The organism is Priestia sp. BR_2 (assembly GCF_041954005.1).
GTDB lineage: Bacteria > Bacillota > Bacilli > Paenibacillales > Paenibacillaceae > Paenibacillus_AQ > Paenibacillus_AQ lautus_A.
This window is the reverse complement of the sequence record NZ_JAVFHM010000104.1, coordinates 1-57671: the sequence shown is the minus strand read 5'-3', so window position 1 is coordinate 57671 and position 57671 is coordinate 1. Positions and strand designations below refer to the sequence as shown.

The window sequence follows — 57671 nt, the reverse complement described above, 5'->3', positions numbered from 1 at the left end:
CAAAATAATCCCCTTAAAAACACTACTTAGCGCAATCGACATCCACACCCCATTTAAACCGAACGGTTCAGATAAGAGCAAAGCCAAGGGTATTCTTAGCGCCGTAAATAAAATGCTGAAGATCGGCGGAATATGTGTTTTACCAATACCGTTAAACGCACCTACGGTCATCAGTTCCATGCACATGAACAATTGGGAGAACCCGATAAATCGCATATAGTCCGTTCCGAGCTTTATGCTCGTATCATCAGAAAGAAACAGCGAAAAGAGCTGCTGAGGAAATAAAATGAATTCGAGCGAAATGAAAATGCCAAATATGGAGGTCAACAGCAACGCTTTTCGATAACCCAGCCGAATTCGATCCAATCGACGTGCTCCGTAATTTTGTCCAAAAAAGGCCGCGATAGCCCCTTGTAGACCACCGATCGTCATATAGGAGATCGATTCAATTTGAATGCCAACTTTTTGAACCGCAATGGCATCAGCCCCCCACCTTACAATAATTTTAGCAATAATGATCGAAATGATCGTAAAGGTGACCCGTTGAATCGTGATCGGAACTCCCAATCGGATAACTTCTTTCATGAGACGGCTGTTCCAGACCGATAGCTTAGAGATTATTTCTAAGTTTTTCGTTTTCATGACAAACAGCAATGTCACTAATACATTGGCCGTTAATGTAGCAATAGCGGCTCCTGCAACTCCCCAACCTTCAAAACTGCCGACTCCATATATTAAAAATGGATCAAGAATAATATTCAAAATGAGACCCATTGAAAAAATATAAAATGGTTGTTTGCTGTTTCCCATTGCATTCAAAACGGTTGCATATAAGGTGTTCAGAATTGAAAATAGGGTACCTCCTATCGAAATCAATAGAAATTGCTTCGCCATCTGCTCAACTTTTTCACTTCCCAGATCGAAGAAACCGATCAGCTGGTCCTGGGTCAATATGATAAAAACCATGTAGGGCAGCCCTAATACAATAGACATGATAAATCCGTTTTTTACATAAGACTTAGCTTGTTCTCCCTGACCGGCTCCCATACAATGTGAGACCTTGATGCCAGTACCAATCGTTATCAAGGTCGATAACGCAATCGCTAAATTAATGAAGAAGCTTGCTGTGCCAATCGCAGCAACCGGACCGCTTCCTAGCCCTCCAACCCAAATCATATCCACAAGACCGTAGGTTGTAGATATAAAATTGGTTGCAATGATGGGAATCGTCAATTTCATTAAAGTAGACATAATAGGACCGTGGGTCAAATCATTGGTGCCCTGCATGATCTAATTGCTCCTTCTTGCTCTCATGTTAATGTAAAAACCGACCATAAGGGTCGGGGCAGAAAACGCTTGTGACTGGGCCAAGTTGTGCCTTATCGTTTTCTGTTGGAATTAATTTTGTTATCTATTTTAAGTGAAATTCAATTCACACATAAGCATACACTTATACATTAGCCAGATCATGACCCGTCGCAATAAAAATTCCGTTGGTCTCGATGATTTCTTCATTTCCTGTTTTTATATCCTTGACGCGCAGTCCGGTAACTCCGCGATCATCTGCGATAATTTCAGTGGATTCATTGCTAAGAGCCCAGCTTATTTTAGGATTTTGTCTTGCACGTTCCTGCATAATCTTCGAAGCACGCAGTTCATCACGGCGATGAACAATCGTTACCTTGGAAGCGAACCTCGTAAGGAAATTGGCTTCTTCCACGGCGGAATCTCCTCCACCTACGACCAGCACTTCTTTATTAGAATGATTGATTTGTACATCACTCTTCACTTTTTCGATTGGTCGACCAGGGAGAATCTTGTCTTCCGATTCTCCCCCTTCTCTAATTTTTAATTGCAGCTCGTTTTAGCAGATGAAACTGGCATGCAACAATCGTTGGCATTCGGCGCACTGCTAATACCACATACGCCGGTCTCTGGCAGCTCCAATTCAACCTTCAATGCAGCTTCTAGATCGCCATCCAGGTATGCTGCAATGGATCTGACCTGTTCGTAGCCCGTGGCCATAAGAAATGTTGGCGCCCGGCCATAGCTCTTCATTCCAACGAGATAAAAGTTCTTGTCTACATGGCGCAGCTCTTTTTCACCATGAGGTCTTACGGTTCCGCAGCTGTGCACATTGGGGTCGATTAGGGGCGCGAGTGCTTCAACACTCTCCGTAGCAGGATCGATGCTAAGTCTAATCTCGCTCAAGAATGAGAAATCCGGCCGGCTTCCTGTATTAACGATAATCTCATCGATTTCTTGTATTTCCTTGCTTTCACCAGTTGCAGTCCCTTTAATGTGAATCCGTCCATTGTGTTTGAAAACCTTCTCGATCATAAATGGAGTAACCACTTGGACTTTGCAGGCATCAATCAACTGATGAATGTGGCTTCCAAGTGCTCCTCGAGCCTCTAACTGGTCATTCTCTTCTCCGCCGTAAGCATCTTCCACCGATTTCTTTCTCATCACCCAAATAATTTCCGTGCTCGGATCTGTTTCTTTGAGCTTGGCTAGATCTAGCAGTGTGTTGAACGCAGAGTGTCCGCCTCCTACGACTGCAACGCGTTTCCCTCTGTACTTCAGCTCTTGTTCAGCTGATAAATCTGGAATCCCATAATAAATGTGATCTTTCAAATCACGCTCTCCACGTGTCCAAATCCCGTCTGCATGCATAGGGTTCGACTGTCCCCAGGTTCCGGACGCATCAATGACTGCCCTAGCTTCAAAGCGTTCTGTGGAGTCGTTTGTTTCAACATAAAGTACGAATGGCGCAGCTTCACGATTAGCCGATTTCATTTTGTCTGTATTCTTTTTCGATATGGAAATGACTTTGGAATTCAACATAATATAAGGTTCCAGTTCAGGCAGCTTCGCCAAAGGTCTCAAATATTGATGAACGATCTCTTGACCGAAAGGTAATTCCGTTAATGCTGGAGACTGCCAACCTTGTTTACGCAAAAGGCGCTCAGCGGCTTTATCGATGTTATACTGCCATGGTGAAAAAAGGCGTACATGTCCCCATTGTAGAATGTTCTGACCAATGCTAGATCCTGCTTCAAAAAGGATGAATTTTTGTCCTCTCTCCACCAAGTGAGCCGCTGCTGCCAAACCAATCGGGCCGGCACCGATAATCGCGACCGGCAGGTTATGGCTATAGGGCACATGCTCCTCCTTCACAGTTTCTAAAGTGTTTAACGTTACTTGGGGTGTACAACAAGAAGATGAGGCTACCTTAAATTCAATGTTTTTCATTCGTACGGCCTCCCATTTGATATACATCAATTTTTTTTGATTTATTAATTAAAAATGAACCAATGTACTTGCAGCAGCAGTCTGGAAAAGACGCACTTAGAATTCAGTTCGTGCTATAAATGAATTCTAATCTCTTTATTTGCATATTGCAAGTATAAGCTTGGAAAGTTGTACAATAGTGAAATAAGACCTTTGGACTTTATAAGCAACATCCACCCTGCTTGTCGTCTATCGAACGAAAAATGCAACATAACTCAGGTGAAAGCAACCGATTAACTACTGCATGATTTAACTCATAATAGCTCCAAGTCCCCCTCGTCTCGAGAGTGATCAGCTGAGCATCGAGTAGGATTCTTAGGTGATACGATAGCTTTGACTGAGGCATTTCCATGATTTCCATCAGGTCACAGACACAAACGCTACCTTTTTGACTGAGCTCATGCATGATCTTTAGTCTTTTCTGATCTGCTAATGCTTTGAATTTAGTTTCGTATTGGGCAAAATCAACATTCACGCAGGATGGCTGGATAACGTTCAGTTCTTTGATCATAAACTCTTTACCTCCATTTAGCAGCAATGGCAACAAGCAGTGGTTGGTTGAACAGTGATAGGTGCCGAGATGCTCGTCGTCTGTCTCAAGTGTTGTGAATTCAACCACTTCCACATTTGTCGTGCCTTCAGCTCAACTTCATTTTGTTGATATTCAATCAATTTTTCCATCGTGTAGTAATTCATCATTGGACGTCCCACCATCCATCAATAAAATTTGATGAATGAAGCATATCATGAAAAAATTGTATGTTCAAGGACTAAATCAAAATATTTTGATTAATACTCATTCACCCAACTCATATGAATTGAAATTCAAAATTTTATATGGATCTTCCTGTTATATTTGCATATTGCAAATATTTATTGTATAACTATGACAAGAGGTGATTCGAAAATGGAAAATGCTCGTGAATTGTTTCAGATCATGACCCGAAGATTTGGTCTTCTAAATAAAACCTGCTGCAGTGTCGGAGGAAATGATGTCTCGTTAGTGCAAAGCCACATCTTGTATGAGATTGACCGGCAGCACAACCCTTCGATGCAACAGATTGCAGAGACTCTAGGAACTGATATTACAACGTTTAGCAGACAAGTCCAATCCTTAATCAAAATGAATTTAGTGAAAAAAACTCAGGATCCACAGGACCGAAGGGTTTATACACTGGCTCTTACGACGGAAGGAAAGTTTATAGCGACTACCATTGATCAACAAATGAATGACTATCTTAACGAAGTGTTTTCGTACATGACCGAGTTTGAAAAAGAAACCGTGCTACACTCCGTTAAAATTTTTAACGATGCGATGGCGAAATCTAATAAATGCTGCGGCCCATTATCTGACTAATAAATTTGATATATAGGAGATGAATTAGGATGTTGCTCCATTCTTACGTTGCAGAGTATTTAATGAAAAGTGACCTTCACATTCAAAAAAGCCGAGAGATAACCATTAAAGAACTCAATAGAAAACAAACACGTATAACCTTTTCAAGACAACCACGCATAAATACCTGCTGTGCCACCTGCTGCTAAGCTTATATTTCCTACATAGGAGGAATTAACAATGAAAACCACTTTGATTAGAGCAGCAGATACTGGCGACGTGGAACGTATATTGCACATTTATAATCAAGGAATTGAGGATCGCATTGCGACACTAGAAGTTGATCAAAAAAATATTGCATATATGAATAACTGGTTCCAGCAACATCAGGATCGCTACGCTGTCATTGTAGCTGAGTATGATAATGAAGTAATCGGCTGGGCTTCTCTCAACCCTTACTCGCAACGATGTGCTTATAACGGTGTGGCTGACCTATCCATATACATCGATCGAACCTTTAGAGGTAAAGGAGTTGGAAGCATGCTTCTTCAGCGTCTCGAGGAGATTGCTAAGGAAAAAGACTTTTATAAAATTCTTTCCATTTAATCAAAATGGTCAAGGCTTATATCATAAGCTTGGTTACCGTGATGTGGGGGTATTTGAAAAGCAAGGGATCTTGGATGGTAAGTATGTGGATGTTAAGATCATGGAGAAATTGTTGTAAATATAACTTACTCGAATTAAAGTTGAACTTTAAGATGGTTGGCCAATTTCTATACATAAAACAAGGACCTTCGAAAGACTGAACAGAACAAACTTCCATTCATTGACCACCTTCTTCTTTATAAATAACTGTGTATATAAACCAATGGTTAAACAACCTCCTGTTGAGTCTATGGTTTATTTGGATTCCCTTTTGGTCATTTGTCTGACTTTAAATGTAAAGTTTCTTCTTTTTCATCCCATTTAATTTTTCTTTGATAGGCAAAATTTCTTTCGTTACTGCACAGACAGAACAACTAGATGGCATATCAATTATTGCTCCTTTGTAATTCTCCTCTTTAAGTATACGTTTTCCATCATTAATGCTAGATATCCAAGGTTATAAATATGCTGAAGTATATAGTCGCCTCAAAGTCGAAGCCTCTATCGGTATAAGATGGTTTGGAGTAACTGTTAGCTCTGATACGATTGAAGTTAAAATCGGCAATCGGTACAAGTTCTTGTCTTTGGCTCGGGACAAGAACTTTGTACCGATAAAATAAAAAAGTCGCTAAATAAGCGACTTTCAATGGGAATATGTTCTTTTCCCCCGACAGACGTCAAGTGTCCCATATGTATGTCTATGAGAACTGTATCTAAATCACAAGAAAAGAATCCAGTTTGATTAATCTTTTTTCAAAATAGATTCTTTTTATTTATGATAAACATGGGATTCAGGTGGACTTTTGATCAACCTTTATTTCAAATCTAAAAAAGTATACCCTTCGTAATTCTAGATCATAATTTCCTTCAATTAGGGTGAAATCTAAGTCTTTATGTCTGATATTATTTAGATTATTGGATAATTCAGCTCGTACCTTGGGTAGCAATAGTATGGTGGTCTCAGTCCTATTTTTGACATGGGCCAGGAATCCTCTATATAGACCATCTTTACTTTTTCATTTGAATGGTTTACAAGCAATAGCTTTACTTCTGGATTAAACTCATATCTCAAAATGGTAACCTCCTTCCATTAGGAATGTGTGGATTCTCCCCCGTCAACATGAAGAACTTGACCAGTTACAAAACGAGAATCATCAGAAGCAAGATAGACAAAGGTTGGTGCGAGTTCAAATGGATGGGCAACTCGTTCCATTGGATTAAATGCTCCATATACAGCGACTTGGTCTGACGAGAAACTTGCGGAAATAAGCGGAGTCCAAATTCGGCCGGGGGCGACGGCATTGACTCGGATCCCTTGTTTCACGACATTTTTTGCCAGAGCACGTGTCCAACCAACGATTGCGCCTTTTGTGGCCGTATAATCAATTATTTGCTGCTCACCTACATACGTCACGACTGAAGAAGTGCCAATGATTGAGCTGCCTGGTTTTAAGTGCGGAAGCGCTGCTCTTGTTGTGTAAAAATGAGAATATATATTAACTTTGAAGGTGTCATCGAATTGCTCATCTGTAATGTCAAGGAGGCTTAGTTGTTGAAATTGGATACCAACGTGGTTACAAAGAATGTCGAGACGTCCAAACGTATTTACTGTTTGTTCTACAATGGAGATACATTGATGTTTGTCTCGTAAGTCACCAGGCATTAGAAAACAACGTTGTCCGAATTGTTCAATCCTCGTTTTTGTTCTATTTGCATCCTCATGTTCGTCTAAGTATGAAATAGCAACATCAGCGCCCTCTTTTGCAAACGCAATGGCTACTGCTGCACCAATTCCACTATCCCCCCCTGTAATAAGTGCTACTTTTCCTGTTAACTTTCCACTCCCTTTATAGTTCGGGTTTTCGATAATTGGAAGGGGTACCATGAATTTTTCCTCTCCGGGATGGCGCAGCTGGCGCTGTTCAGGTAAACTTATCGGAATTTCTTCATAACGTGTGATTTTCCCATAGTTAGGGTACATGGGATAAGGTTGGGTTATCATGTTCGCTTTAAACATTTGTTGCATTTGCTTTATTTGGTCTAATTGATGACTTTGATCCTTTTGATCCATGGAAACCTCCTGTAGAAACAATATTCTTCTATAGAATGTTTATGTTGATCACTACAAATAAAGTAATAATAGTGTGAAAAAAGTGGATTACCGTAGTCCACACTCTTCTCTCCTCTGGTTTCTTGCCTTCAAGACATAGCTGCACTAAATCGTGCACATCTGCCGTTGCCAGACATTCCAGCGTATCCGCCTCGGTAATCGGCTCATGTTCTTGTCCCCCGCATATCCCGTTAGTTTAATCATTAATCTTCATAACCAGTGGGGCCATTTCTTTCAGTGTAGTACGCCCCCACTGCTCTACGAGCTTACAATAACTATCGGAGTCAATGCATTCGTGAGGCAACATCGGCGATTGTCATGGTCCAATTGTAAATTAGATTTTGAGCAAATTAAACACATCTACATGTATACTGTCATGTCCTCTCCATTCTTCCCAACAAGAAGAAAGCGAATTAGCGATTAAATGTTCACACTTTCACATAAAAGCTTATTCATGTCTCCCCAATCGGCAGGGGATAACTTGGGCGGTGAGTTTTTTACTTTTACAATTTTTCTTGTGCCTTCCATTATTAATGTTGTTATTTACTGACGTATTCATAACCGGATATCGGAGAGACAAATTCGGGTTACTTGTCGCGGTCCAGAATGAGCCCGGGCGATCTCAGGCCGGTTGGAACGTAGAATATGTAACAAAGTCAACCAGGAATTGGATTGATTCGAGGAGCCAATTGCATTCTTCATTTTTTTATATTCCCCTTCCTATTATGTAAGAACCCATTACTGTCCTACACTCTAAAAAGAACCCTGCCTGCATAAAACAACGAGGTTCTTCTAACGCTTCCATTGGATCGCTTCACGGTCCTAACGTTGATATTAAGACGATTGAACTCAATTGGGTTATATTGCAAAAAATTGCAGTTTCATTAATCAGCCTACTCTGCTTAGCAGAAACAATCGAAATCCCCACCAGCTTAAGCCGGGGGGATTATTTAGCAACGGTTCTCATACTGAGCTCTAATTTTGACCACGGAGATGCATCGGGGTAATGTATCGGGTTCGAATAGTGGTAGGTAATACAGGGAGCAGTATATGTACATCCAAGATGTGAGGACAGACATGCTCAGACTGAATAATAGCCTCCTTTCCGGCATTTCCGTAACCAGTGTCGCCATGTCTTTGTCCTTCATATTGTTGTAAAGTAAATTGACCGCCAATCAGCACGCTGAGATGCGCCAGCCCGGTTTACGTCGAACTCTGCTGTCTTTCGACAGAGAATTTCGCCAGATGAAGCGTCGTCAAAGGACAAGTTCTAGTTGATATTCAACTCAAAATACATCCGGGCAGCTCTTAATTAACATTATTCTACATCAACTGGATGTTGTATTTTGTCCTTGTAAAAATCTATATACAATTGACCGTCAGTCCCTTTGACTGCATAAAAAACATCTTCAATATTTTTGTTGCGGGCTTTTAATTTTTCTGTAATCCAATCTGGAGAGAGAGCATTTATTTTTAAATTCTTTTCTAGGAGTTGTCCATCCATGATCAGCTCAATCGGAAACTGTTGTTCCACTTTTGATCCCTTTTTCAAATCTTTTAAAGTTACATTCTGGTATTCCTTTTTCTTCATCACAGATATCATTCCATTGATTTCTAACACTCCGTACTCAACTTCTGAAATGTCGAAAATATCTTTTTGACGTAACATCTGATTGACTGTATCTAATGTTAATTTATTTTTCTTTAAATTGTCTTCAAGAACCTTTCCACCTTCTATAATTACGCTTGGTGTGCCTTCAGCCAACATACGGAGCTTACGATTTTTTACGACAATTATGGATAAAAAATATGACGTAAATGTAAAAACGGCAAGCGAAATCAGTAAGTGTATGACTTGCATTTTTTCATTGAAAGCAAAGTTCGCAGCAATTGCACCCAAAATAACGGCCGTAACAAACTCATGAAAATTCATGTTAGATAATGTTTGTTTCCCTAAGAAACGTGTAATAATTAACAGAATTACGAATGCTGATATACTACGAAGTAAAATTATCATATGATCAACCATGCTTCACCCACACCTCCATATATTTACATTTTCTTTCTTAAGTATGGGCAGTTTTAAAAAAATAAAACGATAAGGATAGAACTTTCAAGAAATAGTCTACCCTTATCGTAAAATATAGGCTTCGATTAGGTCACTCACACTTATATCATCAAGTTCTTCCGCCACTTTATCTGCTTTGGTCTTCTTTCGAATGGAACCCTCTAATAATACTTGAACCTTCTGGTCTTTATCGACCAGGACAGAGTTTACTTCTAAGGCATTGGTAAGTATTCCGACTATAACTGCAATCTGGGCAGGGGATAACTTGGGCAGTGAGTTTTTTTTACTTTTACCGTTTTTCTTGTTCTTTCCATTACTGTTATTGTTATTTTTCCTCACTGCTCTTACCCCCAAACTAATCCACTATGATAGGAATATTATCTCCTCCATTACCTTCTGCAGGTCCCGTGATAAATGAATAAATGATTACTGCCAGAACGATAAATGTGATTATTCTTTTACCTTCATCCTGATCCAATACCATCACTCCATTTAGAACTAATGGTTATACATATCATTAATTAGAAATATTGTTCAACTTTCTTTTGAGTTCTAAATTCATAATAAAATTATACTTACTTGCATGCTTAAGTTCGTCAGTTAAAATCTCAAATACCATGTCTCGGTAATACCTATTTGGCAGTCCAGCTCTGATATTACGGTATCTTTCTACCGCTTTTAACTCACCCATTAAAGCTTTCTCTACACCCTCTATAAATGATTCGGGTTTTTGAAATTGGACTTCCGTCGGAGACTGGATCGCTCTCCCCGTGAATGCCTCATAGATCATACGAAACATCCTATTGTGTTTGCGTTCATCATCCCTGATACTAATTATAATTTCCTTTTCCTGCTGCGTTGGTGCCATTGAAATTAAATAATCATAAAATAACTCATCTTCTCGCTCACCAGAAACTGCTTGTTCAATTAATGTTAGTGCCTCCTCTAAAGATTTATACGTAGCTTGTTCTGATGCACTACGATAATATGGATAGCACCTTTGTATAGAACTAAGCGGATAATAACTCGGCATATAAAACATGGGCTCTTATACCTCCTGGTTTATTTCATAACATTGTATTCACGAGTTGAAGTTAGGAATCATGTCCAAAGTTTCAAGTGATTTTTGCAAATATTAACTTATCAAAAACGCCTGTCGGCTTCAGCCGACAGGCGTTATTTCATAATGATCTCGCGAAAATGATCACATCAACACGACTTCGATCCTTGGTTTTGTACCGTTAGCCGCCACTGCTATATATTCCGCAACGAAGGCGGCGCTTCATAACTATACGCTGTCCCAAAGATACATGCCTAAAGACACTTCGGTAAAAGTGATAGAAATTGTGCCACCGTGGGTTCAAAGCAACAACGATGAACCGCGTGCGATGCCACTTTCGTCATTCATTGATGCGACGATAAAGGTACTTGGTACGGATACAGACGAAGTTCTGGTCGAAGAAGCGAAAATGTTTCGAAATAACCCTGGCCCGAACGAAGGTGTTTTTGTGACCCACCTTAACGATACAATGAAGTCTGAACCTCCAAAGATTCATTAATCCACCTATCAGTTAATTTCTAAAATTCAGACGAACATGACTGCGATGGCTCTCATCACAAAAGGCCCTAATGCGATGTAACGGGGAAGCTCCAAAATACGATAACCCTATGTACCTTTTCAAACGTAACCATAGTCCGGAACCTGCAAAGCTATATACTAATCCATAACTTACAAGAAATTCCGCAAAAAACTTGCCCTTACTTATGATACGGTTCAACGTATCATCTATAGCGCGAATTTTGGTGCGACTAAACGGTAAACCTATTCAAAACCGCCCATCCGATCACCGGATGGGCGGCTCTTACTTCCTACTTCTCCTGCTCCTTGATCACCTGCTCAATCCCGAGCAGAATCAGCTTCAAGCCGAATTCGAACGCCTTGTCGGTACCCATTAGTTCGAACAGCCCGTTCGTGAACATTCTCCGGAACAGTCCCGCATCCGTCTCGCTCATGGAATCCAGAAGGCGAGTCATTTCCTCACCCGGAAGCGCTCCCGCTCCATGGTCCTTAAGAATCGCGGAGACATTGCGCTGGTGCTCATAATCATCCAAAACGAAGTTGAAGACATAATTCATAATCGTAAGAACCGTTTGTATTTTTTGCTCTTGCTCAAGCGGCGTCGATTCCACGCAGAGCAGCATACGGTTGGTGAACCGGATGATGTCCGGTTCGTGGGGCAGCGTCGACATCATGAGCTGCGTGGAGCAAGGATACCGGCTGAGCACGCTTCGGACCGTTACCGCAAGTCCCTTCAGCTGCTCCTTCCAGTCCCCCTCGGAGTGGTGCTCCTCCAGAATGATTTTCGATACCTGGTTGGCCAGACGCTGGTAGAGATTCTGCTTGCTCTTAAAGTACCAGTATATAGAGGGAGCCTGAATCCCTAGCCTAACGGCCAATCGTCTCATGCTGAATTTCTCGATCCCCTCCTCACCAAGTAACTCCCACGAGGCTTCCAAAATCCTATCCTCCGAAATCTGAGGTTGCTGTTTTTTCATCGTTATCCGCCCTTTTATCTAACAGTGTAAGTTTATTCTTTACAGGTTCATAGGTTCATGATATCATCTAACACTGTAAGGTTCAATCTAACACTGTAAGATTAAACCCGAAATAAATAAAGAAAGTAGTGACCCGCATGGATGCAGAAAACCTCCATTACTTTGAAAAAGCCCCGGTCGCAAAAGCCGTAGCTCACTTCGCTGTACCTATGATGCTAGGCACGTCAATGAGTGTCATCTATTCCATCTTGAATGCCTATTTCCTTGGTACACTTCACAATACCGCCATGTTAACCGCACTCGCATTAACCTTGCCGTTATTCGCAATTATTATGGCGCTAGGCAACTTGATTGGCATGGGTAGCGGTACATTCATCTCCCGTTTGCTGGGTGAGAAAAAATATGATGATGCAAAGCAAGTATCTTCATTCGCTTTTTACAGCAGTTTGGTTCTCGGTCTGATTGTGATGGCCGTCGGTCTTCCGTTGATCGATCCCATCGTTTATGGCCTGGGGGCAACGCCTGACTCCTTCGGATTCACGAAGGACTATGTCACGATTATGCTTATCGGTTCACCAATCGTCGTATTATTCTTCACGCTGGAGAATATCGTGCGCTCGGAGGGTGCAGCCATCACATCGATGATTGGTATGATTCTCAGTGTGGTCGTCAATATTATTCTCGATTCGTTCGTCATCTTCGTGTTTCATTGGGATGTGATTGGCGTTGCGTCTGCTACGGTCATTTCCAACTTGGTTGCGAGTGCATTCTACGCCTTCCATATTGGATACAAGAGCCAATTCTTAACCGTCTCTGTAAAATGGTTCAAGGCTTCCAAGGAGATTCTGAGCAATGTATTCAAAATCGGAGTTCCCGTCTTTATTATGAGTATCTTTTTGGGTGCTATGTCGCTCATCTTAAATCGTTTTCTTATTGAATATGGAGATCCGGCCGTAGCGGCTTACGGAATTTCATCACGTTTATTGCAATTTCCTGAGTTTATTCTGATGGGCTTATGCGAGGGAGTCGTGCCGCTCATTGCCTTTTCCTTTACAGCGAATAAATTACGGATGAAGCAAACCATTGGATTTACGATCAAAACGATTGTGGCGTTAGCCATCGTATTCGGTGTCATCGTCTATCTGATTTCCGATCACTTAATCGGTTTATTTACGAATGACCCGCAATTAATTGAAATGGGCAGCTACATTTTGCATGTGACATTCTTATCCTTGTTCATTACAGGAATGACCACGTTGTTTACGGGGATTTTCCAAGCAACAGCGCAAGGAACGGCCGCGTTTATTATGTCCGTTATTCAAGGAGCTACTCTGATTCCTGTGCTCTATATCGCCAATTGGATGAACGGCTTCCACGGGGTGATCTGGTCGCTCGTCATTGCGGATGCCGTCGCATTCCTTGTCGGTGCCATCATGCTGTATGTTTTGCGGAACAAATTGCAGCCGGATTTTGATCGTTTAGTACAGTAGAAACCAAAATCTAAAACACGCAAGAAGGGCAGGATAAGGGCACCTCCTGCCTTTTTATACACGGTGAAGCCAACAATTTCACCGTCACTTGTGTAAGGCTCAATGTGTTTGATCTTCAATTATCCTGCCCGTTAGTTTATGAAATTGCTTCGAAACATAGTTAGATACTTATCTAATCGGTAATCGGCTCATATTTTGTCCTTTACGGCAATCGGTACAAGTTCTTGTCCTCCGACACATTCTATAAAACGAGTCTATAAACCAGAAAATACCTGCCCCTCTCCCGGGCAGGTATTAAAGGTGAATCGTATGAATGCTTACCGACATCGATCACTAAATATTAGTCCAGAAGGCTGTAGATCTGAATGCTCTCCACCTTGGCATCCTTGATATGAAACGACATCACATCCACATAATTGGATGGCTCGTAACGGAAGTCATCCTCCTCATTAGGGGCTCCATCACCAAGCAGTTTCCCCTCAGGGTAGGCGTTTTTGAGTGTATCCAGGCTATCCCCTGCTTTAATGTTTCGCACTGTCGCGTACTTAGGATCTGTAATTTCGATATGAAAGATGGAGTCTTGTTTCCCCTCCGGTATACTGATTGTTTTAATCTCCAGACCAGGATACGTATAAACCTTTTCTGTAAAACCGATTAACGTATCCATGTTTGTTCCATCGCCAGCACTGTACGTATGAGATTTCAGGTTATCCGGTTTGCCCAGCATCTGTTCCATCTGATCTTCATTCGCTGTATCCGAAATCGCAATGGTGTGCTCATTATAGACAAAAGCAAGCTCCTTCAGCACCACATTGCCTTCCTTCTCCATCGAACCTTCCTTAATAGTTTCAGCACTTTGTCCTTCCGAATTTTCTGAAGCAGGCGCAGTAGAATTTGATGCTCCTTCGCCTTTGGCCTGTTCGTCGGGCGTGTTTTGTTCAGCCGAGTTCTGCGCCGCTTCTGGCGACTTGGCACCACTAGACTGACAGCCCGTTATTGCTAATGCTACCGTTAGTAAAATACTCAGCAGGGTAACAGCTCCAGCTTTGTTTATCCGTTTCATCATGATCCCTCCATAAATGTGTGATTTGTTCTTATGAAGTGATTATAAAAAAAGCATTTGTTAGTCTCATAACAGAAATGTACCAATCTTGTAACGTTACCTATTTAGGCTTGGGTTTAGATGCAGGTCTACACACGAGGCAAAACAATCGTAACGGTCGTTCCTTCCCCGATCTGACTTTCCATGTCGATATATCCATTAAACCGCTCTACAATCTCTTTGCAAATCGAAAGTCCAAGACCTGAACCGTTCGCTGTGCTTGCATTTTTTGCCCGGTAAAATCGTTCCTGCACTCGCTCCAGCTCATCGCCCGCGATACCGATACCTTGATCACGTATCCGTATAACTACCTCGCTTGGCGTATGTTCCATCTCTACTTTAATCTGTGAGTGATTGCCTGAGTATTTGATAGCGTTGTCCACAAGGTTGGCAATCGCATGGGACATTAACATTGGATTGATGTTGGCGTAAACTCTTGTGGTATCCTCATCATCCGGTTCTCCCTGTGCTTTACTAACCATAATCTTGATCCCTTTATCCTGGGCCTTCGCTTCCATATTCATTGCGACTTGCTGAATCAGTTCGTTCATTTCCGTTTTCTCGGCTTCCAGTTCGTTAGAACCAGCCTTGTCGAAGCGGGATAGCAGCAACAGTTCATTAATCAAGCGTGTAAGTCGATCCGACTCCTGCAGCAGATGACCATAGATTTTTTGCAGTTCCTTGTTCTCATTCTCCCCTTCAACCAAGTATTGAGAGAAACCACGAATGGCTGCCAAGGGTGTTTTTAACTCGTGAGATACGTTGGAGACAAATTGTTTCTGGTACTGAATGTAATCATGCAGCTGACGCCCCATGGAATCCAGCCCATCTGCCAGCATGCCCAGCTCATCCTTCCGGTTAAGATGAACCCTTCGAAACTCTTGTCTAGAGAAACTTTGCACTGCGCCAAGCAGCACCTTAATCGGCTTGGTTGTGTTGCGGGCAATCCACAGACTGGCTAACGTAATCAGCACAATGAATCCGCCTGCACCCGCAAACAAGATATAACGGATTTGATCCATAATCGCATAAAAGTACGAAATGTCGTCCACGAACTCATACACATAAGCATTTTCGTAAAATTGATTCTGAATGGGAGTTGCAAAATAAAGCAGATGATCTTCCGTTACGGTGTAGGCATAACTGCCGCTCAGGGCTTTCTCAATATTTTTGTCAAAAATAAGCGGTTTGCCTTCATTAATGATGATGCCATCCACTGCCAAGCCCAGCAACTGCTTGGAGCTATCATAGATACGTACTTCCTTGCCTGAAGCTTTCAGCTTCTCCAGAGCAAGTCTGACGATTTCTTCTGTCTGCGGTTCTCCTGTCGATGATCTATGCTGTGCCAACACCTCACGGAAAGACAACTCGGACAGATCCGCCTTCTCCATCATCTGTTTTTCGATGGTAATGAAGCTGTAGTAATCGATGGCTTTATTCACCGCAAAAATGATGATGCCAAAGGACAGCACGGAGAATAATAAATAATTCAGCAGTAACCGGGTTGCATACTTCAGGCCTAGCCACCTCCAAGTTGATAGCCAAATCCATAGATCGTCCTGACATACTTCGGTTCGTCCGCGTTATCCTCCAGCTTCTTTCGTAATCGCATGATGGTCATATCCACACTGCGACTGTCTCCCATAAAGTCATATCCCCATCCGATCTGCAGCAGCTCATCCCGGGTAAAGATTTTGTCCGGCCTTTTGAGTAACGTTTCCAGAATTTTAAACTCTTTGGCCGTTAAAGATACGGGTACACCGTTTTTCAGCACCCTTCGGCTTTCCAGATCAAATGTCAGCTCTTCATGAATGATGCGTGTAGATTTCACTTCTGTTCCTTCACTTGATTCCTCATTGCTCTCGTTTCTTCTCAGAATCACCTTGATCCGAGCGAGCAATTCACGATTGTCAAAGGGTTTGGTCATGTAATCTTCCGCCCCTAGCTCTAGTCCCAACACCTTGTCGATTACCTCATTTTTGGCAGAGAGCATGATCACAGGAACGGCACGTTTCCCGGTGATTTCCTTGCACAGGTCATATCCGGAGCAGTCAGGCAGCATCAAGTCAAGCAGCACCAGGTCCGGCCCAAAAGCATCCAGCAGCTGCAGGGCTATTTTTCCGTTTTCAGCCGTTTGAACGACGTAGTTTTCTCTTCTCAGTACGAGCTCAATTAAATCTCTGATTGCGACTTCATCGTCAATGACAAGTATTTTCTTCAATGTGCACCCCTTCTAGCCTTGTTCCCCAGCTTGAATCATAATTTACCCTCATCTTAGCACAGACACTTTAGTTTCCTCCACCAACTGGAAGATGAGGTATATTCCACTGAGTCCAACTTAACTAGTAATAAACCCGAAGAATGGAGAACAATCCATGGATCTGCTCTGGGTACTTTGGAATACCATTACATCTCCTACTACACAAACTATTAAAACCGCACTAATCCATATTCTATTGCTTTTAGAATACATCCTCACATTTTCGTTCCTTTCTCACTCTTCCCTCTGTAACCATTCGTCCCGTTCTTTTCACTTCATATAAATCTTTTATGATGATATTAATATTTCAACACTGCTTGACATGTGAATGTATTATTAGTATAGTGTGAATCAATTCACACCCCACATAAAGGAGTAATCTATGCCGAAAAGCACTTTCTTTCGTTTAGATGAAGCAAGGCGCGAGGAAATATCTAATAGCGCTATGCATCTTTTTGTTGATCATCTTTACGAGGATATAACTATGAAGATGGTTTTGGATAGTTTGTCCATGCACCCCGGAACATTTTATCGGTATTTTGAAGACAAAGATGACCTATATTGTCTCTTAATACGTAATGTGACCCAGAAAAGAGCTGCGTATTTTAATAACAGTAATGAAGATTCCCTCCTCCAGTTTTTCCTTACTGGCTTATTTGGTAGCGTTAATGGCATTGTGACCGAGCCGCTGAATGAGTTGGAAATCAAACTCATTGAAACACTTTTAAACATTCCTGAGAACATTTTGCTAAAAATATATCTGAATGTGCTAAAGGGTGAGTCATTCCCCTTAATCAAGGACATTTTACGCCGAATGAGGGTTGATGGATATCTCCGACCTGATATTGACGACGACCTTATTTCTTTTATGTTTGAGTCGATGCAGTTTAATTTAGTCATGTTTTTTAGGGAATTCGATATTAAGGACTCTACGCTGCAACATAAGATTAGCAAGTACTTTGCTGACTTTATGAGTCATGGGCTGCTCGAAGATCATAAATATGCTGAAATGGTTAGCGATCTCAAGAAAGCCAAGGAGTAGAAGTAATATGTATTTCACATTCGCCACTTTTATTAATTAAGGGGGAACAAGAAAATGAAAACTTATGACGCATTTCCTGAACCAATCGGCGGCTATACTGTCGGTCGAACCCAGATGGATTTTGAGTACGCGGCATCAGATCACTCAAAAAGAGAACTGACGGCGTTTGTGTACTATCCGTCCGACAGTAGCGAAGGTAAGACTACATCAACGTACATGTTTCCTGAAGTTTACGAAATGCTTGATGAGCAGCCACTTCTCGCTGCGTTGAAGGATGCTTACTCTATAGATATCAAGACCCAGTGTTACGACGATCTTGCTCTCTCCGGGAAGGAAAAGCGCTATCCGGTGTTATTCTATGTTTGCGGCGGGGGCGGTTCTCCAGAATGGGGTACCGTGATCTGTGCTGACTTGGCAAGCATGGGATATGTTGTGGTAAGCATCGGGCATCAGAATAGCACGATGTATAAGCGTAAAGATGGGCGCCTGTTTAATGTATCAAAGGATTTTTCGGATGTCATTATGGCGTTTTCTGAAGATCCGGAGATGGTAGCGTTGGCTGGTAAGATGGAGATGCGGCCTGACGATGAAACAGCCATTGAGATGTGCCGTAACGTGCTTAAACTGCCGATACTTGCCAAGTTAACAAAGTATAGCGAATTACAGGCAGAAGATGTAAGGTATGTAGCCGATTATCTTTACAAAGTGGACTCTGGAGAGCTGAATTCCATCTTTAAGGGCAGATTGTTGCTTGACATCGGCATGGGCATAGTCGGACATTCTTATGGAGGGCCTACGACGGCGATGGTTTGCCGTGACGACGACCGCTTCGCCTGCGGGATTGGCTTGGATAGCGGCGCGTTCGGCCTTCAGGGCAGCGACCTTAAGAAACCCTTCTTGCTACTGTTTTGTGAACCAAACTACAACATGAATGCGATTATTGGCGCTAACAATAGCATGGAAACCTATTATTTCTCTGTTGATCGTGTTGCGCATTTAGATTACTGCGACATCGTGTTTACCAGTGTTAATGAGGAACTCAGAGGCGAACGGGATGCTATGGAGATGCGAAATCTTGTTACAGACTACACGAAGAACTTTTTTGATCATTATATACTGCAGAAGGCTGCAAGCGTGGAAAGTCTGGCATACGATGGCGTGGACTTGATCAAGAAGACCAGCAGCAAGTGACATAACCGAGAGGTTGCTGATAAACGCACGTCAAAGAGCTAGTCATACAGACACAGAGCCGATAACCCTATTACGCGGTTATCGGCTCTCTCGTATTTCAGGCATTGTTTTTATTTGAGATGGTAAGCGGTGTTTTCTGCGTTGAAAAACACACTTGAAGATGTTAGTAATAGGCTGAACTCTAACAGACATTGAGATTACAAGCCAAAGCTTCTCCTTTGCATTATATTTATTTGTGTGTATCCATGACAACTAAAACATTTACCTTTCTTCCTGAAGAGGCATGCGGTATCCAACCCAGTACGTTCCGGGCGGCAGATTGGCAAGTGTATCACCTTCTACATTTAATCAGGCAACCCTATGATCTGAAGACCATTCCACGGAATCATTCACCCCGGTGATGCGTCCATCATTGGCGCCAGCCGCTGTTTCATCGACTTTCCCAAGACCCTCTGGCGCAGCCTATGGTCCTCCTATGACCATAGCTTTGAAATCATCAAAATCGATGGAGGCATTGGCGTATCCGTCAATCCCAAACAGTTGTCCGATCAGCTTGTCACCGCCTGTATGGCGGAAATTGTAATCCGTAGCTACCGGAACATCGTCGAGGTAGACGGTGTAGGTTTTGTTATTCCAGTTGGCCACCATTTTGATTTTGTACCATGTATTGTTGGATACGTTTTGGACTGCTTTCTTGGATCCGCCGTTCTGTACAATAAACTTACCGGTATCAAAAGCAGTGACCATCGAATAATTGCCGGTACCGCTGTCGTTTCTCATCATGGCGCCATTCGCGTATGGGAAGCTGCTGTTTAATCTGGCGCGGTATTCGATGACGATGCGCTGATCCGCCCCAGCCTTTACCTCGCCTGTATATGGCAGGAACAGGTTTGCCTTGCCCGAGGTAGCGGTCGTGGTCAGTCGAAGAAATTTATTCCCGTCCTCTTCCTTTACCGTTGCGGTAGCTCCATTGGTCAGATCTTCGGTGGTGATACCGTAAGGGTATTTGCCTACCGTATCGCCGGAGAAATCCCGGTAAGCGTTATAGACAACGCCATCCTGTACGAGGTTAAGTGAAGCTAACAGAGCCTCTTCCGCTTGAGCGAGATTATCCAGCTGCCCGTCAAACTGCTCTTTGCTCAGATCGGGGTTGGAGGCCATCTCCTCCGCTTTATCCACCTCGGCCACAAAAGCGTCATACTTGGATTGGCTATAGTTGCCTAACCCCGTGCCCAACGGATAAGAGAAATTCGCCAGTCTATTGCGGAGCTGGTCCACAATGTCATCAAGGCCCCATCCTGCAACCACTTCTACGGATACAGTGGAAGGAATATCTCGGCCATCCACCTTCAGAATGACTGGCACCTGAGTAGTACCAAGAGAGCTGAAGTCCATTCCCTCCGGCTTCCAGCTGACAACTTCCGCCGTCATCGACTCGCTATTGTATACAACATCCACAACGCTGGGCGGATCAGGAGTCACTCCGGAAGGAGTCTTCACTTCGGAAACCACCTGAACTGCATCAGAAGCCTCGATTACCGTCAATTGGATTGCCGTTTTGCTGCCGTTGTATTCGGCTGTAATAAGAGCTGTACCCGGTTTATCTGCGTATACCGATGGGGTGACCGATACAGTATCAATCCGGGCCACCCCAGGATCGCTGCTGGTATACTGAGCATCCGCTGTCGCATTCTTCATTTCATAGTTGTTATAGCGAGCAGTTACCTGCAATGGACGGCTTCGCTGTCCACTGGTCAGGACGCGGTCCATTCCGCTCATGTTAAGTGACTGCACCGATCTGGGCTCTGCGACTACGGTTACCGCGGCCGTTGTTGTTTTCCCATTATATGTCGCGGTAATCGTCGTACTGCCCGCCCCGACAGCTTGAATCTGATCCCCTTCATCAATATTGGCTACCTTTGTGTCGGAAGAACTGAAGGTAGCTCCTGTATCGATTGCGGTATAGGTAGCGCCCGTAACCGTATACAGGGGCAAATTGCGGGTTTCGTTCAACCCCATGGTGAATCCCGGGAATTCAAATAAAATTTCCGATGTATCCAGCTTAAATAGATCCATACTGTCGATTTCGGCCAGATTGCTCCCTTTCGAGAAGCGGATGATGTTGTCGCCTCCCTTAAGGAAGACTTTCGCCGTGGAGGCTCCCCAACGATTCGGACCAGAATAGACGATGTTCAATTTGGCACCGGAGCTGCCGTTGACCGACAATATATGGGAGGCATCCGCCGCATTGGGGGAGCCGTTGGCATTGCGCACGGACAGGTTATAGAATCCCGCCTCCTGCACATTTACTGTAAACTGGGCATAATCATTAGCGTTCTTAATGCTCGCGACTTTCATCCCGCCTGATGCCGTGCTTTCCCGCCGGACAGCCGGAGAAGTTTCTCCATTCGGATCCTTTACCAGCAACGCATGTTCCGCTTCATAGCGCTTCCGCATTGGCTCACCGGAAGGTATGGCAATCGGTATGTTCGGATCTACCGGCGCTCCCAGGTTCGGCGTATTGTCGTCATTCCAAGTGAATTTCTGTGCGTAGACTTTGCGGGTCCAGCCTGACCCCGGCCAGCGGGCAGCATGGTAAATGATCCAGTTCTCCGCACCATCAGGAGATGAGACGATACTATGGTGGCCAGGGCCGTAAACACCATTGGCGCTAGAAAAGATCGGCTTATCCCGCTTTACCCAGGAGCCGGGGTTCATTAAATCGTCGCCAATCTTGGCCGTGATCAACCCGAGGGAGTAACTGTCTGTCCAGCTTCCGTTGGCTGAATAGATCAGATTGATGGTGTCGCCCTTTATAGTGACCTCGGGCCCTTCATTGATCCTCCCTGGGGAAGTTTCCCAGTCATATTCGGGCGTTGAAATCAGGACCCGTTCTGAACTGATGGTCCGCGGATCGCTCATTCTTGCAATATATAAATTTTGAAAGCTTCCGTCGGTTTCCTCCCAGCCGGACCAAATAAAATAGCGATCCTCATTTACAGTCAGCACAGTGCCGTCAATTGCCCAACGATCGGTGGAATCGGTAATCTTCCCTTTGAACTCCCAGGTTCCCGTCATCGGATTATCACTGGTGTTTTCAAGCACGTACATACGGTGGTTTGCGTTGGTTCCGTTGTCGGCTGCGAAGTAAATATACCATTTGAATTGGCCGTCGTTATCTTTGAGATAGTGCATTTCAGGCGCCCAAACATTGGAACTGTACATGGTACCCTTAACCGGTGTCCAGGCAAGGCTTCTCTCGCCCGCCTCAATGCCGGTAATGGTCTTCGTTCTGCGGATCATGATTCCGCTGGCATTGACAAAGACATTGTAGTAGTAGCCGTCCGTATGCTTGTAAACCCAAGGGTCGGCCCCTGTTTGCATGATAACATTGTAGAAATCAGACACATCCTTCCCCTCCTGCCGGGATGCTAAATTCGCCCTATCTGGCGTTTGCTCTGCCGCCATAGCCGCTCCGTTCCATTGCGGCAGTGTCAGCAGCACTGCGAGACAAAACAGCAAATACCTGAATCTTTTCTGATCCCATAAAACCGCTTTCAACCTCATCCATCCCCCTGTCATTGATTTTTTTAGCCATGTCTTCATTCTACTTTCAGAGAAAATTTAAAAAATGTACTATCTTAAATGGTTTTGGTAACCGTTTTAGAAAAAGTGTCTTGACCTTCGGATTATACTTAACCCTCTCAACGTCTGATTATTATCGCCGGGAATTCGAAGGAAAAAAGGACACAATCCCCAATGGAAGGGATGTGTCCTGAATAAAAACAATACATTGTTGGGAGTGTGTCCGGCTATCGACATAACCTTACTCTTCCGAAGGTTTGCGGTTGTTTAACAGCTTTGGAATCCTCACGGTCACGGTCGTCCCATGGCCGAACTGGCTTTCTATGGCGATCCCGTAACCCTCTCCGAACAATAGCCGGAGCCTGTTATGGATATTGGAAAGTCCGATGCTTGTAGCAGGTTGGCCATCTGGTGCAGGTTCAGGGGATGCCATGCCCAGCTTAGCCTGAATGGAAGCCAATTGCTCCGGCTCCATTCCCTTCCCGGTATCCGTGATTTGGAAGCACAAGTCCCCATGCGCATCTATGCTCCCGGTAACTTGAAGCCGGCCCCCTAGATCCATCCGCTCCAGCCCATGATAGACCGCATTCTCCACAATGGGTTGGAGAATCATCTTGGGGGTTTGCATCTCCAGGAGTCCCTCGTCCACATCGATCTCGATGATAAATTTATTCTCGTACCGGATGGCGATAATGTTCATATAAGCCTGAATACAGTCCAGTTCATCCTCTACCCGCACAAGATTATCTTTTTTTATACTATACCGGAATATTTTGGACATGCAAGACGCGATTTGCGCGATCTCCCTGCTTCCGTATTCCAATCCGATGCTGCTGATGCAATTGAGCGTATTATAGAGAAAATGGGGGTTGATCTGGCTTTGCAGGGCAGCAAACTCCGCCTGTTTTTGACTCAGCTCAGATTCGTATAATCTGGCCTGGGTATTGATCATATCTCTTGCCATCTCTTCCCTTTCATTGATGACCCGGTTAATGTCGCAGGCCAGCATGCCTACTTCATTGGTAGACCGGACTTTAATGCGGAAGCCCATGTCCCGGCTCCCCACTCTCTTCATATCCAGCACAAGTCCCATCACCGGACGCATCAGATTGTTCATAAAGAAACTGCCCATGATAAGCATGCTTAGAATCATCCCAATCCCGACGATAATGCTGACTTTCCGTATAGGGTTCATGTCTGCAGTAAGCTCTTGCACCGGAATCATACTCACAACCCGCCACCCGTCTGCCTGCTCCAAATCCTTAATCTGGACAAGAATATCTTCCCCATCGATCGTTGTTTTGACCCCGTTAAGCAGGATGCCCTTATCCATAGACAGAACTTCCCTGAATAACGCACCTCGGGCATTGGAATTGGTGGAAGCAATCACCTCATCCCGGCTATTCACAATGTACAAGGTAGAGTTGGGCGTTAATTCCGTATTTTCTACAAGCCCCTGCATTTTGTCCATATTGACCAAAACGGTACAGTAACCCGTAATTTGGGAGAAATAGATTCCCCCGATGGCCTCCACAATCGGCGCTATATAAAAGAACTGTTCCGTTCCTGTTCTGTCGTCTTTTAGAATCGAGGTGAATATCCCCTTGTCCCGCAGCGAAGGATCTTCCTTATACTTCTGGATAAAGGTATCGTAACGATTGAGAAAAAAAATATCTCCGCTTGCTGATGCCAAACTGTAAAGCCGTCTTCCCTGAATATCATTAATTACAATTCCGTCCACGTACGAATTAAAGGATCTCATATATTCCATGAGATCCAATGCATTTGGACCGCTGTTAAACGCCCTTTGGTAATCATCATCCACTACAGAAAATTCCTGAACCCGTCTGCTATTGACCGCAATGCTGGTGCTGACCCTGATATCACTAAATGCAGAATCAATTTTGCGGCGTGTTTGTTCTATCATCTGGTTACTGTAATGGGCGGCTCTCTTTTGGGTCAAATTAGAGAAACTATAATAATAATAAAATTCCATGACAGTAAAAATGATGATGGAGAAAAAAAAGATAAGCCATATCTGATGCTTCAATTTCAGTTTACTGATCTTCATGGCCCGCCGCTCCGTTCATATCAACTTTTTCTGAATTTGGCGGGGGTCATCCCGCAATGCTTCTTGAACACTTTATTGAAATAATAATAATCGACATACCCGGCCTGAATGGCCACTTCTTCAATGGATAGATCCGTCCGCTTCAGGAGCTCACGGGCTTTCTTGATTCTCAGCTCCGACACATATTCTGAGAAGGTTTTGCCCAGATTTTTTCTGAATAATTGACAGCAATACACCTGGTTAATAAAGAATTGGGCTGATAAATCCTTCAAATACAATTTCTGCTCAAAATGATGGTTGATATAATGGATCATCCTGTTGAAGCAGGACTGGATGTCCCCTTCCTGCATAGAGCGGCTGTTTCCTATCCTGATCGAGTCGAGAACCTCATGTAAAAAGCTGCATAGCGACTCAAAGTGTTCAAATCGTTCCTTGATCTCGGAATAATTCAGGAATTCCAGTTCCATATCCTTCAATTCCTCAGAATATGCTTTGATAAGGATCCCGACGGCTTGATTCCACAGGTAGACAACCTCAGACATGCCAAGACGATGATCCCTGAAATATGCCTGCAGCTCTTTAATGTACGCTTCCACATCGTCAAATTGATTTCCCTGAAGGATGTGGTGGATTTCATCGATACATGGCTTCACCAGATGAAGCTTCGGCTCGTAGTGAACGACGCCCCCAGCTTCTTCAAGAAAAACCTGGGAAGCGGACAGGTCAGCTTCTTTTATGAGCTTGCTCATGTGCTTTAGTTGATTAGAGATGCTGCTGACGCCCATAACATGGATGCCCGTCTTATTCAGAACCCGCTTATCCGAATGTCCTTCCAGACAAGCCCTATGCTCCGTCATCAGGACAACTAGCATTTTTCGGGCTCCGGCTTCAACTTCCACAACATGAACAGGCTTTCCCTCCAAAGAAAGCAGGTTCCTCATATTTTTATGTTCTCCCTCGAAATAGATGGTCAACACCTGATAATAGTACACAGCTGCATCATCGGGAAGCGGTAGGAAGCTCTTGATCGCGTCCTCATTCGCCGAGGTCAGTGCATCCAGAAGAAGTTGGTTGCGTACTGTGCTTCTTCGGGAGAAGTGCACGGCCAGCTTCGCAATGAAGGGGTCAGCCTTATCGATATCCAAGGGTTTCAGGAAATAATCCAGCGCGCCATAGCGCAGCGCTTCCTGGGCATATTCAAATTCCGCATATCCGCTTACGATGACAAACTCAATGTCCAGCCCTTCTACTTTGGCCCTCTTCATCAGATCCAGTCCGGATATCTCGGGCATACGGATATCCGTAAATACCAAATCGGGTTCATTCGCTTTTATGGCATCCCATGCGGTGTAAGCGCTTTTAAATTGTCCGATAATTTCAAATCCATATTTATCCCAATCGAAGGCGTTGCGGATTCCTTTAATTGCCCACGGCTCATCATCTACAATCATGACCTTGTACATGGGTATCCTCCTGAACATATGGATTCCCCCGAATAATTGCAAAATTATTCGGGAACAGCAACGAAATAAGGATAAACCACAGGCTGGTTTATCCTTATGCCATGGATTACTTGCTCTGTGCTTTGATATCTCTATAATTCTTTATATTCTCATCCTGAACAGCCTGACCGCCGGCGTCCATATATTCTTTCACCAGCTTGTCGTACAAGGCGTCGAACTCTGCCGGCTTGGCAACGACCAGCCTGTCACTCATCTGTTTGTTCATGTCACCCAACGTTTTGCCGTACTTGATACTAGCTTCGTTCGAGACGCCGTAATAGAAGCCTGTATAACCATCCGTCGTATTGATCTTGTATGAATCGACAGCCAGTTTTTCATAGCTCTGATCTCCGGCTGCTAAGGCTGCTGCGTACGTTCGGACATTCTTTTCGGTATCGCCCAGCTCTGCACCGTTTACAATTAGAGTATAATCCATATTCAGATTGCTCGTTTGCATATTTTCGCCGGTTTGCGCAATCCCTTGCGGGATCCCGTTTACAAGCTTATGGTTGACGCCTTCTTCACCAAACTGAAGGAAGAACATCACCTCCGGATCAGCCATCCAGTTCAGATACTTTATGGCCAGCTCCGCATTCTTGCTGCTTTTCGGGATGAAGGAGAAAATCCCGTTTTCGTTGTACATCTCTTTCAGGTATTTCCCCTCATCGTTTTTGAAGGTATCTACAGCAACATAGTTGGCATCAGGTGCATTTTGCTTCAGTGGTTCACGAATTTTTTGTGAAAGTGGATAATCCCAGTTGGCGGCGTAGAAGCCTACCTTCCCATTGGTCACATCGGCATCCGCTTGTTTGGTTGTTTTATCCAGCGCAAAGTCGGGGCTGATCAGCTTTTCATTGTACAGTTTGTTCAGCCATTTATACGCATCCTTGGTGCCGGGCTTCAGCCAATTGGTGGTGGTAACGAATTCCTCCTCCGACATCGGACCCCAGAACGAAGGAATCAGGTTGCCAAAGGTGTAGTTCATGCCGGAAGCCGCAGTTGCCCACGGAATGACGCCATCCACATTACCCGGGTTCTTGTCACGGAAAGCAACGAGGGTATTATATAATTCATCCCGATTCGTAGGAACAGGCATTCCCAGCTTATCCAGCCAATCCTTGCGGATAAACATGCCGTTCCAAGCGATCAGAGTCCGCTTGCCTGGGATCGAGATTTGTTTGCCCTCATATTTCCCGTAGGAAAGAACGTTCTCGCCCAGATAAGACTTTAATTGCTGGCCATGCTTCTCCAACAATTCATCCAGTGTATAGAGGCCGCCGCTTTTTGCGAAACGGGTTACGGTATTCCCGTCGTAGGTGAAGGAAATATCAGGAGCCTCGTTGGCAGCCATCAAAACATTCAGCTTGTCGACTTCTTGGGAACGGGGGACAGGAACAAATTTTACAATGGCGTTATTAGGCTTCCCGAATTTTTCATTGACATATTTGGTCCACGCGTTGTTGTTCAAGTCCGGTTGTCCCTGAATACCTCTGTCAAACACTTCCACTGTCAAGGTTACTGGGGAACCGGAGCCCGTTTCCGATGCGTTGGACCCTTTTGATACCGTCTCCCCATTGTTATTGCCTGCACCACCACAGCCTGCCACTCCTACGGCTAGAAGCACTGTGCTAAATAGAATTGTTGCTTTCTTCTTTATGCCCTTATACACTTTAACCACCCTTTCGTTCTGGTAATTGATTCTCTTAAATCATCCGCGAGGCCGGGATCCTCCCTTCATCATAATCTGTTTCCCCATCACCCCTTGATAGCCCCAGTCATCACACCATCCACGAAATACTTCTGCAGTTTAGGATAAATCAGCAAAATCGGAATCGTTGTAAACATGACACTTGCCGCTTTCAATGACTCAGGGACAATATAGGAGCCGACACTTCCTTCCCCTCCTTGTTGGCTATCCAACTGCTGATTGGCCGAAATGATCTGGTATAGCTTCATCTGCATAGGGTAGAGCTCTTTTTTCGTAATGTAGAACAGCGCATCCTGGAATCCATTCCATCTGTCCACCGCATAGAAAAGGCTTAATGTGGCGATCGATGGCAACGAAAGGGGAAGCACAATCTTGATGAGAATGCCCAGATCCGAACACCCGTCAATGGCTGCCGATTCCTCCAAGCTCTCCGGAAGGTTGCTGAAGAAGGTTTTCAGGATGATCATATTAAACACGCTCATGGCACCCGGCAAAACCAGGCTCCAAACCGAATTCATCATGCCCAGGTTTTTAACCAGAATATAGGAGGGAATTAAACCGCCGCTGAAATACATGGTGAAGACCAACGCCGTCAAAATAAAGTTTCTTCCCTTCAGCCGCTTCTTCGTTAACGGATACGCTGCACATATGGTCAGGAACATGCATACCAAAGTGTAGAATATCGTAAGCACAATACTGTATCCAAGCGTATACAGCATATCCATATCGCTCAATATGGTTTTGTACGTTTCTGCTGTGAAGTCTACTGGCCACAGTCCTACCTTTTGAGAAATAATCGCTTCGTTGGAACTGAAAGAAAGCGCAATCATGTACAGGAACGGTACGATACATGTGAAGGACAATGCCACGATAAATACAATGATGGCCATATCCGCTACAGTCATTTTTTTCATCTTGCGCTTATTGCTCGCCACCCTCACCATATCCCATCCTCGCCTAATTTTTTCGCAACAAAGTTTGCAGATAACAGCAGGATCAGGCCGACCACGGATTGGAACAATCCTACCGCCGTTGCCTGGGAGAAATCACCCGAACTAATACCAACTCTATACACGAAAGTACTGATAACATCAGAGTAATCGCTAACCAGTGAATTCCCCATCACAAAGGGACGGTCAAATCCGATCGAAACCATTCTTCCTATTTGGAGAATCAACAAAATATTGATGGTTGACTTCATGCCAGGCAGTGTAATATGCCACATTTTGCGAAGCCTGCTGCAGCCATCAATATCGGAGGCCTCATACAACTCCCTATTGATTCCGGTTATGGCCGCCAAATAAATGATGGTGCCCCATCCGATATTTTGCCATACGCCAACGGCGATATAAGTAATCAACCAAGGTGTTTTCTGCGACAGAAACTCGATTCTTTCCAAACCAAAGCTCGACAGGAAATTGTTGATCATGCCGCCGTTAGAAAACATCAGATAGACCATACCGCCAATAATAACCCAGGACAAAAAATGGGGCAGATACAACACGGTCTGGGTCATTTTCTTGAATTTTGCTTGTCTTACTTCATTGAGCAAAATCGCCAGAAGAATGGGCGCTGGAAACCCCGCGATCAAGTCCAGAACATTCAGGACCAGCGTATTCTTTAATGCACGGTAGAAGCTGTCCTGCTCAAAAATAAAACGGAACACATCCAGTCCTACCCATTCGCTCCCTCCAATTCCTTCAAAAATGTTGTAATCTTGGAATGCCATCACAAGGCCATAGATGGGAGCATACTTGAAAATCAGGATATAGGCCATTGGCAGCAGCAAAAGAAAATATAACAGACCGTCTCTTTTGATGTAGTACAGAAAGTTTTTTTTCCTTTTTGCTGCGCCGTACTTTCGGGAGCTGTCTAAAACCGCTTTCATTTTTCCCATCCCTCCGACTGTAATAAAGAGCTCTCATGTTTATCATTCTACCTTCAGGATGAAATAAAAAAATGTACTTCCTTAAATCAATTTGGTAATAACTTAAAAAGGTAGTTGTATGTAAACTGAAGAGTGAGGAATTAGTCAGGTAAACAAAATAAAGAACCAGAAACCATTTGGTCCTGATTCATTTAAATAGGTATCATGCCTCCAAAAATACATTAGGTTAAACCTCGACATTGTAAAAAGAAGAGCCCTGAAGGAACGCCTCTAATTGGTCGGTCTACCGTTATTTGTGCGCATAGTGGCAGGCAGCTCGAATCGGTTGTAGCCCTCCATCCGGAACAGCCGGGTCGGCGTCGCCCAAGGAAGCGGATATTCACTGTACAGTTGCCGCTTCGCTGCCGCGTCTCTCATCTTCTCGGACAAGCTGGGCAGCAGGCGCACCGTGGAATCTCCATCCTCCCGCTCGGTCACGAATCGGCCGGGAATGGCACGAACGGCGCGAGCCGACTCATAGGCGCCGTTGGATACCAGCACGAAGCTTCGGCTTGCCTTGAGCGGCGAGAAGAGCGGTTTCCCTGGGGTTTCGATCGCTTCCATCAGGTTCAGATACATGCTGCACATCAAATCGGTCGGACCAAACGCTAAATCCTCTTCGGCGTCCTGTGCGCGAATGGTCAGCTTGTTCTGGTAATTCCAATGCGCTTCCCCTCGCGTTCCGTACACGGCAATCGAAGGCACTTCACTTACTTCGTGACAAAGCATGGCGTAAAAATGAACGCTCACACCGTTAGCCATAACGGCGCGAATACAGGAGACATCGTCCCCCTCGATGTCATTGACGTGGTAAAGCTCGGCCTGCACCGATTCCGGGTACAAGTCTGCTGCGCCTCCTCCGGCCGCCAGCAAGCCATGGTGCAGCAAATGAGCAAACGGATTGTTGAACGTCCCGTCCAGCATATACTGGCCGTCGCTGACCAGTCTGCCGGCCCAGCGGGTTCGATCGTAGTAAGAGCGAAGCCGTTTCCACATGCCAATGCCGACCACCTGCTCCACCTGCCCGAGCACACCGGAGCCGATCCTTTCCAGCAGCGTTCGGAACGCCTGGCCCGACGTATTCTGGAAGTTCACCTGGCACAAGCGCCCGGTCTCCCTCTGCACCGCGATCATCTCGTCCAAGTCCTGAATCGTTACCGCCGGGGGCTTCTCCACCAGCACGTGAAAGCCCATCCGCATCACCTGGATGCACATCGGCTTGTGGGAGGAGATCGGCGTGACGATGACGACGAAATCGATATCCGGATGCAGCGTGAGCATCTGCACGTAGTCTATATAATGGACGGCCCCAAGCGCGGTCAGCTTGCCGTAAGACTCCTGATGAGCGCCGACATTCGGCTCCGCAAAAGCAGCAACCTGCAGGCTACCCTCTTCGACCAGCTTCTGCATGACTTTCACATGTTCAGCGCCGAATCCCCCGATCCCGATCAGCGCGGTGCGACAAATCTTCACATTCCTTCCCTCCAAAGCTATGCCTTGACGAGCCGGGAACGATTCTCCCGGCCCGCCAAAGCTGCAAATTTATAATTCATACATGCTGCAAATAACGATCCTTGATGAGCGTGAGCGCCTCGTCTCCCAGCATATCCCATACCTGCCGGTTGAAGATTTCCACCTCGATCGCCCCCGCGTAACCGGCCGCTTCAACGGCATGACGCATCCGGCGCAACTCGATAACGCCGTCCCCCATCATCCCTCTGCCCATCAGCAGGTCGGGTACCGGCACGATCCAATCGGAGACGTGGAAGCCGAGTATACGCCCCCTGGCCCGCTCAATTTGCGCGTACAGCTCCGGGTCCCACCAGACGTGGAACGCATCGACGACGACGCCGACGTCTTGCGGGTCGTGCTGCTCCGCGAGCGTGTTGGCTTGCGCCAGCGTATTGATGACGGAGCGTTCAGCGGCGTACATCGGGTGCAAAGGCTCGATGCCGAGCTTGACTCCGTGCGAGCGGGCGAACGGCACTAGTTCCGCGATCGCTTCTTCGACCGTCTTGCGGGCGAAATCGATATCCCGGTCTGGCGCCGGTCCGCAAACGAGCACGAGCACATCGGTGCCGAGCTCGGCCGCCTCCTCGATAGCGCGGCGATTGTCGTCCATCCGCTCTTTGCGCGCAGGCGCGGTGGCCGCCGGAAAATAACCCCCACGGCACAGGCTGGAGACGCGCAGGCCCGCATCCCGCACAAGCCGCTTGCTCTCGGCCAGGCCGGTCTCGGCCACTTTATGCCGCCACAACGCGATCCAAGGCACTTCGGCGCGAACGCATGCTTCCACGGCCTCACGCATATTCAGCCGATCGGTCGTAATCTGGTTCAAGCTGAGCCTGTCTATGGAACGAAGCGGTTCCATACTGATCCCTCCCGGATTTCAAACATCTCTATAAATGATTACGGCCAAATACCCGCCAGCGCCAAGACAGGCTTCATCCGTTCAGCGGCAAGCTCCGGATCGGCCAATAGCCCGGCCTTGTCGGCAAGCACGAACAGCTCGGCCAAATGGACGATCGAGCGCGATCCCTCCGCTCCCCCGATCATGCGGAAATGCGGTTGGCGGCCGTTCAAATAGGCCATGAACACAATTCCCGTCTTGTATGCGTACGTCGGCTTCTGGAAAATATGACGCGACAAGGCAACGGTAGGCTCCATAATCGCCTCATAACTGACCAAATCGCCTGCGTCAAGCGCATGAAGCGCCTGGGCGGCGGCCGGCGCGATCGCGTCGAATATGCCGAGCAGCGCATGGCTGTAGCCCTGCTCATCACCCTTGATCAGTTCCGGGTAGTTGAAGTCGTCGCCGGTGTACATCTTGACGCCTTCCGGCAGCAGCCGGCGCATCTTGATTTCTTTACCGGCATCGAGCAGCGAGATTTTAATCCCGTCGACCTTGTCCGCGTTTGCCCGAATGACGCGCAAACAAACGTCCATCGCCTCGTCCAGATCGTCCTTGCATCCCCAATAGCCGGCCAGAGCGGGATCGAACATGTCGCCAAGCCAATGCAGAATGACCGGTTGTTTTACCTGTCCCAAAATGCGCCCATACACCCGCTCGTAATCCTCAGGCCCTTTCGCGCAGGCGGCAAGCGCGCGGCTCGCCATCAGAATGACTTGACCGCCCTCGCCTTCGATGAAGCCGACTTGCTCTTCATAGGCGGCTTCCACGTCGGCGATCGTGACCGACGGTCCCGGAAACAGATGGTCGGTTCCCGCGCCGCAGGCGATTTTGCCGCCGACTGAGCGCGCTTCCGCGATCGAAGCGCGGATAAGCTCCTTCGAGCGGTTCCAGTCGAGGCCCATGCCGCGCTGCGCGGTATCCATCGCTTCCGCTACGGCCAGACCGAGCGACCACAAATGGTGCCGGTAGGCGAGCGTCGAGTTCCAATCAATCTGCGAATGATGCAGCGGATCTGCGTCCGCAAACGGATCGCAGACGACATGGGCGGCCGAGAAGGCGATGCGGCCCGTAAACGGCTTGGCCGGCACGGAGAACGAGCCTGCTTTGCCCGGAGTATATTCATACAACGCTCCCCCTGCGCGGGGGAGGAGCAACGACTTGGCCATCTGTATTCCCCTCCTTAAGAGGTAATTAAAAAATCGGCCGGTGCTGAAAAGCCGATTTTTTTAGTATTTATTTTTACAGGCTCAGCTTCGGCACGTCGATCCAGCGGCGTTCCAGCCACGACTGCAAGCTGAGATCGGCAAGCTGGGTGCCCTTCGCGCCTTCGAGCAAATCCCACGGAAACGGCGTGCCGATGACGACATGCTTCAAGAAGAGTTCCCATTGCACCTTGAACGCGTTGTCGTATGACGCGTTATCCGGCACCTCCACCCATTGGTCACGGAACTGGAACGGGTTCGGAATGTCCGGATTCCATACCGGCTTCGGCGTGTTGACCCGATGCTGCGTCTTGCAGTTCCGCAAACCCGCCACGGCGCTGCCTTCGGTGCCGTCGACCGTAACCGTGAGCAGATCGTCGCGGTCTACCCGCACCGCCCAGGACGAGTTGGCCTGCACGATAATGCCGTCTTCCAGCTCAAATATGGCGTACGCCGCATCGTCCGCCGTGCATTCGTACGGAACGCCCTGCTCATCCAGACGTTTCGGAATATGCGTAGCGGCAAGACAGGAGACAGCCTTCACTTCCCCGAACAAATTCTCGAGAACATAGCGCCAGTGTGCAAACATGTCGACGATAATACCGCCGCCGTCTTCCTTGCGGTAGTTCCACGATGGCCGCTGACCCTGCTGCCAGTCGCCCTCGAATACCCAATAGCCGAACTCCATTCGCACGGACAGGATACGCCCGAAGAAACCAGAGTCGTTTAAGCGTTTCAGCTTGAGCAATCCTGGCAAAAACAGCTTGTCTTGCACGACACCGTTTCTCACCCCGGCCTCAGCGGCGATGCGAGCCAGTTCAAGCGCCCCTTCCAAATCGACGGCCGTCGGCTTCTCGCAATAAATATGCTTTCCCTCGGCGATCGCCTGCTTGATGCTTTCGGCGCGGCGCACCGTCGTCTGGCTGTCGAAATAAATTTCGTAGTACGGATCGGCGAGGCATGCTTCAAGATCGGTACTCCAACGTTCGACGCCGTGGGCGGCGGCCAGCGCCTGCAGCTTGCTCTCCTGCCGGCCGATCAGAATCGGGTCGGGCATGATGACGTCTCCGCTCGGTAGCGCAACGCCCCCTTGCTTGCGAATCGCAAGAATCGAACGGATCAAATGCTGGTTGGTTCCCATCCGTCCGGTAACGCCGTTCATAATAATGCCGATGTTGCGAACTGCCACATTCATCGCTCCCTTCGCTTCGTATAACCGTATTGTAGTCGATGAGAAACCGCTTTTCTTACGATTACGGGAACACGATTCTCAATTTTGGAAGCGAATTATTCGAGCGAAAAACAAAATCCCCGCCGACGATAAGCCGATGGGGGGATGAAGGGGAAAATATGTTTTAATCAATCGGCCGGTCGTCCTTTGATCGTTATCTTGTTCCTTTGATCGCGCATTGTGCACTCGCTGTCCATTTGACGGAAGGATTCCCGCCTACTCAGCTTGGGCGGGCGCGTTCAGCTCCCGGTACGCCTTTGGCGACAGCTTGGCGACAGCTTTGAACGACCGGTAAAACGTAGACACGGAATCGTAGCCGACCTCGAAGCAGATCGAAATAATGTCCTTACCCGTTTCCACCAGCAACTTCTGGGCGACGCGGATGCGTACCTCGGTCAAATATTGCATCGGTGTCATGTTGTACCTTTCCTTGAAAATATTGTTCACGTGCCGCGTGCTGATGTCCAGCTTGGAAGCGATGTCCCCCGCGGTCAGCGGATCAAAATACTTCGAATCGATATAGCTGCGAATTTTCTCGGCACGCAGCTTGTTGGAGCTGGAGCCCGCTCCGGCTGCCTCCGTTCCGGCCGATCGAACCAGCAAAAGCAGCAACTGGGATAGCTGGACTTTGAGCGAAAGCCGGACGAGCGGCGACAGCTCCCTGGACTGCTCGAACAGAATTTTCCTCAGCAGCTGACGCAGTTCGCTCGCAGCAAACAATCCCGGCTTCAGCAGGCAGGAGGCCGGAAAGTAGGCGTGGAGCAGTTGCTCCCTCATATCCGGATCGAGCACTGCCTCGTCAAACGCCAACACTAACAAGGTCAGCCTGAAGTCGGACATGACGGAGTGGACGGAATACGGAACGATCAGCGCCGTATCGTCGACCGTAAGCTTCCGAACCTCACCCCCTAGCCGAATCGTGCCTTCCCCTTCCAGCACAAATAGCAGTTGGTGCGTCTGATGATAGTGCTCGGACACGTGATGCCCGCCCCTATGTTTCTGCTCGTATAAGTCTATCGCATTCTTGGACAAGTCGATCCATTTCATTGTCACGGCGAAGCCCCCGTTTTTTTGAGCGTTACATTTAGAGCCATTTTAGCGTGATCTGCGGCTTATATACAACATTTGACAAAATCATCGTAGCATATCCAAGGATGCGTCTGAGTGTAAACGAGCGCATCCGCTCAAAATTTGAAATCATCATCCGAAACGTAAACGGCTAGACCCTACCTCCAGTAATAGTAAGTGGCGATAAGGTTACACTTTTTCAGATTAAAGGAATAAATAACGACAATCCCGTCATGTTTAAAAACTTAACGTATGTTTTCGTAAAAATGTTGGCGGTCCCCTATTTGAAAGTTTATCTTGCATGGCGCTTTCTAGTTGGAAACGGTGAATATGCTTTAACATCCAATTCGCTCCATACACTCATGTCTTGGTCAATCGAATATGAACAACGGTGCCCTCCGCCTCCGGATCAAGCCAAATTTGCCCGGCATGCCGCTCAACTGAACTTCGTGCGATGGCTAATCCGAGCCCGCTGCCGCCGTCACTTCTCCTAGCCTGATCACCGCGCACGAAAGGTTCGAACACCGTCTCTCTCACAGGGTCCGATATTCCCGGACCGTCATCTCCAACGGTAAGCAGGATATCTTTATCGCATGCCTCCAGCTCCAGCCATACATGAGCACCCTCCTTATTGTATTTCAGGGCATTCGTCAATAAATTCGAAAGAGCTCTATGCATGAGACCCTCGTGATAAGACAGCATGACTGGCGATTCCGGAATGCGGATGTCCAGCGTAATTCCCTTCCGTTCAAACGAATCGTACAGATCGGCTGCCGCAGTGCGGCACAGCTCAGCTAAATCGCCTATCTTCCGCTCGTATGACAATTCCGTGCTCTCCAGTTTGGTTAACTCAAACAGGTCATCAACAAGCGAGGCGATAAACCTCGCCTTGGTATGTATGCGGTTCGCATATTTCTGACGCTGCTCTTCGCTCTGTTCCATACCGAGCCGCAGCACCTCTGCATAACCCTGTATCGTTGTGATCGGCGTTTTCAGATCATGGGAAATGTCCATCATCAGCCGGCGGCGTTCTTCTTCAAGTCTTCGCTTTGCTGTCTCCGCTTGCTCAAGCCTATCCGCCATCCGGTTGAAATGAAGCTGAAGATCCATTAACTCCTTGTTGGCTCGAAACAATAGCCTTTTCCCTCCCCTGCCTTCTGCAATCTGTGCGAGTTCGCGGGAAACTTCCGTGAGCGGATTCGTGATCCTTCTTGCCGTAATCCGGCCGTATAACCATAAACTCAATAAAAATGCGGCGGCAAACCACAGAAATCCATCAATCAGGAGTCTCGTGAAAACTTTGGTTATCTCGGCGTTTGTCTTCACCAAATGGCTTTCCTTCATCACAACTCCGCCCGGTATCGTAACAAGTAGGTGGTATTCCCGGCCTTCCGGTGAAACGAAAGGGGCAAGGGAGTGATATCCCGATCCGTTACCTTCATAGAACATGGTAAGCAGCTCCTCCTCCGTATAGGAGGCTTTTGCCTTCTCCATTCCGCTGCCCCGCGAAAAGACAACGTTCAGGCTCTTGTCCAGCACCTGGATGTAACCGCCAAAGGATTGGACGGTTTCATAGGGGATGCTCTCCCAATCGTCCCGTATCAGCAGGTTCGCTTCAACCCTGGGAAGTGTCCGACTTATATATTCCTCGCGGGCATCATACATGTTTTCATATACCACAAAACCGATAACCCCTAGGATGACGGAAAACAGGACATAATTTATCATCAGGCTGTTATGGACCCTTCTTCGACTCCTCATGGTGCCACGTCTCTCGGTACGAGTTTGTACCCAAGCCCCTTAATGGTGATGAGAAACCTCGGTTCACGAGGATCGTCCTCCAGCTTATCCCTCAGTCTACTGATCTGCACCATGACGGTGTTGCTGTCCTCCAGATACGGCTCGTTCCACACATTTTCATAAATTTGACGCTTTGTAAAAATCCGCCCTGGCGCTTCCATCAACAACCTGAGCAGCTTGTATTCCAGCGGGCCTAACGTAATCGCCTCGCTTCGCTTGTAAAGGACGCAAGCTTCATGATCCAGGGTTAGTGATCCGCACACGGTCTTTAACATCTCCGACCGTTGGGCGGGTTCCGCGCCCATCAGTTCGTAATAACGACGAAGCTGCGCCTTGATTCTCGCTACGACTTCGATCGGACTGAACGGTTTGGAGATAAAATCGTCAGCCCCGAGCCCCAGCCCGGTAACTTTATCTATATCACCGTTTTTTGCCGACAAAATAATGACGGGAAGCCTGTGATTCTCCCGGATCCGGGCGATCAGCTGATAGCCGTCAAGTTCAGGCATCATAATGTCGACTACCGCCAGATCGACCGGCTCCCGATGCAATATATTCCACGCTTCCCGTCCGCTTATAGCTTCCAGCACGCGATAGCCTTCGCGCTCCAAGAACAGCCTCAGCAGCTCCGTGATGTCCGACTCGTCGTCCGCTATCAAGATCGTCCGTCCTTTTACTAGTCTAGTATCTTGTTCCATATCGTTCCTCCATATGTATACGGCAAAGCCGGGCTCTCTTTATAAAAATATACACTGTAATTATCGGTCAGACGGAGCCATTTTTAATTGTAAGGATTATGTAAGGTTGGCTACAGCTAGGCTACAGCTCCGGCTGATAAGCTTATTTTACGATAAAATAGGAGGATACTTATGCGTATATATGAAACTGCATTATGGATCTTGAATCTGGCACTAATCATCAGTTGCATCTCGTTATTGGGAAAACACAAACGTTATGTACGCCTCTGCTTTTGGGCAGCCGGACTGTCCGGGGGCCTAAGCATTATCCAAATGTTAACCGAAGGCTACCGATGGCAGATGATCCCGGCCTATGCGGAATGTCTTATCTTAGGAGGACTGGCTCTTTATCATTTACGGCAATCCACCCACTCGAAGGATCATCCTTCGGTCCAGCCTGCAAAGCGGTTAGCCGTAATGACAGCAATCAAGCGCTCGATCATCGCCCTGCTTCTGATCGTGTATATCGGCGTTTCGGCTGCATTGCCGATACTTCTTCCTGTTTTCTCCTTTGCCGAACCTCAAGGACCATATCCTGTCGGCTCGACCACGATGGTACTCGAGGACGAACGCAGAGAAGAGCCGGCCACGGATGATCCTGCGGATAGCAGAAAGCTTAAGATCCAAATCTGGTATCCTGCGACACTGGGCACAGGGACCGGGAAATCTCCGTATATAGAGCATCTCCCGGTCGTTCTTGAAGGTTTACGGCAGGCCATCTCCATCCCCCCGTTTTTGTTAGGCCAGCTGAAATACGTGCAATCCCATTCCGAGCAAGATGCGGAGTTATCCACGGACCAGGATCGTTTTCCCGTACTGTTGTTCTCTCACGGGCTGACCGGCTTCCGTAACCAGAATACGTTTCAGGTTGAAGAACTGGCCAGTCGAGGATACGTCGTCGTTGGCATCGATCATCCCTATGATGCCGCCGCCGTCGTCTTTCCGGACCAGACAGCCATGTTGAAACTTGAGAACCTGTCGGGATTCGATGCATACGAGAAGAAGAGCCGGCTGTGGGTCGAAGATGCCAAGTTCGTACTGGATCAAATGGAGCTGCTAAACGAATCGGACCAAAAAGGGATCTTTTCCGATAGACTCGATATGGATAAGGTCGGCATGTTCGGCCATTCCTTTGGCGGAGCCACGGCAGCCCAGATGCTGCTTGTGGATAGCAGAGTGAAAGCTGCCCTTAATATGGACGGAACGCTTTACGGCCAGCCGGTGCCTGAAGGCGGATACGGGAAGCCGTATATGCAGATGAATGCGGAGTTTAGCGTAGACCGCCTCGCATTCGAGAGATCCTTGGACCAGGCAATTGAATCTTCCGGCCGTAGTCGGGAAGATTACGAGCAGTTTTGGGCCGAGTCGGCGGAACGCCGAAAACGGGCTGGTGCAGGAGAAGCATACTCGGTTGTATTCGCCCATGCGAACCATATGAGTTTCACGGATTTCTATCTGTTCTCTCCATTACTGCCGCCAACTGGGGCTGCCCCTCGTCAGATGCACCGCTCCATTAACGAGCTCTCATCCGCTTTCTTCGACCGGTATGTCAAAGGAGATACTAATGTCTCGCTGAAAAAGGTCTCTCAAGGCCTGCCCCATTTGACCATGCCGTAGTTTCTATAAAAAGGTTGTTGGTACAAGGGGGCTTCATCCTATTCAGGATGAAGCCCCCTTTCCTCGTTTACTAAAGAAGTAACACCCATCGATAAGGGATTTTGCAATTTTCCGCTGGACTTTCGACACAGAACGGTATTGACGCGCGTCACTACTTTGAGGGGGTTGAGGGGCTCGGTGATATAATCGTCTGTGCCTAATCTCGTTTTTCAAACTCCATTCTGCGTATATTGTTTAGATTATAGTAATGGTGGATCAATATGAAGATCTTCGTCAGGGGCAGTTACCTCCCAACGGGTAAACGTAGCCTCAAAGCCCTCGCGCTGCGGCGAGCAGGCAAAAGGACCGGCTTGATTATTCGAAGGGTATGGAAATCTTGCGACCCTAATGGTCCTCCAAGCATGCTTACCGCTCCGTGCCCGAATAACCGCAGCATCTTTAATGATCGATGCCCGCAAGGTAACTTCCTCCCCCTCCCATTCCGGTACAGCCGTAAGCGACCAATCTGAATATCCGTCTGTAACTACAACGGCAAGTTGAGGAGTCCCGTCATTCATTTCGATGCCTGCTTTAATCCATTGTTCCTGGCCATGATATAATAACAGACCCGCTTGATCGTATAATTCGACAAAGGAGTTGAGCCGGAAGGAAACCTCAACTCCCGTATTGCGATCCCATTTTGCCAACAATGCCGGTCCATCTTCAAATTCAAAACCGTACAAAGTCTTTTTCCAGAAGTCTCTCCCTTTCTCCGGCACAATCTTCAGCATCCCATCTTCTATGCTAGAAGACTGAGGGGAGTTGAGCCATACACCCTCATTCCAATCCATTAGGGTTCTATTTTGCCTGGACATAAATAACCTCCTAAAAATTATGTTCATTCATAACAACAGTCTATTGGGGCATTCCAGCTTACATGGTACCCAATTATTGTTATGTAATTATATTACAATCAAGAGCCATGCAAAATTTCATTTTAGGCACTGCCATTTCCGGATGCGACTCGCCCTCCTCATACCATATCCATCATGATACCGTGATAAATAAACGGCTCAAAGGCCTGGACTGACGATCTATCGACAGATCACTAATAAAATATTGTTTAAGTCGTTACATTAATCTCATCAATCTTTAAGTCTTTCTATCTGATCAGCTATAATTTGCGGGGGATCGGATTTCATTGCAACATATTCACCTTTGTCATTCGTTTTGGGGGTTACATGAACTTTTTCGCTCCCTGTTGCGACATTGGACCTCTTTGAGAACGTGTGCGGGGTGAAATCATATCCTGAATGTAACCATGTTCTTGTCATTGTGTTTTGACAAGAACTTGATAACATCAATATAAAAAGCCGCATAATTAGCGGCTTCTAATGTTAAAACGAAACGTCCATTTTGCTTCCAGATCACAGCATGGAGCGATCCGTTTAACAATAGAAGTTTTCTAATGGTTTGCCTACCAGTACTGTAAGTCAATTTACATATCCTTGTCGCCATGCCAATGCATAATCTGATGTCAGACTTCCGCTTATTTCGCACTAAACCTGCTTTCAGCAAACTTCGAGACAAGCGGCAGTGCACTAAACAAATACGCAAGAGACAATGTAGTAACGACACTAGCCAGAGTCCAGGGTGTTAAGCGTAACACCATTGCCACAATAAAGCATACCGAAATCAGACTGTTCAGCAAAGTGAACAAAGGGTTCTTCGTATTCAGTTCCGTTGAATAAGGCTGAAGCAGATAGTACAGCAGCAAATGATGCACCGAAAAGAAAACGGCCAGAGTTAGCGTCAACAGCCAGATCGGTAGCAATATACTATGAACTTCTCCCTTAGACAAAATCAGTACGAACACACTTAGCACAGTCGCAAAACCCGCGCCAATTCGTACATTCATCCCCATCATCCATCCAAGCCGCAAACGAAAATGTTGCACCGCATTCTTGCGATAGAAGTGATAACGCATCAGTGTTATATCGCAATGGTAAAACAACACCTTGCACAAATGCATTCCCATTGTCAAATGAAACATCGCTAAAATCAATAAAGGAAGAAATCGTTCGAGCGAATTGACATCCAAATGATCAGCAGCAAATAACAGCGCCGAAGACACCAACATAACGCCAACCACCATTATGGCTGCTAAACGCCTGCGAAGCGGGGCGCGAATTAGACTGTTATGTCGTGCAATAAAAAGCTCATGCATGTAGGCATAGCCTTTTTTGCGACCTGCTGCTTCCTTAAAACTGTATGGTGGCGAAGGGTTCTCCCTGTAGTCCCTCTCATTTGCCTGTACCGCTTTTCGCTGGACATCAGCCATCATTTGTTCCATATTCAATAGCGGATCATCGTGTTTTGTTACCGCGCGAACCTCAGCCGTAAATTCTGTTTTCTTCAGCAGGACATAGCCGGAGAAAACGCCAAAAAACAACAACAGCGCTATGAGCAACGGCTGGCCAAACGCCATAGCACCGAACAACGGAACTCCATCTACAGTCGTCAACGGCAAGTAAGCTGCAGCCAGTGTTAGCAACATCACCAGCACAATAATCCCCGTCTTCTTCACCAGCACTATATTACTCCGTCGGAACATGATCAAATGCAACCATTCGGATCCCACACGCCACATCGTCACAGTAACGACCAGCATCAGCGCCTGTAGTGCCGAAATACCAAAAATGCGCGCAATCACTGTTAGTGCAATCCATTGATATAAAAAGAAAGTCGTGTATCGGTAAACGAGCACGGCCCGCATGAATCGTGTCGGCGCGATACGCATGAGTCGGACTGCAGTATACTTCACTTCGTTTGTTTCCATTATTTTCGCACTCGTTATCCCTGCCATCAATACACTGATGCAAAAATACATGTGCATAAACAGTTCCAGCCGTTCTCCAGCCTCCCTTTCGTCCGCCCATAAGACCACGGGCAGCGCAATCATTACCCCGAAGTATAATAAGCTTTCCAGTAAACCGGCAATAATCCTCAACACAACCGCCACTGCGCCGGCTGTTCGCTTCGCCCGTACAGCGGCATATGCCTGTTCACTGATTAAACCTCTAAGCCATGGCAAACGCTGGGTATAAAATATGATGCGGTTCGCCAACGTTGCAATCTGCAATTGCCATATGCGGGCAATCGTATTAAACACTCCCAGCATCGGATTTCTCCTTCTGAGTTCCATCTTGGCATGGCCCCAATCCGTTTCCAGCAGCACCAGCTACGTTTTCGGCATCGCTCTGCAATAGTTCAATCACCTGCTGCTCGAAATCCGGGCGACCCAGGAGATCGGCTGAAACCCGTGACAACTTGCCATCATGTAGGACTACCAATTCATCACACAAGTCTGCCGCAAGTTGTAAAATATGTGTTGAGAAAATCAGTATATGATCCGATTTCATCTCTCGAAGTAATTGCTTCATTTCCAGAGCAACAATGACATCGAACGATGTCAGCGGTTCATCCAGCAAAATCACCGGAGGTTTCATCAACAGAAAAAGCAGCATCTGGATCTTATTTTTCATGCCGTGCGAATAATGCTTGAGCAGCTTATGCCGGTCATCCTTCGCAATGCGCATCATATCGAACAGCCCATCCACATCTTCGCTCCGTCTTGCAATTACATTCTCATTAACATCGATAAAGAAGCGAATAAACTCATACCCTGTTAAAAACTCTGGCAAAATTGGCAGCGAGTACACATACCCAACATCGTCCTCTTTCAAATCGCGCACCGACATACGATCCATTAACTTTATACTGCCGCTATCTGCCTGCATCTCCCTGCTTATGCAATTGAACAATGTGGTCTTTCCGGCCCCGTTTCGCCCAAGCAGCCCATATATCTTTCCCTGCTCAAAACGAAAGTTCCCGCCGGCCAACACTTGCTTTTTACCATAACTTTTTCTCAGGTCTTGCAGAATAAGTTCCATCTAGTTCTCCCCTCATCTATCCCATCCTTCGATCGGTCATCAAATTATGATCTAATTACCTTTTGCACATCCAAACTATACCAAATATTTTTATGAAGGAGGTTGTAACAAACTATTAAAACTGTTCTGTCTTTAGGTTATTGCAATTTCCTAATTTCAGCTGATTTGGAAGATACGTATTTTTCTTTTACAACAGTTGTATGCTGATCTAACCGGTGGTCGGCATGTTCTTGTCCTTTTCGGCAATCGGTACAAGAACTTGTACCGATAAAACAAAAAAAAGCCGCTAATAGCGACTTTCAATGGGACCATGTTCTTGTCCCTCGACAGATGTCTAATGACCTTATCACCTTTCAGCCATTATTTATTTATTTTATGGATTTGTTAAAGTTACCCTCATTATTGACACAATTTTGCCCTCTTCTACTTGTTTCTAACACATAAACTTTTTGTTTTGGAGCGCAAACAGTGAACAATTCCATTGCACCATGTAAAGGGGATCTTTATGTCGTAACCTCCAACCAAAGGGATGACTTTGTGTCATTAACTCCGACCAAAATGGTAACGTTGTTTCATATTTATCCATATTATTAACAGCATTTCGCATTTCTTCGTGCGCGCCCGGACGGTGGTGATCGTTGTGGAGCACCGTGTAGTGACAGGTCCCTCTCCCGTCATCTTTAGCGTCAGCCATTGAACAACTAATAGATATAGTACGATAAACATTCCCCTGCCAGTATAACACTACATCATCTCAGCAGTTCCCGAAGGAGTTAATGTACAATGAGGACTGGGCAACTTGATAACTGTGAAACCTTGTGGCTGACACTTCCAAGCATCATTCCTTTTACGCCCCTTAGCCCACGGCTTCCGATAATAATAAGTTGCTGCTCGGTATCCCATGCATAATTTAATATTTCATGTGCAGGATCTCCCTTAAGATGAATGGTTTCCGGGTTAATTCCCGCAGATTTTAATTTAGATTTGGCTTCTTGCAGCTGTTCCAAACTCGCTTTCTCCATTTCGTTCAATACTTCTTCCAAGAAATTCACTGGTACATATGTCATTCCGTTCGACACATAATCTTGGCTGACATGAACCAAGGTAACTTGGGTTTGTTTGTTTCGGGCTATTTCAATGGTTGCATCGAGGATTTTGTTCGTTATTTCAGCTTTATCAATGGCCACCATAATTTTGCCAAACATATTTATCATCCTTTCCGTGGCAACTCGTAACGATTTCGGCTACCTACAAAACGATTACTTGCTGCTCCTATACCGACTAAAAAGAGTAAGACCGAAGCCCCAAGCAGAATGAAAAGTGGCAGGTTCCAACTATTTGTCGCATCATGCAGATATCCTATAAGGGCAGGGCCGATTGCGGCAAGAAGATATCCGACCGATTGGGCCATGCCAGACAGTTCCGCTGCTTGATGCGCATTTTGCGTGCGCAACCCGAAAAACATCATGGACAAACTAAAAGCGAAGCCTCCACCAATTCCGAGCATGATGATCCACAACAGAATGATATTGGAGCTTCCGTAAAGAAGTCCGATCGTTCCCGTCATAAGCAAAATGGTTGTGATGACCACTAATAAACGTTGGCTAGACATGCGCCCCGCAATAACGGGGACAATAAAGGTAAATGGGAGCATCGCTAACTGCATGATCGAGAGGTACCATCCTGATTGGTTGGAGTCAATTCCTTGCTGCTTTAAAATTTCAGGCAACCATGCGATCAACACATAGAATACCATGGACTGTATACCCATAAACAACGTTACTTGCCAGGCAAGCGGGGATCGCCAAACATTCACATCGTAGCTGACCATCCTTTGACTCGTCGTGGCAGTTTGTTTTGTTTGATTTCTTAATTGGGGTAGCCAACAGAGGATCGATACAAAGCTTAGAATCCCCCATATTCCGAGTGCCCCCTGCCATTTTAGACCTGCGTTTACGGCTAGCGGTACACTGATCCCCGATGCGATTGCTCCACATAAATTCATTGAAATGGAGTAAACACCTGTCATGGAGCCAATTTTATCCGGGAAATCCCTTTTGATTATACTTGGCAATAATACATTACATACGGCAATGGCGAATCCTAGAACTGCTGTCCCAATAAACAGATTAACTGCGCCAGATAATGAACGTATGACAATACCAGCAGTCAGAAAGATTAGGGCAATCAAAATGATACGCTCAACCCCAAATCTTCGTCCTAATTTTGGTACTAGAGACGATAATAAAGCAAAGGCGAGCAAGGGTACCGTTGTGATCAGGCCTGCTAATGTATTTGAAATATGAACGTCATCCCTTACAAGACTCACTAAAGGACCGACTGACGTTAAGGGAGTACGTAAATTAGCTGCGATAACAATAATGCCGAGGATAATCAGCCCTATAGAGGACGGTATGTTTTTTGGTTTGTTCGGCATTCTACACTTCTCCTTCCTGAATTCTTACGTATGATTTGCTACCTGCTGATTGAAAAAACTTTGCTATAACATTCGCGCGAACAACAAAAGTATATTATAATATATTAAATTTAACAATAAATATTTTTAAATATACTAAATATCATCTGAATAATAAAAAACAACTCTGAATTCCCGCCATGAATTCGGAGTTGTATTTAATAAGTAGAATTTATCGACTTTTAGAAACCATATTTTAAGGATATATGGAGCACTGTTTCGCTATTCGTATGATTGGTATAAGAGTGAGGACAATCTGAACGAAAACTGATCGTATCATATTGATTCAATGTATAAATCTCTTCATTGACTTGAATTTCAATGGAGCCAGTCATTACTGTCGCGATTTCAGTTGTATTCACATGATGACCTTCAGGGTAATACGAGCTATTTGGCTGTAGGTATGCCCGACACATTTCCATATCGTTGCTTTTAAAGACTGGTTCAATGATCCAATTTTTTTCATCATTAGAAAACCGTAATCCTTCGCCTGCTCGATACAAACTAACAGGGTTCTCTGATTTGAACAAAGCAAATAGCGGTAAAGATATGCCTTTTGAAATTTTCCATATAATCGCTAAAGTCGGATTTGTTTCGCCACGTTCGATATTCCCCAGAGTAAGTTTGCTTACGCCCGTTAATTCCGCTAAATCGTCTAAGCTCATATTTTTTTCTTTTCTGTACTTTTTCAAGGCACCGCCCATTTGTAATACAATTTGTTTTGATTCGTTGGCTTCATCCATTTAATATTCACCTCAACAATAAACTGTTATAGCTAGTATATTGTTAATCTAGATTCTTTTCCACACGATACCACTTGTAAGTCCAGTGGATTTCCATACTTCCCTTACGTACTTAAATTGTTCACAAGTTCAATATAAAATAAAATCTCGATGAAAGTTGAAGGTTGACCCCGGTTCGAGCTTGAGCTTTACCAAAACTAACTTTAACTCCATACAAATTACAGCTGCATGGGCCACAGCCGACACCGGCGACAGGCGAGATCTGTATCACCTCACGCTATCGGATATATAAAAACAGAGCGGTCCCTCCAATGGGACTTCGCTCTGTTTATATATTGGATCCGCCGACATTCTCTGAACATTAGCTGTCATTTACTTGGAAATCAGTTTTGAAATGCCTACGCGTCCTTAATGTATATTTACGTTAAATTTGTGGCCCCACCAATCTTTTATCGTTTAGCAAAATTCCAATCAGTATGATGGTTGATTTTCGTTTTGAACGGTGCGTTTTCCATAAGCGCAAAGAAAGACGCGTACGCCTTCAGTGATGAGACGTTTGGTTTGTTCCTGTTCCTCCTCTAATGTCCCGTTTTTTCTCGGTTGATCAAATACCAATAAAAACGTTAAGGCAGAGAAGTGCTTTGTAGCCATTACGGGATCTGGCACATCGAGCAGTCCGGTTTGTCCAAACTCGGTAAACCTCCTGATAATCCCCTCTTCCGTTGCGCTATCCAGCTTTTCTAAAAACGAGGCTGGCAGGTTGGCGGCTTCCATTGTAACCAGACGGATCAAAGCACTGTAATCGGACGAACCGTTCGCCGATGCTACGAATTGTTCGCAGAATAAGATGAGCGCCTCCTCCAGATCCTCGAATTCCCACAGGTAGTCTGATATCCCTTGCTTGATCATGTCCAGAACCGCCCGACTGGTTTCTTCCACAACAGCAAGCAGCAAGTTTTGTTTGTCCCCATAATAATCATAAACGGTCCTTTTGGAAACCCCCGCTTTAGCTGCGACCGCATCGACGCTGGAGCGATCAAACCCATCTGAAAGAAACAGATCCCGTGCCGCTGCAATAATTTTAGCTCGTTTGTCCGAAGAGCCTTTGCGGATTTTTTTGTTTTCCGTATTATCCATGCTTACGTTTCCCCCCTACAGGTATATTATCAAAAATCAGTTTCATTTTACAAAGTACACTGCACGGTGTAGTATAATTAATGCAACATATCAAAACCACTGATCAAGGAGGATTTTATCCATGAAAACCGTGCAGTCTTTTGTTGATGTTCTCATTGTCGGGGCCGGACCAACAGGGCTTACACTTGCCTGCGACCTTGCCCGTCGAAACGTCGACCATCGTATTATGGAACGAAGCGCCTTATATAACGCAGCGTCTCGCGCCAAAGCAATCCAGCCCCGCTCGCTTGAGGTCGTCGATAATTTGGAGGCCGTTCGTTACATTATGGACACAGGTGTCGTGGATTTGCCTGTTCGTTATTATACCGCAGATGGCAGGAGTGTGGACAAGCCGGCTATTACCGTTGCAGCCAGCGCCGAACTGGAGACACCCTATCGTGATCCGGTCTGGATTGCTCAATATGATGTGGAAAAAGCATTGCGCGACCGATATGCGGCGCTTGGCGGTCAAGTCGAGTTGGGCGTGGAAGCTGTAGGGCTTGAACAGGATTTGGATGGTGTGACGGTAACCGTGAACACACCGCAAGGAGAAGAGCAAATTCGCGCTCGTTATGTCGTCGGCGCTGACGGGGGCAAAAGCAATATCCGCAAGTTTATCCATTTGCCGCTGGTTGGAGAAACACACGAACATGAACGGTGGTATCTTGGCGATGTACGATTGGAAGGGCTGGATCGTGACCGTATCCATATCTGGACCTCTTCGGAGGGGATGGTCGGGGTGACACCGCTGCCTAAATCCGATATTTGGCAGCTGCAGGCTACAATTCCGGCAGACATCGAAGAACCAGAGCAGCCGTCGCTAGAGGTGTATCAAGCCATGTTTGACCGTCGCGCAGGAGCCGGACGTGCTCGGCTCACGGATGCCTCCTGGCTGTCCATCTACCGAGTCAACGTCCGTATGGTTGAATGTTACCGCAACGGCCGGGTTTTACTTGCCGGAGATGCCGCTCATGTTCATTCGCCGGCCGGCGGCCAAGGCATGAATACGGGGATGCAGGACGCATACAACCTCGGATGGAAGCTGGAAGCCGTCGTACGCGGAGCTGACACCGCTTTGCTCGACACGTACGATGAGGAGCGCCGCCCCGTAGCTCAAGCCGTGCTCGAGGACAGCACGAAAAAAATGGGAGGGGTCGTAGAGACGGCCACTGAACGCGGAGCGTTATCCCAATCCTTGAGCACCATATCCGACGATCTGACGAGCGGGCTGCTCATTTCCTATCGGTCAAGTTCTCTTACCCACCCGTCTGCTCGAACGAATGCTACCCGTTCGTTGCCCGGGGATCGTGCTCCTAATGTCGAGGGTCTGCAAGGTACAGGGTTTGCAGGAAGTGTATTTGACCTGTTGCGCGGCCCACACTGGACGCTTTTGGTTTTTGTAAACCGCACAGATCATCTTTCTTTGGAGAACTTCACCTACGACGGACTCCATGTGCATTCCATCCTGCCATCGCATGTGGAGGGTGCCGAAGGCATAATCGACACAGCAGGGAATGCCTATCGAATTTACGATGTGGCAAGCGAAGAACTCGTATTGATTCGTCCCGACGGTTACATCGCTCTGCGTACCTCCATTGATGATACCGCATCGATCTTGAATTACTTGAATTTCATTTATCGCGAAAACTGATTTTGAAAAGCCGTCGGTGATCTGTTACAACATCTCAGGTGACCGCCGGCACTTTTGATGAACTGAGTTTAAATTGATAATACGGGAAGGACTGTTTTTATGGAAGAAATTATTCGAACCGTTAACCTGACAAAGCAATACGGAAATAAAGTCATTGTAGATCGCGTTTCGATTTCCGTTAAAAAAGGAGAAATTTATGGATTCCTGGGATTGAATGGCGCAGGAAAAACGACAACCATTCGAGCTCTTCTCGGTATGAGTAAGCCTTCTTCCGGAGAAGTGTATTTGTTTGGTCAGCGCTGGGCGAATGGGAATCCCGATTTATCGAGACGAGTAGGTTATATGGTGGAAGTTCCTTATGCCTACCCTAACTTTACGGTTAGGGAAAACTTGAGTTTGATGGCCAGGTTGCGAGGATTACCGGTTCCGGGGGCAGTTAACGAAATTATGGAGCAATTGAATCTGAGCCAATATGCGGATAGTAAGGCAAGAGATTTGTCACTTGGTAACGCGCAGAAACTTGGATTGGCCAAAGCGTTAATTCATAAGCCGGACGTTCTGATTCTTGATGAGCCAACCAATGCGCTTGATCCAGCCGGAATTGTCGAGATAAGGGAGATGCTGAAAGCTCTAGCTTCTCAACAAGGGGTTACCGTGTTTATATCGAGCCATATCCTTGAGGAAATGTCCAAAATGGCTTCTCGAATCGGCATTATTCACAAAGGCGTATTGCTAGAAGAACTGACAACAAAAGACTTTGAAACCATCCGCCGAAAGCAGTTGATGATCGGTACGAAGGAGGCTCGGAAGGCTCAAGCTATTCTTTCAGACTCCGGGTATGCGGTACATTCGCCTTCGAATAACTGCCTTGCACTACCGGATGATCATGCCGTGAAGCATCCCGAACATATTGCTAGATTGCTTGCTCATCACGAATTGCCGCTCACCATGCTTAATATTGAAGAAGAGAATTTGGAACATTATTTTCTCAAAGCAATCGGAGCCCAGGAGGGAAAACGAAAATGAGACCATTGTTGACGGCCTGTAGCGTTGAAATTTACAAATTGCGTCGATCCTTTGTTTTATGGGGCACGCTTCTGTTTATATTGTTTGTCATCACGTTGTTCTTGGGACAGCCCGATTGGCCTTCTTTTTTTGAACGGACTGCGTTTTTGTATGCATCCGTGTTTGGGCTGCTGGGGTTTGGATTGGTGACAAGCTGGACATTTGGCCGCGAGTATTCTGATCGGACGCTTAAGGATTTGCTCGTTTTGCCTATATCGCGTGGTAAAATAGCGATTGCCAAATATGTCGCAATTATATTTTGGTGTTTTGTAATGATGTTGATCAGCTTTGTTTATGCCTTAGTGCTTGGTTTTGCTATTGGCCTTCCTGGCTTTTCGTTTGCAATTGTACAACATTATTTGTTCCTGATACTTATCATTGGTGCTCTCCACCTATTATTAAGTGCCCCTCTTGCCCTACTGGCCTGTATATCGCGCGGTTATCTGGTGCCGATCGGCTTTGCTTTTACAACTTTAATGCTGGCATTGGTATTCGGTCCCACTGCCATTGGCAAGTATCTGCCCTGGTCTGTACCTGCTTTGCATTTGCAGGAAAACGGCGTCGCATCATTCCCCTTGGCAGATACCAGTTATTTTCTAGTATTTTTAATAGGACTGGCAGGCTTCATTGGGACGGTTAAATGGTTGCAAAACAGGGAGCAACGATGATTAACTAGAAAATACTTCTGAATAGAAATTTGGAAGGAGATTATTGTAGGAAAATCGGAAGCCGCGACAAGGTAGCTTGCAAGCAGGGCACGTCACCGGGTTCGAGGGGTGAAAAGCAAAGGAAGTCTCAATTTTACGAGTAGGCACGGGAGGATTGCCGAAGTCGACCTGATCTCCGATCCAGAACGCGTACGCCTGCTTGAACTGGCGGGTTGAGTAATTGAGCCTTAAACTCAGCGTCTTCGACGGTGTTAAAGACATAATTCCCCGGATAAAAGATAACAGTTATTAAAACCATAACATGCTCAAGCGGCACCCAAAGGGTGCCATTTTCTTTTTAATGTCCTTTTGTATCGCCTATTACATAATTACGTACGTATATTTTGTTCTCGTAAAGACCTTAACTTGGAAATGGACTGCATCTCTTATCCTTTGTACAGTGAAATATGACAGGAGATGGTAGTTCGTCTATGGGAAAAAATCTAATTTCATCAACTTCTCCTTCTTCATTAAAAATTGTAAAACTTGTACCGATAAAACAAAAAAGCCGCTATTATAGCGACTTTCTATGGGACCCTGTTCTTGTCCCTCGACAGGGCTATGGCATATGCAGTAAAGTTCTCCCCGATCTGCAAGCCGTATTGATGCCCTTCGAATTAAACGTCAGACAATTAGATAAACACCAGCTGCTTATTTCATGTCCTGCCAGCTTTTAAAATCGTGAACGGCAAAGCCGGCATAGCTTGCGTAGCGAGCCAATTGATTATGGGCAGATTGAAGCTCCTTTTCCATCACTTCATTGCTCATGGAATAGAATGAGACCCGCGGACCCTCCGTGCTTTTGACCGTTTCTACAGCAACAACAACTTTCTTCTTCAGAGTGGATGCTTCTCTCAGCATGGCCTGCGCATTTTCCACAATTCCATTGCTGCCTATTGCATGATTCCGATAATTCATTATGACGAGGCAATCGAACTTCTCGAGCAGCCATGCGCTCATACTGTAATCCTTCCCCGGAACATTAATCGTATTCAGCCAATACGGAACATCGATAGCAATTTTCAAGCCGCTCCCTCTGGTTTCTTTCTCGATCAGTCTCAAATTGTCCATCCAGCTTTCAATAATCGCCTTGTTGTCCTTTGTCCATTCGCTTAGCGTATAAGGTTCAATATCGAAATGCAGTCCTGTAAAGCTTGCTTCCGGGCCAACAATGGAATTATAGGTTTTAACCCACGTGATGAATTTTCGAATATCCTCCTGCTTAGACTTATAGACCCATTCGGGACGCCCCTCAAGTGCTTCCACTTGAATTCCTTCGCTTTTGGCTTTTCGTATAAAACCTTCATATATCGCTGGATCGATATCTCTATTCACCTGAAGGTAAATAGATGTCACACCCTTCATTTTTGCGAAGCTTATAATTTTTTCTTGATCCTGTTTGATGATGTGACTGTCCCATATCCATGTTCCTTTCGGAACATTGGCCACGGAGGTCATAATGCTCACCAGATTGCGCGTGGGCTGCCACTCCACATTAGCATGCAGGGCTTCACTTATAAAACGCAACGGAACCATCGTGCGGCCGTTTTTGAGCACTGCCGACCCTTCAAAGTCTACTCTTTTACCGTTCACCAGTGCATGATGATCGCCAATCACCAAAATAACAGTGTCACGGTTAAGCGAGATCGTGATTTGTTTTAATTTTGAGTCCCATTTCGTAGCAGCTCCAAGCTTGTTGGATATAAAAGCAAGTGGAACCATCGTAAGGTTGGATCTCTGATCGACATATGGGTGCTCATCCGGGAATTGTACATCACGCCCATCCACGGATACTTGGACTTCAGAAGCGTAAATAGCGGGGGTAAACGCAGCTAAACTTAGCATGATAGCTAACGTGCATACTAGCAATTTTCTCATGGGTGATTTCCTATCTTTTTGAATTTGTTCTTTTTCTTACTGTGCACGCATTTGCACATAATGAGATTATAAGGTATGTAATAATTGGTAACAAGATCAACAGGCTCGATGAATTGCAGAATTTGATAAATAAAGGATGGTTTATACATAAATCTCGCTTATCGTAATTGATAATATCAATTTTCCCGGACCCAAAAGCGTAAGCCCGCGCCTATTACCAACGAAATACTAAGGACTACAACTGGGGCCGAGAATAACTTTTATTATTCACTACTATTACCTCAAAGAGTAGTGTGAATGCCAATATAAATGATACTTTAAAATCACCGTGATCCCAAAGCTTCATGCTCGGAAAGGTACCTGAGGGCCGCACTCCGGGACGGTCCGTCCAACGAACGTTCGCTGTTTCAAGCGGACTCCTACCTTCGGCAAGCGCTCCATAAACACGCTGTCCCCATTCCCCACGGTAAATGTGATTGGCGACACGGTTACTGGGTAGACGGATCAGCTTGGGACACATCGGCACATGTTCTTGTCCTTTTCTATTTTAGCCATGAAAAAATCCCCTTCATTCGTTAGGCAAGATTAAGTCCATCTTAACAGATGCCTTTTTTCTCTTGTCTACTGAAAGGGGATTTTTCCCAAAAAAGTGATCCAAGTCCGGCAAATTGTATAAATTGGGCTCCACTGCTTAATCATATCCGGTTTCGATAATTTTTTTGAAAATGTCTGAGACAGCTCAAAAAACAAAAAGCTTCGTCAAAAGCCGAAGAAGATTTTTGACGGAAACTCACCGTGTCTAAGGCAAATACGTTCCTCTGAGCAGCTACACAGGTCATTTGCCCATGCGGAAAGTATCGGCGTAAGTTCGGAAACATCATCGGGATATACTCGATATAGACAGACGACCATACCTCGACATTAGTAAGCCTGACTCTACTGTATCCGAAAAAGAAGAATCTATGCCAAGCCTATCTGTGCCAAAACCGTTTTATCGTTGGTCAGGCAGACGTAATGCATTTGCTGAAGTTTGCGCTTGATCTAAAAATTCCTCTGCTTGGGTCAATTGCTGCCGGGCCCTCTCCAAAGCTTGTGAATTTGTTGCCGCATTAGATTCACTTATCGAGCTTATCGCCTGATTTAAAGCAGTTTGTGCCTCAGAAGCAGCGTTAGATGCATGCTGCTCCAGCGTATTACCGCTGGAATTAAGTGTACCTTCTGCCGGTTCTCTTGTAGTTTCGGTGCCTAGATCAATTTTGTTTTTATTGGGCACAGTGAGTACTCCTCCCTTTTGAGCAAGATCATTCAGTTAAGTTAAACAGAATTAAGTATGAGGTTAAGAATTTGTTTATATTCCTGTGAACGGTATGGGAATATACGGATCTTACATCTCCGGCAATCCATTTTAGTATAAGATCCGATGCGTTGGAAAATCTAACGTTGATGAAAAGGGAGGTGATCATTTCTGAATGAAAAATCCAACGCTAGCACCGCACGAATCGATGGAACTGCATGAAGCGTTAAACTTTAAAACGCTCTGCCTCGCTAAGTCAAAACTTATGCAAGGCCTGGTCTTTGATCAAGAGCTAAAGGCCTTAATGCAGAAAGACGTAATCCAATCCATACAACAGCTCGCCGAGCTGCAAGCAATCTACGCAAGAGCTCCTTTCCAAGCGCCTGTTCCGAATAGTCCGACACCTATAACACATTAAGGGGAATTCAAATGAATACCGATTATCTAGACCCGATTAATTCATTAAATATGCCGGAAATGGCAGATATGACTTTTGCCATGGACTTCCTTCTTCGTGCCAAGGAGGGTGTGCGTAATTTGTCCATCGCCCTGACGGAAACGGCTTCACCGGATGTAAGAGCCCTGCTGCACAATCATCTTAAGCAGGGTATTGCAATGCACCAAGAAATCACGGAGCTCATGATTCGCAAAAAATGGTTCCATCCCTACGAGCTGAACGAACAGTACCAACTCGACCAGCTTTCGGCAAACAATACGGTGATGATCGGGCAGATGAATTTGTTCCCGGATGATACGTCGCGTAAAGGGATGTTTGATCGGACCCCAGATGAACATATTGGAGGACACAAAGCATGAAGGCGGTAACGTATCAAGGGATTAAAAATGTCGTGGTCAAAGAGGTGCCGGATCCGAAGATTGAAAAACCGGACGATATGATCGTAAGAGTCACAAGTTCCGCCATTTGCGGTTCGGACCTTCACCTGATTCACGGAATGATCCCTAACCTTCAGGAAAACTATGTCATCGGGCATGAACCGATGGGGATTGTAGAAGAAGTAGGTCCTGGAGTGACCAAGGTAAAGAAAGGTGACCGGGTGATCATCCCTTTCAACATCGCATGCGGAGAATGCTTTTATTGTAAGAATCAGCTGGAAAGCCAATGCGACAATTCAAACGAACACGGGGATATGGGCGCCTATTTCGGTTACTCCGGAACGACCGGTGGTTACCCTGGTGGGCAAGCTGAGTATTTACGAGTTCCGTTTGCTAATTTCACCCACTTCAAGATTCCTGAAAACTGCGAGCAACCGGACGAAAAGCTAAGCTTGATCGCCGATGCCATGACGACGGCATTCTGGAGCGTAGATAACGCCGGCGTCAAGAATGGAGATACGGTCATCGTGCTCGGATGCGGTCCGGTCGGACTTCTGGCCCAGAAATTCTGCTGGCTAAAAGGAGCAAAACGGGTCATCGCCGTCGACTATGTCGATTACCGCTTACAGCATGCGAAGCGAACGAACCATGTGGAAATCGTGAACTTCGAACAGGATAAGAATATCGGCAACAATCTCAAGGAAATGACCAAAGGCGGCGCCGATGTCGTCATTGATGCGGTAGGCATGGACGGCAAGATGAGCGATCTTGAGTTTCTAGCTAGTGGTTTGAAACTGCAAGGCGGCACCATGAGCGCATTTATCATTGCATCTCAGGCTGTCCGCAAAGGCGGGACCATCCAAGTCACCGGTGTATACGGCGGACGCTATAACGGATTCCCGCTCGGCGACATCATGCAGCGAAACGTGAATATCCGCTCCGGACAAGCTCCGGTCATTCACTACATGCCGTACATGTATGATTTGGTTACTTCTGGAAAAGTGGATCCAGGAGACATTGTTACGCACGTCATTCCGCTCAGCGAAGCAAAACGGGGCTATGAAGTGTTCGATACCAAAACGGATGATTGCATTAAAGTCATCTTAAAGCCTTAAATTATGGATAGATACACGGGAGGACAATCCGAATGAATTCCAATTATGCTTTGCATGAGATGCTTGAGGTACATGAAATAGCTGCGTTCAAGACGGTTTGCATGACTAAATCCAAGACCATGCAAGCTCTGGTAACCGACCCGGAGCTCATGCAAATTTTGCAACAAGACGTACAATTATCACAACAGCAGCTTCAGGAGCTTGGTGGAGTGCTGTCTAAAGCAACGGTATAGGAGATAAAAAATGAACCCAATATTAGAACACATGACAGGTCTTCATATGCTGACCGATGAAGTGATCGCAATGGATTTTTTGATGAACGCCAAGAGCGGAGTCAGGAACTACGCCATGGCCGTGACCGAATGTGCCACCCCCGAAATCAAGCAAATTTTGATGAAACAGCTCGAAGAAGCCATAGACTCCCATGAAAAGATAACAAACTACATGATGCAGCGGGGCCTATACCATCCCTACCAAATTCCAGAGCAAATTCAGCTTGATCAGAAAAACATTCAGACCGCCATGAACATTCTGTCCTGACACCGTATTTCGTCCAGGCAAAATGCATAAAACCACAATGGTTCACGGCCCTTTCCGCAAAACTGCGGAGGGGCTTTTGCTTCTAGGAAGCTACATTTTCCCGCCAAGTACACCATCGTCATCCGACCTCAAAAAGCCCTTAAATATTTGCTGCGCAAACGTTTTTCAGGGTCAGGTGCCATTTGCGGGAATATATCATAATTTCAACTGACAAAAAAGGCAGCTCCCTGATGAGGGATAGCTACCTTCGTTTAAGATTATTATGAAAAGGTAGGAGCAGGGAATTCATCAATTCTCATACGAAG

The 57671-nt window shown here is 46.0% G+C and carries 48 protein-coding genes and 3 pseudogenes (1 of these 51 running past the window's edge); 16 read left to right on the top strand and 35 right to left on the bottom strand.

Annotation, left to right across the window (positions count from 1 at the left end; genetic code table 11):
- The 4 genes and pseudogenes from RB298_RS02950 to RB298_RS02935 all read right to left on the bottom strand — a co-directional run.
- Window positions 1-1287 carry the 5' portion of an MATE family efflux transporter gene (locus RB298_RS02950; RefSeq protein ID WP_486045683.1) on the bottom strand. The gene continues 57 nt to the left of window position 1, outside the view, so the window shows 1287 of its 1344 coding nt (coding positions 1-1287); the start codon lies at window positions 1285-1287; the stop codon falls past the left edge of the window.
- A 181-nt stretch (window positions 1288-1468) separates the two neighbouring features.
- Window positions 1469-1816: pseudogene (locus tag RB298_RS02945) on the bottom strand (NAD(P)/FAD-dependent oxidoreductase); the annotation flags it as partial.
- Window positions 1817-1848: 32 nt separating this feature from the next.
- Window positions 1849-3255 (bottom strand): NAD(P)-binding domain-containing protein, encoded by a 1407-nt coding sequence (locus RB298_RS02940; RefSeq protein ID WP_096773719.1) that lies wholly within the window; start codon window positions 3253-3255, stop codon window positions 1849-1851.
- Window positions 3256-3454: 199 nt separating this feature from the next.
- Window positions 3455-3769: an ArsR/SmtB family transcription factor gene (locus RB298_RS02935; RefSeq protein ID WP_096774554.1), complete on the bottom strand. Its 315-nt coding sequence runs from the start codon at window positions 3767-3769 to the stop codon at window positions 3455-3457.
- A 432-nt stretch (window positions 3770-4201) separates the two neighbouring features.
- On the opposite strand from RB298_RS02935, the gene RB298_RS02930 reads away from it, so the two are divergent.
- Both RB298_RS02930 and RB298_RS02925 read left to right on the top strand, forming a co-directional pair.
- Window positions 4202-4651, top strand: coding sequence for a MarR family winged helix-turn-helix transcriptional regulator (locus tag RB298_RS02930; RefSeq protein WP_096773720.1), 450 nt, complete (start codon window positions 4202-4204; stop codon window positions 4649-4651).
- 219 nt (window positions 4652-4870) lie between these two features.
- Window positions 4871-5354, top strand: a pseudogene (locus RB298_RS02925) (arsinothricin resistance N-acetyltransferase ArsN1 family A).
- Between the two features lie 1011 nt (window positions 5355-6365).
- Here the strand turns inward: RB298_RS02925 and RB298_RS02920 are convergent.
- The 4 genes from RB298_RS02920 to RB298_RS02905 all read right to left on the bottom strand — a co-directional run bounded on the left by RB298_RS02920 (window position 6366) and on the right by RB298_RS02905 (window position 10495).
- On the bottom strand, window positions 6366-7346 hold the full coding sequence (locus RB298_RS02920; RefSeq protein WP_486045680.1) for an SDR family oxidoreductase: 981 nt from the start codon (window positions 7344-7346) through the stop codon (window positions 6366-6368).
- A 1357-nt stretch (window positions 7347-8703) separates the two neighbouring features.
- On the bottom strand, window positions 8704-9414 hold the full coding sequence (locus RB298_RS02915; protein WP_096773723.1) for a YetF domain-containing protein: 711 nt from the start codon (window positions 9412-9414) through the stop codon (window positions 8704-8706).
- Between the two features lie 102 nt (window positions 9415-9516).
- Entirely contained in the window at window positions 9517-9792 is a 276-nt protein-coding gene (locus RB298_RS02910; protein WP_096773724.1) for a hypothetical protein, read from the bottom strand.
- A gap of 178 nt (window positions 9793-9970) precedes the next feature.
- On the bottom strand, window positions 9971-10495 hold the full coding sequence (locus RB298_RS02905; RefSeq protein WP_486045677.1) for a ferritin-like domain-containing protein: 525 nt from the start codon (window positions 10493-10495) through the stop codon (window positions 9971-9973).
- 166 nt (window positions 10496-10661) lie between these two features.
- On the opposite strand from RB298_RS02905, the pseudogene RB298_RS02900 reads away from it, so the two are divergent.
- Window positions 10662-11012 (top strand): annotated as a pseudogene (locus tag RB298_RS02900) (SDR family NAD(P)-dependent oxidoreductase); the annotation flags it as partial.
- 310 nt (window positions 11013-11322) lie between these two features.
- Here the strand turns inward: RB298_RS02900 and RB298_RS02895 are convergent.
- Complete coding sequence (locus RB298_RS02895) at window positions 11323-12009, bottom strand: TetR/AcrR family transcriptional regulator (protein WP_486045675.1); 687 nt, start codon at window positions 12007-12009, stop codon at window positions 11323-11325.
- A gap of 137 nt (window positions 12010-12146) precedes the next feature.
- On the opposite strand from RB298_RS02895, the gene RB298_RS02890 reads away from it, so the two are divergent.
- A complete protein-coding gene (locus RB298_RS02890; protein ID WP_486045673.1) occupies window positions 12147-13499 on the top strand; it encodes an MATE family efflux transporter in 1353 nt (450 codons plus the stop codon).
- A gap of 340 nt (window positions 13500-13839) precedes the next feature.
- Here the strand turns inward: RB298_RS02890 and RB298_RS02885 are convergent, their stop codons facing one another.
- The 3 genes from RB298_RS02885 to RB298_RS02875 form a co-directional block, all read right to left on the bottom strand.
- A complete protein-coding gene (locus RB298_RS02885) occupies window positions 13840-14565 on the bottom strand; it encodes a hypothetical protein (protein WP_375119819.1) in 726 nt (241 codons plus the stop codon).
- Window positions 14566-14690: 125 nt separating this feature from the next.
- Window positions 14691-16043, bottom strand: a complete 1353-nt coding sequence (locus tag RB298_RS02880; RefSeq protein ID WP_375119820.1) for a sensor histidine kinase — start codon at window positions 16041-16043, stop codon at window positions 14691-14693.
- A gap of 77 nt (window positions 16044-16120) precedes the next feature.
- Window positions 16121-16822 (bottom strand): response regulator transcription factor, encoded by a 702-nt coding sequence (locus tag RB298_RS02875; protein WP_486045670.1) that lies wholly within the window; start codon window positions 16820-16822, stop codon window positions 16121-16123.
- A gap of 421 nt (window positions 16823-17243) precedes the next feature.
- Here RB298_RS02875 and RB298_RS02870 point away from each other — a divergent pair, with 421 nt between their 5' ends.
- Together RB298_RS02870 and RB298_RS02865 are read left to right on the top strand one after the other, a co-directional pair.
- A complete protein-coding gene (locus tag RB298_RS02870; RefSeq protein ID WP_375119822.1) occupies window positions 17244-17903 on the top strand; it encodes a TetR/AcrR family transcriptional regulator in 660 nt (219 codons plus the stop codon).
- Between the two features lie 54 nt (window positions 17904-17957).
- Window positions 17958-19094 carry an alpha/beta hydrolase gene (locus RB298_RS02865; protein ID WP_375119823.1) on the top strand — a complete coding sequence of 379 codons (1137 nt, stop codon included), beginning with the start codon at window positions 17958-17960 and terminating at the stop codon, window positions 19092-19094.
- Window positions 19095-19556: 462 nt separating this feature from the next.
- On the opposite strand, the gene RB298_RS02860 is transcribed toward RB298_RS02865, so the two are convergent.
- The 14 genes from RB298_RS02860 to RB298_RS02795 all read right to left on the bottom strand — a co-directional run bounded on the left by RB298_RS02860 (window position 19557) and on the right by RB298_RS02795 (window position 38299).
- Window positions 19557-22502, bottom strand: coding sequence for a family 43 glycosylhydrolase (locus RB298_RS02860; protein WP_486045667.1), 2946 nt, complete (start codon window positions 22500-22502; stop codon window positions 19557-19559).
- A 34-nt stretch (window positions 22503-22536) separates the two neighbouring features.
- Window positions 22537-22692, bottom strand: coding sequence for a hypothetical protein (locus tag RB298_RS02855; RefSeq protein WP_255250484.1), 156 nt, complete (start codon window positions 22690-22692; stop codon window positions 22537-22539).
- A 228-nt stretch (window positions 22693-22920) separates the two neighbouring features.
- Complete coding sequence (locus RB298_RS02850) at window positions 22921-24750, bottom strand: sensor histidine kinase (RefSeq protein WP_486045665.1); 1830 nt, start codon at window positions 24748-24750, stop codon at window positions 22921-22923.
- A gap of 20 nt (window positions 24751-24770) precedes the next feature.
- Window positions 24771-26213 carry a response regulator gene (locus RB298_RS02845; protein ID WP_486045663.1) on the bottom strand — a complete coding sequence of 481 codons (1443 nt, stop codon included), beginning with the start codon at window positions 26211-26213 and terminating at the stop codon, window positions 24771-24773.
- 106 nt (window positions 26214-26319) lie between these two features.
- The gene (locus RB298_RS02840) at window positions 26320-27921 is read right to left on the bottom strand and encodes an extracellular solute-binding protein (RefSeq protein ID WP_486045661.1); all 1602 of its coding nucleotides are present in this window, start codon (window positions 27919-27921) and stop codon (window positions 26320-26322) included.
- 86 nt (window positions 27922-28007) lie between these two features.
- Entirely contained in the window at window positions 28008-28904 is an 897-nt protein-coding gene (locus RB298_RS02835; protein WP_096773736.1) for a carbohydrate ABC transporter permease, read from the bottom strand.
- Complete coding sequence (locus RB298_RS02830; protein ID WP_486045659.1) at window positions 28898-29848, bottom strand: ABC transporter permease; 951 nt, start codon at window positions 29846-29848, stop codon at window positions 28898-28900. The genes RB298_RS02835 and RB298_RS02830 overlap by 7 nt, the downstream gene beginning before the upstream one ends.
- Window positions 29849-30118: 270 nt before the next feature.
- The gene (locus RB298_RS02825) at window positions 30119-31360 is read right to left on the bottom strand and encodes a Gfo/Idh/MocA family protein (RefSeq protein ID WP_486045657.1); all 1242 of its coding nucleotides are present in this window, start codon (window positions 31358-31360) and stop codon (window positions 30119-30121) included.
- Window positions 31361-31436: 76 nt separating this feature from the next.
- Complete coding sequence (locus tag RB298_RS02820; protein ID WP_486045655.1) at window positions 31437-32258, bottom strand: sugar phosphate isomerase/epimerase family protein; 822 nt, start codon at window positions 32256-32258, stop codon at window positions 31437-31439.
- 38 nt (window positions 32259-32296) lie between these two features.
- The gene (locus tag RB298_RS02815; protein WP_486045653.1) at window positions 32297-33466 is read right to left on the bottom strand and encodes a dihydrodipicolinate synthase family protein; all 1170 of its coding nucleotides are present in this window, start codon (window positions 33464-33466) and stop codon (window positions 32297-32299) included.
- Window positions 33467-33539: 73 nt separating this feature from the next.
- Window positions 33540-34691 (bottom strand): Gfo/Idh/MocA family protein, encoded by a 1152-nt coding sequence (locus RB298_RS02810; RefSeq protein WP_486045651.1) that lies wholly within the window; start codon window positions 34689-34691, stop codon window positions 33540-33542.
- Window positions 34692-34949: 258 nt separating this feature from the next.
- Window positions 34950-35780 (bottom strand): helix-turn-helix transcriptional regulator, encoded by an 831-nt coding sequence (locus tag RB298_RS02805; RefSeq protein WP_486045694.1) that lies wholly within the window; start codon window positions 35778-35780, stop codon window positions 34950-34952.
- A 381-nt stretch (window positions 35781-36161) separates the two neighbouring features.
- Window positions 36162-37481 (bottom strand): HAMP domain-containing sensor histidine kinase, encoded by a 1320-nt coding sequence (locus tag RB298_RS02800; protein WP_486045649.1) that lies wholly within the window; start codon window positions 37479-37481, stop codon window positions 36162-36164.
- A gap of 77 nt (window positions 37482-37558) precedes the next feature.
- Window positions 37559-38299 (bottom strand): response regulator transcription factor, encoded by a 741-nt coding sequence (locus RB298_RS02795; RefSeq protein ID WP_096773743.1) that lies wholly within the window; start codon window positions 38297-38299, stop codon window positions 37559-37561.
- 171 nt (window positions 38300-38470) lie between these two features.
- On the opposite strand from RB298_RS02795, the gene RB298_RS02790 reads away from it, so the two are divergent.
- Window positions 38471-39955 (top strand): alpha/beta hydrolase family protein, encoded by a 1485-nt coding sequence (locus RB298_RS02790; RefSeq protein ID WP_486045646.1) that lies wholly within the window; start codon window positions 38471-38473, stop codon window positions 39953-39955.
- A 239-nt stretch (window positions 39956-40194) separates the two neighbouring features.
- On the opposite strand, the gene RB298_RS02785 is transcribed toward RB298_RS02790, so the two are convergent.
- The 6 genes from RB298_RS02785 to RB298_RS02760 form a co-directional block, all read right to left on the bottom strand.
- Complete coding sequence (locus RB298_RS02785) at window positions 40195-40809, bottom strand: DUF1349 domain-containing protein (protein ID WP_096773745.1); 615 nt, start codon at window positions 40807-40809, stop codon at window positions 40195-40197.
- A 674-nt stretch (window positions 40810-41483) separates the two neighbouring features.
- The gene (locus tag RB298_RS02780; protein WP_486045644.1) at window positions 41484-43115 is read right to left on the bottom strand and encodes a hypothetical protein; all 1632 of its coding nucleotides are present in this window, start codon (window positions 43113-43115) and stop codon (window positions 41484-41486) included.
- On the bottom strand, window positions 43099-43887 hold the full coding sequence (locus RB298_RS02775) for an ABC transporter ATP-binding protein (RefSeq protein WP_486045642.1): 789 nt from the start codon (window positions 43885-43887) through the stop codon (window positions 43099-43101). Before RB298_RS02775 ends, RB298_RS02780 begins: the two co-directional genes overlap by 17 nt.
- Window positions 43888-44660: 773 nt before the next feature.
- Complete coding sequence (locus tag RB298_RS02770) at window positions 44661-45092, bottom strand: universal stress protein (protein WP_096773748.1); 432 nt, start codon at window positions 45090-45092, stop codon at window positions 44661-44663.
- A gap of 5 nt (window positions 45093-45097) precedes the next feature.
- Window positions 45098-46324 carry a CynX/NimT family MFS transporter gene (locus RB298_RS02765; protein WP_486045640.1) on the bottom strand — a complete coding sequence of 409 codons (1227 nt, stop codon included), beginning with the start codon at window positions 46322-46324 and terminating at the stop codon, window positions 45098-45100.
- 221 nt (window positions 46325-46545) lie between these two features.
- Entirely contained in the window at window positions 46546-47106 is a 561-nt protein-coding gene (locus tag RB298_RS02760) for a helix-turn-helix domain-containing protein (protein WP_096773750.1), read from the bottom strand.
- Between the two features lie 157 nt (window positions 47107-47263).
- On the opposite strand from RB298_RS02760, the gene RB298_RS02755 reads away from it, so the two are divergent.
- Window positions 47264-47398 carry an S-Ena type endospore appendage gene (locus tag RB298_RS02755; protein WP_369682784.1) on the top strand — a complete coding sequence of 45 codons (135 nt, stop codon included), beginning with the start codon at window positions 47264-47266 and terminating at the stop codon, window positions 47396-47398.
- 179 nt (window positions 47399-47577) lie between these two features.
- Here RB298_RS02755 and RB298_RS02750 read toward each other — a convergent pair whose 3' ends face one another.
- Window positions 47578-48243, bottom strand: coding sequence for a TetR/AcrR family transcriptional regulator (locus RB298_RS02750; protein ID WP_096773751.1), 666 nt, complete (start codon window positions 48241-48243; stop codon window positions 47578-47580).
- A 121-nt stretch (window positions 48244-48364) separates the two neighbouring features.
- Here RB298_RS02750 and RB298_RS02745 point away from each other — a divergent pair, with 121 nt between their 5' ends.
- From RB298_RS02745 to RB298_RS02735, 3 genes are all read left to right on the top strand, one after another.
- A complete protein-coding gene (locus tag RB298_RS02745) occupies window positions 48365-49933 on the top strand; it encodes an FAD-dependent monooxygenase (RefSeq protein ID WP_486045637.1) in 1569 nt (522 codons plus the stop codon).
- Window positions 49934-50032: 99 nt separating this feature from the next.
- A complete protein-coding gene (locus RB298_RS02740) occupies window positions 50033-50959 on the top strand; it encodes an ABC transporter ATP-binding protein (protein ID WP_176502400.1) in 927 nt (308 codons plus the stop codon).
- Window positions 50956-51666 (top strand): ABC transporter permease, encoded by a 711-nt coding sequence (locus RB298_RS02735; protein ID WP_096773753.1) that lies wholly within the window; start codon window positions 50956-50958, stop codon window positions 51664-51666. Before RB298_RS02740 ends, RB298_RS02735 begins: the two co-directional genes overlap by 4 nt.
- Window positions 51667-52356: 690 nt before the next feature.
- On the opposite strand, the gene RB298_RS02730 is transcribed toward RB298_RS02735, so the two are convergent.
- Both RB298_RS02730 and RB298_RS02725 read right to left on the bottom strand, forming a co-directional pair.
- Window positions 52357-53583 carry a copper amine oxidase N-terminal domain-containing protein gene (locus RB298_RS02730; protein ID WP_375119840.1) on the bottom strand — a complete coding sequence of 409 codons (1227 nt, stop codon included), beginning with the start codon at window positions 53581-53583 and terminating at the stop codon, window positions 52357-52359.
- Between the two features lie 991 nt (window positions 53584-54574).
- On the bottom strand, window positions 54575-54856 hold the full coding sequence (locus RB298_RS02725; RefSeq protein ID WP_192571875.1) for a hypothetical protein: 282 nt from the start codon (window positions 54854-54856) through the stop codon (window positions 54575-54577).
- Between the two features lie 196 nt (window positions 54857-55052).
- On the opposite strand from RB298_RS02725, the gene RB298_RS02720 reads away from it, so the two are divergent.
- The 5 genes from RB298_RS02720 to RB298_RS02700 are packed head-to-tail and all read left to right on the top strand — an operon-like array spanning window position 55053 to window position 57366.
- Window positions 55053-55295, top strand: coding sequence for a spore gernimation protein GerQ (locus RB298_RS02720; protein ID WP_192571874.1), 243 nt, complete (start codon window positions 55053-55055; stop codon window positions 55293-55295).
- Window positions 55296-55306: 11 nt separating this feature from the next.
- Window positions 55307-55693 carry a spore coat protein gene (locus RB298_RS02715; protein ID WP_145036499.1) on the top strand — a complete coding sequence of 129 codons (387 nt, stop codon included), beginning with the start codon at window positions 55307-55309 and terminating at the stop codon, window positions 55691-55693.
- Window positions 55690-56826 carry a zinc-dependent alcohol dehydrogenase gene (locus tag RB298_RS02710; protein ID WP_096773758.1) on the top strand — a complete coding sequence of 379 codons (1137 nt, stop codon included), beginning with the start codon at window positions 55690-55692 and terminating at the stop codon, window positions 56824-56826. The genes RB298_RS02715 and RB298_RS02710 overlap by 4 nt, the downstream gene beginning before the upstream one ends.
- Window positions 56827-56858: 32 nt before the next feature.
- Window positions 56859-57059: a hypothetical protein gene (locus RB298_RS02705; RefSeq protein ID WP_096773759.1), complete on the top strand. Its 201-nt coding sequence runs from the start codon at window positions 56859-56861 to the stop codon at window positions 57057-57059.
- Between the two features lie 10 nt (window positions 57060-57069).
- A complete protein-coding gene (locus RB298_RS02700; protein ID WP_096773760.1) occupies window positions 57070-57366 on the top strand; it encodes a spore coat protein in 297 nt (98 codons plus the stop codon).
- The last annotated feature ends 305 nt before the right edge of the window (window positions 57367-57671 follow it).

Excerpts from the sequence above, each read along its gene's own strand:
- RB298_RS02940 (WP_096773719.1), bottom strand. The coding sequence starts at position 3,255 with ATGAAAAACATTGAATTTAAGGTAGCCTCATCTTCTTGTTGTACACCC.
- RB298_RS02930 (WP_096773720.1), top strand. The coding sequence starts at position 4,202 with ATGGAAAATGCTCGTGAATTGTTTCAGATCATGACCCGAAGATTTGGT.
- RB298_RS02920 (WP_486045680.1), bottom strand. The coding sequence starts at position 7,346 with ATGGATCAAAAGGATCAAAGTCATCAATTAGACCAAATAAAGCAAATG.
- RB298_RS02915 (WP_096773723.1), bottom strand. The coding sequence starts at position 9,414 with ATGGTTGATCATATGATAATTTTACTTCGTAGTATATCAGCATTCGTA.
- RB298_RS02905 (WP_486045677.1), bottom strand. The coding sequence starts at position 10,495 with ATGTTTTATATGCCGAGTTATTATCCGCTTAGTTCTATACAAAGGTGC.
- RB298_RS02895 (WP_486045675.1), bottom strand. The coding sequence starts at position 12,009 with ATGAAAAAACAGCAACCTCAGATTTCGGAGGATAGGATTTTGGAAGCC.
- RB298_RS02890 (WP_486045673.1), top strand. The coding sequence starts at position 12,147 with ATGGATGCAGAAAACCTCCATTACTTTGAAAAAGCCCCGGTCGCAAAA.
- RB298_RS02885 (WP_375119819.1), bottom strand. The coding sequence starts at position 14,565 with ATGATGAAACGGATAAACAAAGCTGGAGCTGTTACCCTGCTGAGTATT.
- RB298_RS02870 (WP_375119822.1), top strand. The coding sequence starts at position 17,244 with ATGCCGAAAAGCACTTTCTTTCGTTTAGATGAAGCAAGGCGCGAGGAA.
- RB298_RS02865 (WP_375119823.1), top strand. The coding sequence starts at position 17,958 with ATGAAAACTTATGACGCATTTCCTGAACCAATCGGCGGCTATACTGTC.
- RB298_RS02855 (WP_255250484.1), bottom strand. The coding sequence starts at position 22,692 with ATGGCTAAAAAAATCAATGACAGGGGGATGGATGAGGTTGAAAGCGGT.
- RB298_RS02850 (WP_486045665.1), bottom strand. The coding sequence starts at position 24,750 with ATGAAGATCAGTAAACTGAAATTGAAGCATCAGATATGGCTTATCTTT.
- RB298_RS02845 (WP_486045663.1), bottom strand. The coding sequence starts at position 26,213 with ATGTACAAGGTCATGATTGTAGATGATGAGCCGTGGGCAATTAAAGGA.
- RB298_RS02835 (WP_096773736.1), bottom strand. The coding sequence starts at position 28,904 with ATGGTGAGGGTGGCGAGCAATAAGCGCAAGATGAAAAAAATGACTGTA.
- RB298_RS02830 (WP_486045659.1), bottom strand. The coding sequence starts at position 29,848 with ATGAAAGCGGTTTTAGACAGCTCCCGAAAGTACGGCGCAGCAAAAAGG.
- RB298_RS02820 (WP_486045655.1), bottom strand. The coding sequence starts at position 32,258 with ATGGAACCGCTTCGTTCCATAGACAGGCTCAGCTTGAACCAGATTACG.
- RB298_RS02815 (WP_486045653.1), bottom strand. The coding sequence starts at position 33,466 with ATGGCCAAGTCGTTGCTCCTCCCCCGCGCAGGGGGAGCGTTGTATGAA.
- RB298_RS02805 (WP_486045694.1), bottom strand. The coding sequence starts at position 35,780 with ATGAAATGGATCGACTTGTCCAAGAATGCGATAGACTTATACGAGCAG.
- RB298_RS02795 (WP_096773743.1), bottom strand. The coding sequence starts at position 38,299 with ATGGAACAAGATACTAGACTAGTAAAAGGACGGACGATCTTGATAGCG.
- RB298_RS02790 (WP_486045646.1), top strand. The coding sequence starts at position 38,471 with ATGCGTATATATGAAACTGCATTATGGATCTTGAATCTGGCACTAATC.
- RB298_RS02785 (WP_096773745.1), bottom strand. The coding sequence starts at position 40,809 with ATGTCCAGGCAAAATAGAACCCTAATGGATTGGAATGAGGGTGTATGG.
- RB298_RS02780 (WP_486045644.1), bottom strand. The coding sequence starts at position 43,115 with ATGCTGGGAGTGTTTAATACGATTGCCCGCATATGGCAATTGCAGATT.
- RB298_RS02775 (WP_486045642.1), bottom strand. The coding sequence starts at position 43,887 with ATGGAACTTATTCTGCAAGACCTGAGAAAAAGTTATGGTAAAAAGCAA.
- RB298_RS02770 (WP_096773748.1), bottom strand. The coding sequence starts at position 45,092 with ATGTTTGGCAAAATTATGGTGGCCATTGATAAAGCTGAAATAACGAAC.
- RB298_RS02765 (WP_486045640.1), bottom strand. The coding sequence starts at position 46,324 with ATGCCGAACAAACCAAAAAACATACCGTCCTCTATAGGGCTGATTATC.
- RB298_RS02760 (WP_096773750.1), bottom strand. The coding sequence starts at position 47,106 with ATGGATGAAGCCAACGAATCAAAACAAATTGTATTACAAATGGGCGGT.
- RB298_RS02750 (WP_096773751.1), bottom strand. The coding sequence starts at position 48,243 with ATGGATAATACGGAAAACAAAAAAATCCGCAAAGGCTCTTCGGACAAA.
- RB298_RS02745 (WP_486045637.1), top strand. The coding sequence starts at position 48,365 with ATGAAAACCGTGCAGTCTTTTGTTGATGTTCTCATTGTCGGGGCCGGA.
- RB298_RS02740 (WP_176502400.1), top strand. The coding sequence starts at position 50,033 with ATGGAAGAAATTATTCGAACCGTTAACCTGACAAAGCAATACGGAAAT.
- RB298_RS02735 (WP_096773753.1), top strand. The coding sequence starts at position 50,956 with ATGAGACCATTGTTGACGGCCTGTAGCGTTGAAATTTACAAATTGCGT.
- RB298_RS02730 (WP_375119840.1), bottom strand. The coding sequence starts at position 53,583 with ATGAGAAAATTGCTAGTATGCACGTTAGCTATCATGCTAAGTTTAGCT.
- RB298_RS02720 (WP_192571874.1), top strand. The coding sequence starts at position 55,053 with ATGAAAAATCCAACGCTAGCACCGCACGAATCGATGGAACTGCATGAA.
- RB298_RS02715 (WP_145036499.1), top strand. The coding sequence starts at position 55,307 with ATGAATACCGATTATCTAGACCCGATTAATTCATTAAATATGCCGGAA.
- RB298_RS02710 (WP_096773758.1), top strand. The coding sequence starts at position 55,690 with ATGAAGGCGGTAACGTATCAAGGGATTAAAAATGTCGTGGTCAAAGAG.
- RB298_RS02705 (WP_096773759.1), top strand. The coding sequence starts at position 56,859 with ATGAATTCCAATTATGCTTTGCATGAGATGCTTGAGGTACATGAAATA.
- RB298_RS02700 (WP_096773760.1), top strand. The coding sequence starts at position 57,070 with ATGAACCCAATATTAGAACACATGACAGGTCTTCATATGCTGACCGAT.